Annotated in this window: 53 protein-coding genes, 6 tRNA genes and 2 pseudogenes (2 of these 61 cut by a window edge); 23 read left to right on the top strand and 38 right to left on the bottom strand. The window is 56.3% G+C overall.

Annotated elements, in window-relative coordinates:
• From nuoH to NAC44_RS07485, 13 genes and pseudogenes are all read right to left on the bottom strand, one after another.
• Positions 1-287: the 5' end (the start) of an NADH-quinone oxidoreductase subunit NuoH gene (gene nuoH / locus NAC44_RS07545; protein ID WP_250939717.1), read on the bottom strand. The gene continues 757 nt to the left of window position 1, outside the view; 287 of the gene's 1,044 nt are visible here — the first part of the coding sequence; the start codon lies at positions 285-287; its stop codon lies off the left edge, out of view.
• A gap of 12 nt (positions 288-299) precedes the next feature.
• A complete protein-coding gene (gene nuoG / locus NAC44_RS07540) occupies positions 300-2,381 on the bottom strand; it encodes an NADH-quinone oxidoreductase subunit NuoG (RefSeq protein WP_250939715.1) in 2,082 nt (693 codons plus the stop codon).
• Positions 2,382-2,671: 290 nt separating this feature from the next.
• Positions 2,672-3,157: a hypothetical protein gene (locus tag NAC44_RS07535; protein WP_250939713.1), complete on the bottom strand. Its 486-nt coding sequence runs from the start codon at positions 3,155-3,157 to the stop codon at positions 2,672-2,674.
• 185 nt (positions 3,158-3,342) lie between these two features.
• Positions 3,343-4,647: an NADH-quinone oxidoreductase subunit NuoF gene (gene nuoF, locus NAC44_RS07530; protein ID WP_250939711.1), complete on the bottom strand. Its 1,305-nt coding sequence runs from the start codon at positions 4,645-4,647 to the stop codon at positions 3,343-3,345.
• Between the two features lie 83 nt (positions 4,648-4,730).
• Positions 4,731-5,328 (bottom strand): annotated as a pseudogene (gene nuoE, locus NAC44_RS07525) (NADH-quinone oxidoreductase subunit NuoE); the annotation flags it as partial.
• Between the two features lie 190 nt (positions 5,329-5,518).
• Positions 5,519-6,709 (bottom strand): NADH-quinone oxidoreductase subunit D, encoded by a 1,191-nt coding sequence (locus tag NAC44_RS07520; protein WP_250939709.1) that lies wholly within the window; start codon positions 6,707-6,709, stop codon positions 5,519-5,521.
• A gap of 20 nt (positions 6,710-6,729) precedes the next feature.
• Positions 6,730-7,332 carry an NADH-quinone oxidoreductase subunit C gene (locus tag NAC44_RS07515; RefSeq protein WP_250939707.1) on the bottom strand — a complete coding sequence of 201 codons (603 nt, stop codon included), beginning with the start codon at positions 7,330-7,332 and terminating at the stop codon, positions 6,730-6,732.
• Positions 7,333-7,349: 17 nt separating this feature from the next.
• Positions 7,350-7,937, bottom strand: a complete 588-nt coding sequence (locus tag NAC44_RS07510) for a NuoB/complex I 20 kDa subunit family protein (protein ID WP_250939705.1) — start codon at positions 7,935-7,937, stop codon at positions 7,350-7,352.
• Positions 7,928-8,293: an NADH-quinone oxidoreductase subunit A gene (locus NAC44_RS07505; RefSeq protein WP_250939703.1), complete on the bottom strand. Its 366-nt coding sequence runs from the start codon at positions 8,291-8,293 to the stop codon at positions 7,928-7,930. Before NAC44_RS07505 ends, NAC44_RS07510 begins: the two co-directional genes overlap by 10 nt.
• A 245-nt stretch (positions 8,294-8,538) precedes the next feature.
• Positions 8,539-8,615 (bottom strand) — tRNA-Asp (locus NAC44_RS07500).
• A 55-nt stretch (positions 8,616-8,670) separates the two neighbouring features.
• Positions 8,671-8,747, bottom strand: a tRNA-Asp gene (locus NAC44_RS07495).
• Positions 8,748-8,802: 55 nt separating this feature from the next.
• A tRNA-Asp gene (locus NAC44_RS07490) sits at positions 8,803-8,879 on the bottom strand.
• 55 nt (positions 8,880-8,934) lie between these two features.
• Positions 8,935-9,011 (bottom strand) — tRNA-Asp (locus NAC44_RS07485).
• A gap of 337 nt (positions 9,012-9,348) precedes the next feature.
• Between NAC44_RS07485 and NAC44_RS07480 the strand changes: the two genes are divergently transcribed.
• Positions 9,349-9,424: transfer RNA gene (locus NAC44_RS07480), tRNA-Val, on the top strand.
• A 295-nt stretch (positions 9,425-9,719) separates the two neighbouring features.
• Here NAC44_RS07480 and NAC44_RS07475 read toward each other — a convergent pair.
• Positions 9,720-10,544, bottom strand: a complete 825-nt coding sequence (locus tag NAC44_RS07475; protein ID WP_420839898.1) for a p-hydroxycinnamoyl CoA hydratase/lyase — start codon at positions 10,542-10,544, stop codon at positions 9,720-9,722.
• A gap of 45 nt (positions 10,545-10,589) precedes the next feature.
• Entirely contained in the window at positions 10,590-12,140 is a 1,551-nt protein-coding gene (locus tag NAC44_RS07470; RefSeq protein WP_250939699.1) for an AMP-binding protein, read from the bottom strand.
• A 190-nt stretch (positions 12,141-12,330) separates the two neighbouring features.
• Between NAC44_RS07470 and NAC44_RS07465 the strand changes: the two genes are divergently transcribed.
• A complete protein-coding gene (locus NAC44_RS07465; protein ID WP_250939697.1) occupies positions 12,331-12,843 on the top strand; it encodes a MarR family winged helix-turn-helix transcriptional regulator in 513 nt (170 codons plus the stop codon).
• Between the two features lie 212 nt (positions 12,844-13,055).
• On the opposite strand, the gene hupB is transcribed toward NAC44_RS07465, so the two are convergent.
• The 4 genes from hupB to clpP all read right to left on the bottom strand — a co-directional run bounded on the left by hupB (position 13,056) and on the right by clpP (position 18,805).
• Positions 13,056-13,331 carry a DNA-binding protein HupB gene (gene hupB, locus NAC44_RS07460; RefSeq protein ID WP_250939695.1) on the bottom strand — a complete coding sequence of 92 codons (276 nt, stop codon included), beginning with the start codon at positions 13,329-13,331 and terminating at the stop codon, positions 13,056-13,058.
• A 209-nt stretch (positions 13,332-13,540) separates the two neighbouring features.
• Entirely contained in the window at positions 13,541-15,961 is a 2,421-nt protein-coding gene (gene lon / locus NAC44_RS07455; protein ID WP_250939693.1) for an endopeptidase La, read from the bottom strand.
• Between the two features lie 646 nt (positions 15,962-16,607).
• Complete coding sequence (clpX, locus tag NAC44_RS07450) at positions 16,608-17,885, bottom strand: ATP-dependent Clp protease ATP-binding subunit ClpX (protein WP_250939691.1); 1,278 nt, start codon at positions 17,883-17,885, stop codon at positions 16,608-16,610.
• 287 nt (positions 17,886-18,172) lie between these two features.
• The gene (gene clpP, locus NAC44_RS07445; protein WP_250939689.1) at positions 18,173-18,805 is read right to left on the bottom strand and encodes an ATP-dependent Clp endopeptidase proteolytic subunit ClpP; all 633 of its coding nucleotides are present in this window, start codon (positions 18,803-18,805) and stop codon (positions 18,173-18,175) included.
• A 992-nt stretch (positions 18,806-19,797) separates the two neighbouring features.
• On the opposite strand from clpP, the gene NAC44_RS07440 reads away from it, so the two are divergent.
• Together NAC44_RS07440 and NAC44_RS07435 are read left to right on the top strand one after the other, a co-directional pair.
• Positions 19,798-20,745: a GGDEF domain-containing protein gene (locus tag NAC44_RS07440; protein ID WP_250939687.1), complete on the top strand. Its 948-nt coding sequence runs from the start codon at positions 19,798-19,800 to the stop codon at positions 20,743-20,745.
• Between the two features lie 25 nt (positions 20,746-20,770).
• Positions 20,771-22,021, top strand: coding sequence for a cytochrome P450 (locus NAC44_RS07435; RefSeq protein ID WP_250939685.1), 1,251 nt, complete (start codon positions 20,771-20,773; stop codon positions 22,019-22,021).
• 3 nt (positions 22,022-22,024) lie between these two features.
• On the opposite strand, the gene NAC44_RS07430 is transcribed toward NAC44_RS07435, so the two are convergent.
• Together NAC44_RS07430 and NAC44_RS07425 are read right to left on the bottom strand one after the other, a co-directional pair.
• Positions 22,025-22,366, bottom strand: coding sequence for a cupin domain-containing protein (locus NAC44_RS07430; RefSeq protein WP_250939683.1), 342 nt, complete (start codon positions 22,364-22,366; stop codon positions 22,025-22,027).
• Positions 22,367-22,373: 7 nt separating this feature from the next.
• Positions 22,374-23,657: an O-acetylhomoserine aminocarboxypropyltransferase gene (locus NAC44_RS07425; protein ID WP_250939681.1), complete on the bottom strand. Its 1,284-nt coding sequence runs from the start codon at positions 23,655-23,657 to the stop codon at positions 22,374-22,376.
• 236 nt (positions 23,658-23,893) lie between these two features.
• Between NAC44_RS07425 and NAC44_RS07420 the strand changes: the two genes are divergently transcribed.
• A complete protein-coding gene (locus tag NAC44_RS07420) occupies positions 23,894-24,322 on the top strand; it encodes a DUF6455 family protein (protein WP_250939679.1) in 429 nt (142 codons plus the stop codon).
• A gap of 35 nt (positions 24,323-24,357) precedes the next feature.
• Here NAC44_RS07420 and NAC44_RS07415 read toward each other — a convergent pair whose 3' ends face one another.
• Entirely contained in the window at positions 24,358-24,789 is a 432-nt protein-coding gene (locus NAC44_RS07415; RefSeq protein ID WP_250939677.1) for a CoA-binding protein, read from the bottom strand.
• 126 nt (positions 24,790-24,915) lie between these two features.
• Between NAC44_RS07415 and NAC44_RS07410 the strand changes: the two genes are divergently transcribed.
• The 8 genes and pseudogenes from NAC44_RS07410 to NAC44_RS07375 all read left to right on the top strand — a co-directional run bounded on the left by NAC44_RS07410 (position 24,916) and on the right by NAC44_RS07375 (position 31,003).
• Entirely contained in the window at positions 24,916-25,218 is a 303-nt protein-coding gene (locus tag NAC44_RS07410; protein WP_250939675.1) for an RING finger protein, read from the top strand.
• Positions 25,219-26,364: 1,146 nt separating this feature from the next.
• Complete coding sequence (gene rplM, locus NAC44_RS07405) at positions 26,365-26,829, top strand: 50S ribosomal protein L13 (protein WP_250939673.1); 465 nt, start codon at positions 26,365-26,367, stop codon at positions 26,827-26,829.
• A 1-nt stretch (position 26,830) separates the two neighbouring features.
• The gene (gene rpsI, locus NAC44_RS07400) at positions 26,831-27,298 is read left to right on the top strand and encodes a 30S ribosomal protein S9 (RefSeq protein WP_250939671.1); all 468 of its coding nucleotides are present in this window, start codon (positions 26,831-26,833) and stop codon (positions 27,296-27,298) included.
• Positions 27,299-27,502: 204 nt separating this feature from the next.
• The gene (locus NAC44_RS07395) at positions 27,503-27,841 is read left to right on the top strand and encodes an antibiotic biosynthesis monooxygenase family protein (protein ID WP_250939669.1); all 339 of its coding nucleotides are present in this window, start codon (positions 27,503-27,505) and stop codon (positions 27,839-27,841) included.
• A 46-nt stretch (positions 27,842-27,887) separates the two neighbouring features.
• Positions 27,888-28,282, top strand: a pseudogene (locus NAC44_RS07390) (arginase family protein); the annotation flags it as partial.
• A 14-nt stretch (positions 28,283-28,296) separates the two neighbouring features.
• Positions 28,297-29,229, top strand: a complete 933-nt coding sequence (argC, locus tag NAC44_RS07385) for an N-acetyl-gamma-glutamyl-phosphate reductase (RefSeq protein ID WP_250939667.1) — start codon at positions 28,297-28,299, stop codon at positions 29,227-29,229.
• 4 nt (positions 29,230-29,233) lie between these two features.
• Positions 29,234-30,112, top strand: coding sequence for an aminoglycoside phosphotransferase family protein (locus NAC44_RS07380; protein WP_250939665.1), 879 nt, complete (start codon positions 29,234-29,236; stop codon positions 30,110-30,112).
• A gap of 63 nt (positions 30,113-30,175) precedes the next feature.
• Positions 30,176-31,003 (top strand): DODA-type extradiol aromatic ring-opening family dioxygenase, encoded by an 828-nt coding sequence (locus NAC44_RS07375; RefSeq protein WP_250939663.1) that lies wholly within the window; start codon positions 30,176-30,178, stop codon positions 31,001-31,003.
• Here the strand turns inward: NAC44_RS07375 and NAC44_RS07370 are convergent, their stop codons facing one another.
• Positions 31,004-32,104: a COX15/CtaA family protein gene (locus NAC44_RS07370; protein ID WP_250939662.1), complete on the bottom strand. Its 1,101-nt coding sequence runs from the start codon at positions 32,102-32,104 to the stop codon at positions 31,004-31,006.
• Between the two features lie 198 nt (positions 32,105-32,302).
• Here NAC44_RS07370 and NAC44_RS07365 point away from each other — a divergent pair, with 198 nt between their 5' ends.
• Together NAC44_RS07365 and NAC44_RS07360 are read left to right on the top strand one after the other, a co-directional pair.
• Positions 32,303-32,512: a DUF2842 domain-containing protein gene (locus tag NAC44_RS07365; protein ID WP_250939660.1), complete on the top strand. Its 210-nt coding sequence runs from the start codon at positions 32,303-32,305 to the stop codon at positions 32,510-32,512.
• Between the two features lie 93 nt (positions 32,513-32,605).
• Positions 32,606-33,799, top strand: coding sequence for a GNAT family N-acetyltransferase (locus NAC44_RS07360; RefSeq protein ID WP_250939658.1), 1,194 nt, complete (start codon positions 32,606-32,608; stop codon positions 33,797-33,799).
• An 82-nt stretch (positions 33,800-33,881) separates the two neighbouring features.
• On the opposite strand, the gene NAC44_RS07355 is transcribed toward NAC44_RS07360, so the two are convergent.
• Positions 33,882-36,179, bottom strand: a complete 2,298-nt coding sequence (locus tag NAC44_RS07355; RefSeq protein WP_250939656.1) for an exopolysaccharide transport family protein — start codon at positions 36,177-36,179, stop codon at positions 33,882-33,884.
• Between the two features lie 227 nt (positions 36,180-36,406).
• Here NAC44_RS07355 and NAC44_RS07350 point away from each other — a divergent pair, with 227 nt between their 5' ends.
• The 5 genes from NAC44_RS07350 (at position 36,407) to NAC44_RS07330 (ending at position 42,305) form a co-directional block, all read left to right on the top strand.
• Complete coding sequence (locus tag NAC44_RS07350) at positions 36,407-36,925, top strand: polysaccharide biosynthesis/export family protein (protein WP_420839905.1); 519 nt, start codon at positions 36,407-36,409, stop codon at positions 36,923-36,925.
• Positions 36,925-38,076, top strand: coding sequence for a glycosyltransferase family 4 protein (locus NAC44_RS07345; RefSeq protein ID WP_250939652.1), 1,152 nt, complete (start codon positions 36,925-36,927; stop codon positions 38,074-38,076). Before NAC44_RS07350 ends, NAC44_RS07345 begins: the two co-directional genes overlap by 1 nt.
• Before the next feature lie 152 nt (positions 38,077-38,228).
• Positions 38,229-39,785: an undecaprenyl-phosphate glucose phosphotransferase gene (locus NAC44_RS07340; protein WP_250939649.1), complete on the top strand. Its 1,557-nt coding sequence runs from the start codon at positions 38,229-38,231 to the stop codon at positions 39,783-39,785.
• The gene (locus NAC44_RS07335) at positions 39,782-41,041 is read left to right on the top strand and encodes an O-antigen ligase family protein (protein ID WP_250939647.1); all 1,260 of its coding nucleotides are present in this window, start codon (positions 39,782-39,784) and stop codon (positions 41,039-41,041) included. Before NAC44_RS07340 ends, NAC44_RS07335 begins: the two co-directional genes overlap by 4 nt.
• Complete coding sequence (locus NAC44_RS07330; RefSeq protein ID WP_250939628.1) at positions 41,034-42,305, top strand: glycosyltransferase; 1,272 nt, start codon at positions 41,034-41,036, stop codon at positions 42,303-42,305. The genes NAC44_RS07335 and NAC44_RS07330 overlap by 8 nt, the downstream gene beginning before the upstream one ends.
• A 201-nt stretch (positions 42,306-42,506) precedes the next feature.
• Here the strand turns inward: NAC44_RS07330 and NAC44_RS07325 are convergent, their stop codons facing one another.
• The 3 genes from NAC44_RS07325 to NAC44_RS07315 all read right to left on the bottom strand — a co-directional run bounded on the left by NAC44_RS07325 (position 42,507) and on the right by NAC44_RS07315 (position 45,045).
• A complete protein-coding gene (locus tag NAC44_RS07325) occupies positions 42,507-42,656 on the bottom strand; it encodes a hypothetical protein (RefSeq protein ID WP_250939626.1) in 150 nt (49 codons plus the stop codon).
• A gap of 293 nt (positions 42,657-42,949) precedes the next feature.
• Entirely contained in the window at positions 42,950-43,963 is a 1,014-nt protein-coding gene (locus tag NAC44_RS07320; protein ID WP_250939624.1) for an extracellular catalytic domain type 1 short-chain-length polyhydroxyalkanoate depolymerase, read from the bottom strand.
• Between the two features lie 371 nt (positions 43,964-44,334).
• Complete coding sequence (locus tag NAC44_RS07315) at positions 44,335-45,045, bottom strand: helix-turn-helix transcriptional regulator (protein WP_250939623.1); 711 nt, start codon at positions 45,043-45,045, stop codon at positions 44,335-44,337.
• A 376-nt stretch (positions 45,046-45,421) separates the two neighbouring features.
• Here NAC44_RS07315 and NAC44_RS07310 point away from each other — a divergent pair, with 376 nt between their 5' ends.
• Positions 45,422-45,559 (top strand): hypothetical protein, encoded by a 138-nt coding sequence (locus NAC44_RS07310; protein ID WP_250939621.1) that lies wholly within the window; start codon positions 45,422-45,424, stop codon positions 45,557-45,559.
• Positions 45,560-45,591: 32 nt separating this feature from the next.
• Here the strand turns inward: NAC44_RS07310 and NAC44_RS07305 are convergent.
• Positions 45,592-45,668: transfer RNA gene (locus NAC44_RS07305), tRNA-Pro, on the bottom strand.
• A 675-nt stretch (positions 45,669-46,343) separates the two neighbouring features.
• Here NAC44_RS07305 and NAC44_RS07300 point away from each other — a divergent pair.
• On the top strand, positions 46,344-46,589 hold the full coding sequence (locus tag NAC44_RS07300) for a DUF982 domain-containing protein (RefSeq protein WP_250939616.1): 246 nt from the start codon (positions 46,344-46,346) through the stop codon (positions 46,587-46,589).
• 83 nt (positions 46,590-46,672) lie between these two features.
• Here NAC44_RS07300 and NAC44_RS07295 read toward each other — a convergent pair whose 3' ends face one another.
• From NAC44_RS07295 to NAC44_RS07270, 6 genes are all read right to left on the bottom strand, one after another.
• On the bottom strand, positions 46,673-47,203 hold the full coding sequence (locus NAC44_RS07295; protein WP_250939922.1) for a MerR family transcriptional regulator: 531 nt from the start codon (positions 47,201-47,203) through the stop codon (positions 46,673-46,675).
• Between the two features lie 168 nt (positions 47,204-47,371).
• Positions 47,372-47,701 (bottom strand): integration host factor subunit alpha, encoded by a 330-nt coding sequence (locus tag NAC44_RS07290; protein ID WP_250939615.1) that lies wholly within the window; start codon positions 47,699-47,701, stop codon positions 47,372-47,374.
• A 202-nt stretch (positions 47,702-47,903) separates the two neighbouring features.
• A complete protein-coding gene (locus tag NAC44_RS07285; RefSeq protein ID WP_250939614.1) occupies positions 47,904-48,875 on the bottom strand; it encodes a beta-ketoacyl-ACP synthase III in 972 nt (323 codons plus the stop codon).
• A gap of 15 nt (positions 48,876-48,890) precedes the next feature.
• Complete coding sequence (gene plsX / locus NAC44_RS07280) at positions 48,891-49,937, bottom strand: phosphate acyltransferase PlsX (RefSeq protein ID WP_250939613.1); 1,047 nt, start codon at positions 49,935-49,937, stop codon at positions 48,891-48,893.
• 204 nt (positions 49,938-50,141) lie between these two features.
• Positions 50,142-50,696, bottom strand: coding sequence for a YceD family protein (locus NAC44_RS07275; RefSeq protein WP_250939921.1), 555 nt, complete (start codon positions 50,694-50,696; stop codon positions 50,142-50,144).
• Positions 50,683-51,240: a ubiquinol-cytochrome C chaperone family protein gene (locus tag NAC44_RS07270; protein ID WP_250939612.1), complete on the bottom strand. Its 558-nt coding sequence runs from the start codon at positions 51,238-51,240 to the stop codon at positions 50,683-50,685. The genes NAC44_RS07275 and NAC44_RS07270 overlap by 14 nt, the downstream gene beginning before the upstream one ends.
• 613 nt (positions 51,241-51,853) lie before the next feature.
• Here NAC44_RS07270 and NAC44_RS07265 point away from each other — a divergent pair.
• Complete coding sequence (locus NAC44_RS07265) at positions 51,854-52,378, top strand: outer membrane protein assembly factor BamE (RefSeq protein ID WP_250939611.1); 525 nt, start codon at positions 51,854-51,856, stop codon at positions 52,376-52,378.
• A 48-nt stretch (positions 52,379-52,426) separates the two neighbouring features.
• On the opposite strand, the gene NAC44_RS07260 is transcribed toward NAC44_RS07265, so the two are convergent.
• The 4 genes from NAC44_RS07260 to ribH form a co-directional block, all read right to left on the bottom strand.
• Entirely contained in the window at positions 52,427-54,565 is a 2,139-nt protein-coding gene (locus NAC44_RS07260; protein WP_250939610.1) for a sodium-translocating pyrophosphatase, read from the bottom strand.
• 211 nt (positions 54,566-54,776) lie between these two features.
• Positions 54,777-55,997, bottom strand: a complete 1,221-nt coding sequence (locus NAC44_RS07255) for an MFS transporter (RefSeq protein WP_250939609.1) — start codon at positions 55,995-55,997, stop codon at positions 54,777-54,779.
• A gap of 18 nt (positions 55,998-56,015) precedes the next feature.
• Positions 56,016-56,501, bottom strand: a complete 486-nt coding sequence (gene nusB / locus NAC44_RS07250; protein WP_250939608.1) for a transcription antitermination factor NusB — start codon at positions 56,499-56,501, stop codon at positions 56,016-56,018.
• A gap of 4 nt (positions 56,502-56,505) precedes the next feature.
• Positions 56,506-56,856, bottom strand: partial view of a 6,7-dimethyl-8-ribityllumazine synthase gene (gene ribH / locus NAC44_RS07245; protein WP_420839904.1) — the 3' portion only. The gene runs 102 nt beyond the window's last position; 351 of the gene's 453 nt are visible here — the last part of the coding sequence; its start codon lies beyond the right edge, outside the window — the gene reads right to left on this strand; it ends in the stop codon at positions 56,506-56,508.

Genomic DNA, 56,856 nt, shown 5'->3' with positions numbered 1-56,856 from the left:
AGCGCCAGGGTCACGGCAACCAGCGGCGCCAGAAGGAAGACCCCCTTGTTGGCGCCAGCAGGAATGATCGGCTCTTTCAACACGAACTTCAGAAGGTCGGCGAAGGACTGGAAGAGACCCCAAGGGCCGACGACGTTCGGGCCGCGGCGCAGCTGAACGGCAGCCCAGATCTTGCGGTCAGCCAGAAGAATATAAGCAATGAACAGCAGAAGACAGACCAGCAGCAGCAGCGACTGTCCGATCATGATGGCCCCTGGCCAGACATAGCTAGAAAAGAAAGAATCCATGATCTCTTGCCCTTACTCTGCCGCAAGCTTGAAATTGTTGCGGGCCAATGCCGAGCACTCCGCCATGACAGCCGAAGCGCGTGCAATCGGGTTTGTCAAATAGAAGTCTTTGACCAAAGACGCAAACCCGGATTGCGCCATGTTCCCGCCTTTTTTTGCAAGTGCGATCACATCTTCCGGCGCACCGGCAGCAATCTCGTCGATGGCGGCAAAATGCGGATAGGCCTGATAGAGCTTCTGTCGCAACTGGGTCAGAGAATCGAAGGGAAGCTTCTTGCCCAGCACATCCGAGAGCGCCCGGATCACAGCCCAGTCTTCACGGGCGTCACCCGGGGCAAAGCCAGCGCGGTTGCCCATCTGTACCCGACCTTCGGTATTGACCCATGTTCCGGATTTTTCCGTATAAGCGGCCGCCGGCAGGATGATATCGGCATTTTGCGCGCCGTTATCGCCATGCGAGCCGATATAAACTGTGCATTTTGCCGTCTTGCCGCTCAGGTCCAGCTCATCGGCGCCAAGCAGGAAAAGCACATCCATGGCAGTCAGCATCTCGGCAGCCGTTTTGCCACCCGCTGCCGGAACAAAGCCCAGATCGAGACCGCCGACGCGGGCAGCCGCCGTGTGCAACACCGCAAACCCATTCCATTCAGCGCTCACGGCGCCGATGGCGACCGACAAGGCTGCAGCCTGAGCCAGAACGGCAGCACCATCGGCCCGTGCCAAAGCCCCCTGCCCGATCACGATCAACGGCTTCTTCGCCGCCTTGAGCTTTTCGGCAAAACTGTTGTTGCCCGAAAGAAGATCGCTGAGTGTCTCGGGACCTGCCCCCAGATAGCTGTAATCATAACGCATGTCCGAAGCTTCACCGATCACACCGATCGGGAAATTGCCACGGCGCCAACGCTTGCGGATCCGTGCATTGAGAACAGCGGCCTCAAAGCGCGGATTGGCCCCAATCAGCAGCAGCGCATCGGCATCCTCAATGCCCTCGATACCGGCATTGAACAGATAGCTTGCGCGGCCAAGAGAAGGATCGAGCGCCACGCCATCCTGACGACAGTCGTAATTGGCAGAACCCAGCGAAACCAGAAGCTCTTTCAGCGCATACATTTCCTCGACGGCGGCGAGATCGCCGGCAATCGCACCGATCTTGTCGCCCTTCGTTGCCGCCACGGCTGCCTTGATCGCACTGAAGGCTTCCGGCCAGGTGGCAGGGACAAGGCGGCCATCCCGACGCACATAGGGGCGATCCAGACGCTGGGTCTTCAGACCATCCCAGATAAACCGGCTCTTGTCGGAAATCCACTCTTCGTTGATCGCGTCATTGACGCGCGGCATGATGCGCATGACTTCACGGCCACGCGTATCGACACGGATGGCCGAACCGAGAGCATCCATCACATCGATCGATTCGGTCTTGTTCAGTTCCCACGGACGGGCAGTGAAAGCGAAGGGCTTCGAGGTCAGTGCGCCAACCGGGCACAAATCCACCACATTGCCCTGCAATTCTGAGGTCATCGCCTGTTCGAGATAGGTGGTGATTTCGGCATCCTCACCGCGACCGATCAGGCCGAGTTCGGCGATGCCGGCCACTTCCGTGGTGAAGCGGACGCAACGCGTGCAGTGGATGCAGCGGTTCATCACCGTCTTGACCAGCGGTCCGATATACTTGTCCTCGACAGCGCGCTTGTCCTCGCCATAGCGGGAACTGTCGATACCGAAGGCCATGGCCTGATCCTGAAGATCGCATTCGCCGCCCTGGTCACATATCGGGCAATCCAGCGGATGGTTGATCAGCAGGAATTCCATGACGCCTTCGCGCGCCTTTTTCACCATCGGAGTGTTGGTGAAAACCTCAGGCAATTCGCCATTCGGACCACCGCGAATATCGCGTACGCCCATGGCGCAGGATGCAGCCGGCTTCGGCGGGCCACCTTTGACCTCGACGAGGCACATGCGGCAGTTGCCTGCAACCGAGAGCCGTTCGTGGAAACAAAAGCGCGGTACTTCGGCGCCAGCCTCCTCACATGCCTGAAGCAATGTGAAATGATCCGGAACCTCGATTTCCTTACCGTCGACCTTCAGCTTTGCCATATTCGCCTTCCTGTCTCACGTCCATCGCAGCCGCCGCATCCGGCTGGCAGGAAGATCAGAAATCTTCCGCGTGCGTTGTCTTTCTTTGCAACGGCCTGCTTCTCCTTGCAACCTGGAAACCAGGAACTCGAAAGAATGGCCAATCTTTTAAGCCTGTCGGGTTCGGATAGAACCATACCCGCTTTGTCAGTTCTTATCCGCCGATCAATGAAAAACCGCTTTCCTTGATCGGCGTCAGTGTTCAAGGCGCGCAACTGGGTGCAAATACCCCGTATCGCCTGTTTTCATCCTTATGCCTGTCCCAGCAAGTTCTTTGCCTGGCCGATCCAGTCATCGCGCAGGATACGACCATTCAAACCCAGTTCGGCATCGATACGCTTTGCATCCTCCTGGGTCCAGGCAGCAATATCGGCAAAACCGGTTACCCCCATGCCCTGGAGCATCTGCATCATTTTCGGCCCAACACCTGAAATTTTTTTCAGGTCATCGGCAGACTTGAGATCATGTGCAGTCGATGTCGTTTTTTTCCGTCCCGCAACAGCAACTTTCTCCCGGCCTATAGACTTGGTCTTGAACGCAGGTGCATCTTCTGCAGGTTTGGCAAGCGGCTCACCATCGGCCTTAGAAATCGCGACAGGCGCAACGTCATACTCAGGCGAGCGTTTCGGTTCAGCCACAATCACCACGGGGGCGGCAGATTGCTTGTTGTGACTTTTAGAGGGCAGATGACTTGCAGCCATGAAGCCTTGCCAGGTACCGAACATGGCACCTGTCATCTGGGTTGCCATGCCGAAACCGACGGCTGTTGCAGCGGCAAATGCGGCAACAGGATGAGCGAGAAGAGGATGCAAAGGCATGGCAGGCACGGCACTCAGGATTTCGGAACGTGATCCGAAACCCATGGGATTGACCGATTTTGTACCCTTGTCGACCGATGCATCCACCATTGTCTTGCCTTCCCTTATTCAGCCGCGTCCAGAACCGCGCCGACGCTCGTGGAATTTGCCGTATACTGATCGATGCGCGCCTCGATTTCGGCGCGGAAATTGCGGATGAGACCCTGGACCGGCCATGCCGCAGCATCGCCAAGCGCACAGATCGTATGCCCTTCGATCTGCTTGGTGACCTGGAACAGCATGTCGATTTCACGCTTCTGCGCCTGGCCCTTCACCATGCGGCCAAGAACGCGCATCATCCAGCCCGTCCCTTCGCGGCATGGGGTGCACTGGCCACAGCTTTCATGCTTGAAGAAGGCCGCGATGCGCCAGATGGCCTTAATGACGTCCGTGGACTTGTCCATGACGATCATGCCGCCGGTGCCGAAGGAGGATTTCACCTCACGCATGCCGTCGAAATCCATGATCGCATCGGCCATGTCTTCACCCCTGACAATGGGACAGGAGGCACCACCGGGAATGACGCCGAGAAGATTGTCCCAGCCGCCGCGAATCCCGCCGCAATGACGCTCGATCAGTTCACGGAAGGAGAGACCCATGGCTTCTTCGAAGGTGCAGGGCTTGTTCACATGACCGGAGACCATAAACAGCTTGGTGCCGACATTGTTGGCACGGCCAATCGATGAGAACCAGCTTGCACCGCGACGCAAAATGGTCGGCGCAACCGCAATCGATTCGACGTTGTTGACCGTGGTCGGGCAACCGTAAAGACCCATATTGGCCGGGAAAGGCGGCTTCAGACGCGGCTGACCCTTCTTGCCTTCGAGGCTTTCAAGAAGCGCGGTCTCTTCACCACAGATATAGGCACCGGCGCCGTGATGCAGATAGACGTCGAAATCCCAGCCATTCTTGTTGTTTTTGCCAAGCAGACCGGCCTCATAGCAGGCGTCAACCGCTGCCTGCAAAGCCTCGCGTTCGCGCATATATTCGCCGCGCAGATAGATATAGGCGGTATGGGCACCCATCGCGAAACCGGCAATGACGCAGCCCTCGATCAGCGTATGCGGATCGTGGCGCATGATATCGCGGTCCTTGCAGGTGCCAGGCTCCGATTCGTCGGCATTGACGACGAGATAATGCGGACGTCCGTCGCTCTCCTTCGGCATGAAAGACCATTTCAGGCCGGTCGGGAAGCCCGCGCCACCACGACCGCGAAGACCGGAAGCTTTCATCTCGTTGATGATCCAGTCACGGCCCATTTCGAGGATCTGCTTGGTTCCATCCCAGTGGCCGCGACTCATCGCGCCTTTCAGGGATTGATCCTTCAGACCGTAGATATTGGTGAAAATGCGATCCTTATCCTGCAACATATCTCACCCCTTGGCCTTTTCGGTTTCCGCAGACTGGGCGGATTGGCCCTCGCCCCAACGCACCGGCCTGATCTCTTCCGTCAACGTCAGCGGCTGCCCTTCCGGCGCAGAGAACACCCGGTCGATCTGCGGACCCGGCTTGATCTCGTCACCCTTACCTGCGGCAAAGGCGTCAATAATCTCTTCCATACGTTCCGGCGTCAGGTCCTCATAGGCATCCTTGAAAATGATGACCATCGGCGCATTGACGCAGGCGCCCTGACATTCGACCTCTTCCCAAGAGAGCGTGCCGTCGGCATTGGTCTCGAAGGGTTCAGCATTGATCTTTTTCTTGCAGACATGCATCAGGTCTTCGGCGCCACGCAACATGCAGGGCGTAGTGCCACAAACCTGGATATGCGCCCTGGTGCCCACCGGCTTCAGCTGAAACTGCGTGTAGAAGGTCGCAACTTCCAGAACGCGGATATAGGGCATAGCCAACTTTTCCGCGACGAATTCGATCGCCGCCTTGGTCACCCAGCCATCCTGTTCCTGCGCGCGCATGAGCAGCGGAATGACTGCCGACTGCTGACGGCCCTCGGGATATTTGCGGATGGTGGCTTCAGCCCAGGCTGCATTTTCCTCGTTAAAGGCAAAGCCAGCCGGCTGGAATTTATCTTCGGCTAAACGACGAACGGACATGCTTCCTCACGCCTATCTCAATTGATGGCCGAAGGTGACAGGAGGCCATCAAGCGACCCGGTACCTTGCGACCATACGGTCTTTTTCAGGACTGCTGTCTTGAGGCCTTGCCCTTCTACGAACGCCCCGTCTGCAGATCGATCCGATCCGCAGCCAGACAGCATCATTGGAAGGCAAGAGAAATGCCTCATCAGCGATCCACCTCACCAAACACGATATCGAGCGACCCCAGAACGGCGGTGACATCGGCAAGCTGATGACCGCGCGACAGGAAGTCCATCGCCTGAAGATGCACGAAACCCGGCGCCCGGATTTTGCAGCGATACGGCTTGTTGGAGCCATCCGATACCAGATAGACGCCGAACTCACCCTTGGGTGCTTCGACAGCCGCATAAACTTCACCGGCAGGAACGTGATAGCCTTCGGTGTAGAGTTTGAAGTGGTGAATGAGCGCTTCCATCGACCGCTTCATCTCGCCGCGCTTCGGCGGCACGACCTTACCGTCGAGTGCCGAAACCGGCCCGGTCCTGGCATCGCCCAGCAGACGATTGACGCATTGCTTCATGATCTTCACCGACTCGCGCATTTCCATCATGCGGATCAGGTAGCGGTCATAGCAGTCGCCATTCTTGCCAACCGGAATATCGAAATCCAGCTCCGAATAGCATTCATAAGGCTGCGAACGACGCAGATCCCAAGCTGCTCCGGAACCGCGCACCATCACGCCGGAGAAACCCCAACGCCATGCGTCTTCAAGGCTGACGACGCCGATATCGACGTTACGCTGCTTGTAGATGCGGTTTTCGGTCAGAAGGCCTTCGATATCGTCGAGGACCTTGATAAAGGGATCGCACCACTTGCCGATATCTTCGACCAGTTCCGGCGTGATATCCTGATGAACGCCGCCGGGACGGAAATAGGCCGCATGCATGCGCGCGCCCGATGCACGCTCATAAAACACCATCAGTTTTTCACGTTCCTCAAAGCCCCAGACCGGCGGCGTCATTGCACCGACGTCCATGGCCTGGGTCGTCACGTTCATGATATGCGACAGGATACGGCCGATTTCGGAAAACAGCACGCGAATGAGCTGCCCACGGATCGGGATCTGCAGACCGAGCAGTTTTTCAACGGCAAGACAGTAGGCATGTTCCTGGTTCATCGGCGAGACGTAATCCAGCCGGTCAAAATAGGGCAGCGCCTGAAGATAGGTCTTGGCCTCGATCAGCTTTTCCGTGCCGCGATGCAAGAGACCGATATGCGGATCAACTCGTTCGACGATTTCGCCGTCGAGTTCAAGCACCAGACGCAGCACGCCGTGGGCGGACGGATGTTCCGGCCCGAAGTTGATGGTAAAATTGCGAACGGAATGTTCTGCCATGATCTAACGTCCCGCTCCTTTTACTGCGCCGCTTTCTCGTCGCCGGGCAGCACGTAATCCGTGCCTTCCCAAGGCGAGAGAAAATCGAAATTGCGGAATTCCTGCTTCAGCTCCACCGGTTCATAAACAACCCGCTTGGCGGTATCGTCATAACGAACCTCAACAAAACCGGTCATCGGGAAGTCCTTGCGCAGCGGATGACCTTCGAAACCGTAATCCGTCAACAGACGGCGCAGATCCGGATGGCCGGTGAACATCACGCCGTAAAGATCCCAGGCTTCCCGCTCGAACCAGTCGGCGCCGGGAAAGATCGGACAGATCGACGGAACCGCCTTATGCTCATTCGTTGCCAGCTTGACGCGAATACGGCAATTCTGTTTCGGCGACAGCAAATGATAGACCACATCGAAGCGGTCAGCACGCGCCGGATAGTCGACACCACAGACATCAATGATGGAGATGAAGCCACAGCGGGCATCATCACGCAGAAATGTCACGAGCGCCATAATCTGCTCGGCACTGGTCGTAACCGTCAATTCACCAAATTCAAGCTTCGTGCCGGAGATGAGGCCAGCTGCCTTGTCTGCGATATAGGAGGCCAGCTCCTGAAGGGATTCGCTCATTTCGTCAGCCCCTCGCCTTACCGTTCGATTGTGCCGGTGCGGCGGATTTTCTTCTGAAGCAGAAGCACGCCGTAGAGCAGCGCCTCTGCCGTGGGGGGACAGCCCGGAACATAAATATCCACAGGCACAACCCGATCACAGCCGCGAACGACGGAGTAGGAATAATGGTAGTAACCACCGCCATTGGCGCAGGAGCCCATGGAGATAACGTAACGCGGCTCCGGCATCTGGTCATAGACCTTGCGAAGCGCAGGCGCCATCTTGTTCGTCAGCGTACCGGCAACAATCATCACATCCGACTGACGCGGCGAGGCGCGCGGGGCAACGCCGAAGCGCTCCATGTCATAGCGCGGACCTGAGGCCTGCATCAGACCCTCGACGGCGCAGCAGGCCAGACCGAACTGCATCCACATCAGAGAGCCAGTGCGCGCCCAGGTAATCAGCGCCTGGGTCGAAGTGACGAGAAAACCCTTGTCGGCCAGCTCGTTATTGATTTCACCAAAAAAGGCGCTGTCATTGCCGACCGGCTTACCGGTTGCAGGATCGATGATCCCTTTCGGCTGCGGCGCAATCAGCGTCTGATTGTTGTTCGGGCTCACTCCCATTCCAGGGCCCCCTTCTTCCATTCATAGATAAAGCCGATGGTCAACACACCGAGGAACACCATCATCGACCAGAAGCCGAACCAGCCGATCGCACCGAAGGAAATCGCCCAGGGAAAGAGGAATGCCACCTCAAGGTCAAAAATGATGAAGAGGATCGACACCAGATAAAAGCGGATATCGAACTTCATGCGAGCATCGTCGAATGCATTGAAGCCGCATTCGAAAGACGAGAGCTTTTCCGCATCGGGCGCCTTGAATGCGAGGGCGAAAGGCGCCGCCAGAAGGGCAAGACCAATCACCAAGGCAATGGCGATAAAAACCACGATCGGAAGGTAGGAACTGAGAAGGTCAGTCATCATATCCATCCCTGCTTGTCAGAACATCTGGCGACGTTCACGGCACGATACCGACAAGCCAAAAAGACTGTTGCAACGAGCCGTTGGTTAGCGCAGCCAAGGCGCTAGCGCAAGCCCGGTTTCGGCAATTCGCACATGCACACAAATTGTTTAACGGAAATCATCCGAAAACCAAAATGGAATATGTATGAAGCAAAAATTTAGCCGTCCAAAGCCTGAACATAAAACCTGTAAGGAGAAGGAAATGGCGCGAGTGACGGGGCTCGAACCCGCGACCTCCGGCGTGACAGGCCGGCACTCTAACCGACTGAGCTACACCCGCGCATTCTGGCTCAACACCAGACGAACCTGGACACTTTATCGTGAGATCTTCAGGATGGCGCGAGTGACGGGGCTCGAACCCGCGACCTCCGGCGTGACAGGCCGGCACTCTAACCGACTGAGCTACACCCGCGCATTCTGGCTCAACACCAGACGAACCTGGACACTTTATCGTGAGATCTTCAGGATGGCGCGAGTGACGGGGCTCGAACCCGCGACCTCCGGCGTGACAGGCCGGCACTCTAACCGACTGAGCTACACCCGCGCATTCTGGCTCAACACCAGACGAACCTGGACACTTTATCGTGAGATCTTCAGGATGGCGCGAGTGACGGGGCTCGAACCCGCGACCTCCGGCGTGACAGGCCGGCACTCTAACCGACTGAGCTACACCCGCTAACCCTGAAAGAAGCCTAGCTTCCCTCTCACCGAACCGCGTCCGCCGTTCGATGAGCGGCTGTCTAAGAGGTTCCTGACGAGGTGTCAAGCAGCATTGAAGACAAAATCGTGACAGAACGATTTTTCTTGTGGGATGAGCGAACACCCATCCATGGTGCTGATTTTTCCCGAAAAATCATAAGTTGGAATGGTGAAGTCATTCCAATCACTTCCCGGATAATTGCTAAGACTACGCGAAAAAAACGACAGAAATGTAAAAAACCCTCTTGCGGTTTTTTCCGCGAACGCATAGATCACAGCCACCGACGCGGCGGACATGATCCGCAAAACGCGAAGGGCGATTAGCTCAGTTGGTAGAGCGCCTCGTTTACACCGAGGATGTCGGGAGTTCGAGTCTCTCATCGCCCACCATTTTTCCTTGTAATTGTTTGCTTATTGCCTGTCCTATGTGTTCGTTATACGCATCCGGAGTGTTTTGACACTCAGTGAACTGCAAATGCGCTGAAGAGATTTGCCCTATGGGAAAACCTGTGAGCCTATTGTGACGGACGAAAGCAGATCGTCAGTGCTTGTCCGAAAATGGGTAGAGCGGTTGCTGCGTTTCTAACAATCCAAGCCGTCATACGAACCCTGTTTGCGGTCATAGACCGAATGCCGCCGCCGTGCGGAGGCACGACGGCGGAAAAAGCCAGCAAAAGAGTTTTTATCAGCGCTTGTAGGCACCGAGCCCCGGACGATAGCTCTTCTCGTCAAGGAATTGTTTCAGGCCCTCGTCACGGCCCCGAGTCTTGTCGAGGAAGAGCATCTGTTCCAGCTTGGCATAGATGTAATCGTCCGCCAGATCCCAGGGCATGTTGCGCACCCGCTTGAACGTGTCCTTGGCGGCCTTGAGCGTGACCGGGTTTTTCTCCAGCAGGCTGGCGCAAATGGCGCGAACGCGGTTTTCAAGATCGGCGAGCGGCACAGATTCGTTGACCAGCCCCATGTCGCGCGCTTTCTGTCCGCCGAAATTTTCACCGGTCATGATGTAATAAAGCGAATCGCGATGGTTCATCACCTCCGCCACGGCGCGGGTGACATTGCCGCCAGGCAGGATGCCCCAGTTGATTTCCGAAAGCCCGAAGGTTGCTTCATCGGCGGCAATTGCCAGATCGCAAGCGACGAGCGGGGTAAAAGCACCGCCGAAGCACCAGCCATTGACCATGGCGATGGTCGGCTTTTCAAAATACATCAGGCGCTGCCACCATCCACCGGACTGGCGACGGCTTTTCAGCGTTGCATCACGCGGCTTGCCATCATTATCCCGAAAATATTCCTTGAGGTCCATGCCAGCAGACCAGGACGATCCCGCGCCGCGCAGCACCAGAACGCCGCAGCGCTCATCGCCTTCCAGATCGTCCAGCACTTCAAGCATACGTTTGTTCAGCGTCGGGCTCATCGCATTGCGTTTTTCCGGACGGTTGAGGGTTACGAATGCAATGCCGTTGTCGAAGTCGACAAGTACAGTTTCTGCACCGTTTGTCTCAGTCATGGTCATAGGGCCTCCTTGTTGTCCTGCATAAAATGCAGGCGATGCTTATAGTTTTTCCTTGAAATAGAGCGCGCGCAGCACATGCTTTTGCACCTTGCCGGAAGCGGTTCTGGGAAGGGAGTCGGCAAAGACGATTCGCTTAGGCCGTTTGTAGCCAGCCAAGAGAGCCGCGCAATGATCCTCGATATGCGATTCCTCCAGCGAAGGATCGGCGCGGACAATGACCGCCAACCCAACCTCGCCCCAGAGCGGATCGGCAACACCCAGCACGGCAGCCTCGACAATGCCGTCATGCACGGCCAGTGCCGCCTCGACTTCCGCCGGATAGACGTTTTCGCCGCCGCTGATATACATATCCTTCAGCCGATCAGCGAGGTAAACGATGCCATGCTCGCGTCGGCCCAGATCACCGGTGCGGTACCATCCCTCGCTCAGGGCTGCTTCCGAAAGCTCCGGCTTGTTCCAGTAGCCGGACATCAGGCTCGGACCCTTCAGCCAGATTTCGCCGACCTCCCCTTCTTCCACATCGTGGCCTTCGGCATCGACGATGCGAATATCCAGAAACGGTGCGCAATACCCGATGGCGCCGGGATAGCGGGCGATCATCTGCTTATCGAGCGGCATATGAATGGCCGTGCCCAGTTCACTCATGCCATAACCATTGGCCAGCGCGATGCCATCCTCCAGAAAGCGCTCAATCAGCGCTGGCGGCAAGGGAGCGCCACCGATAAACATGGCCTTGAGCGCGCGCAAGGCTTGCGGATTCCAGTTGGGCGAGGCTTTCAGCGTTGCCGCCATTTGCGGCACGGCCGAATAATGCGTGATCTGAAGCGCAGGATCGGACAGAACCGCCAACGACCGTTCGGGGATGAAACGGTCCGAAATCACCAGTCGGCCACCCATCAGCATGGTGGTGCGCGCCAAGGCAACAAGACCGATGGTATGAAATAGCGGCACATCGCATAGAACGGTGGAATCACTGGCGACATCGCAGACGAAGGCAAAATTCATCGCAGCGTAAAACAGACTGCGCGCGCTCAACATCACGCCTTTTGGCTGGCCTGTGGTGCCGGATGTGTAGAGCATGACCGTGATTCGCTCAGGCGTGCCATAATGAGGCGCGCGCGGCGTTGCATCCTGCAGCTGACGCAAAAAACCCTCTTCCCCTTCCAGGGCAAAAGTCACGACAATGGCACTCTTATCGACATGTTCGGAAAATGCACCGGCATCGATCAGAATATGCGGAGTGCAATCCTCCACAATCTGCTGGATCTCATGCGCGCTCAACCGCCAGTTTATCGGCACGAAAATAGCCCCAATGCGCTGACAGGCAAAACAAATGGCCAGTTCAGCAATGGAATTACGACCGATAAAACAGACGCGCGGCAGTGTGCCTGCTGCGGAAAGATGACTGCCTAGGACATTGGCCGAGCGGGCAATCATCTCATCGAACGCACCATAGCTCAATGACAGCCCGGTTTCCACTTCAAGAACAGCCGGACGGTCCGGCCCTGTTCTGGCCCGGTACCGAATGGGATCTTCTGCTGCCAGACCAAAGAAAGCAACCGACTCGTTCCCACGAGCATCATGGCTCATCATCATTCAGGCTCCTCCCCGCATCGCGATCTCCCGGCGCGAAAATTGGTATGCAATACATATTATATTGGATTTTTCTTCTGGCAAGCTTTTTATTGTATAGAAGAAGGGTCCGAGAACGGTTTGCCGACCAACGGCATGAGATCGTTTCGCCACATAAGCATTTTCGATTGCCTGGAGACAAAAGCTGATGAGTTGCGACAATGGAACGGCAAAACCTACACTGACAGCAGATCAGGTCCTGCCGGTGCAATATGGCGAACTGAACGACATTCTCGGTTTTCATCTGCGTTTGGCCAATGTGGCGCTGTTTCAGGATTATCAGGCGACCATGGGCGATCTGTCGCTGACACCAAAGCAATTTGCTGTTCTCGAGCTGATTTTGATCAATCCCGGCACCAGCCAGATTGGCCTGGCCCAGAGCCTGCGCATGGACAAGGCCACGATGATGGCCATTATCAATAAGCTGGAAGCGCGCAACGCCATCGAACGCCGCCAAAGCAAAATCGATCGAAGACGGCAGGAACTGTTCGTGACCGAAGACGGGCAAAAGCTGGTTGATACGGCGCGCCAATTGCGCAGCGAGCACGAAGCTCGTTTCACCACGCGGTTTTCTGCGGATGAGTTGAAGATGCTGTTCGGCTTTCTCAACCGTATCTATGCAGGGGCGAAAATCCCCGCCTATGAGGAAGACGAAGCATAGAACATTATCCCGAGAAAAATACGGAGCGGTTTTCCTGGACATACGATAAAGCCTGCCGGGCGCATCTGCATCCGGCAGGCTTTCATTTAGAGCTTTTCAATGTTTCACGGAAACACTGAAAGGCTCTAACCCTTTGTTCTAACGCATTTCCGGACGGAAAACCGCTACGCACTTTTCCTGAAAATGCTCTAGAAAATGACTTTTGCGCCTGATCAGGCGTTAACAGCATCCTTCAGGCCCTTGCCTGCGGTAAACTTGGGCACGTTGCGGGCCGGAATGTCCACTTCCGCGCCGGTCGAAGGGTTACGGCCCTTGGAGGCTTCGCGGCGAGAAACGCTGAAAGAGCCAAACCCGGCGAGGCGAACATCGCCACCGCTCTTCAGTTCTGCCTGAACCGCTTCAAAAACGGCATCAACAGCAGAAGCAGCATCGGCCTTGGTGAGGCCGGATTTTTCGGCAACGGCGGCAACCAATTCGGTCTTGTTCATGTTTCCAACCTTTCTGTATGGCATGAAACGATTTTTTTAAACGTCTTACCGGACCAAAGCTTAAGCCGATCCGATTCCGTCTCTGACCAAAAGCACCGCAATCGCCTGAAAAACAAGGCTTCCACGCATGTTTTCACAAAAAAGGCTGGCGTTGAGCCAGCCTTCAATGATTTTTTACCGGATTATGTCCGGATCGTGGCAACCGCGCCTCAATGGGCCACGGAAAGGCCTGTATCGTCACCACCTTCGACTGTGGCAACCACCGGCGTTTCCACCGAACCATCCCATTCAATGGGTTCTGGAACCCGAAGCAAGGCATGAGAAATGACCTCTCCCATGCGCGACACCGGAACGATTTCCAGACTGTTCTTCACATTGTCCGGAATATCGGCCAGATCCTTGGCATTTTCCTGCGGAATCAGCACCTTCTTGATGCCACCTCTCAAGGCTGCCAGCAGCTTTTCCTTCAGGCCGCCGATCGGCAGAACCCTGCCCCGCAGTGTGACCTCACCGGTCATGGCGATATCCTTGGAGACCGGAATGCCGGTCATGACCGATACGATCGCCGTGGCCATGGCGATACCGGCAGAGGGGCCATCCTTCGGGGTTGCACCTTCGGGAACGTGAACGTGGATATCCGTCTTGTCGAAACGCGGCGGCTCAATGCCGAAATCGACAGCCCGCGAACGGACGTAAGAGGCCGCCGCCGAAATCGATTCCTTCATCACGTCCTTCAGATTGCCGGTCACCGTCATGCGACCCTTGCCCGGCATCAACACACCTTCGATGGTCAGCAATTCGCCACCCACTTCCGTCCAGGCCAGACCCGTCACGATGCCGACCTGATCCTCGCCTTCCGCTTCGCCGTGGCGATAACGCGGCACGCCGAGATAGTCTTCGATATTCTCCGCCGTCACCGCAACCGAGGTCACCTTCCCCTTGATGATTTCAGTCACTGCCTTGCGCGCAAGCTTCATCAGCTCGCGCTCAAAGCTGCGCACGCCGGCTTCCCGCGTATATTGCTGGATGACAGAGCGGATCGCATCGTCGGAGACCGAGAATTCCTCCGGTCGCAGGGCATGTTCCTTTATCGCCTTGGGCAAGAGATGCCGCTTGGCGATCTGCAGTTTTTCATCTTCGGTGTACCCGGCAATACGGATGATTTCCATGCGGTCCATCAAGGGACCCGGAATGTTCAACGTATTGGCCGTCGTGATGAACATCACGTTGGACAGGTCATATTCCACCTCAAGATAGTGATCCATGAAGGTGGAATTCTGTTCAGGGTCCAGAACCTCCAGCAGGGCGGACGACGGGTCGCCGCGGAAATCCATGCCCATCTTGTCGATTTCATCGAGCAGGAAGAGCGGATTGGATTTCTTTGCCTTCTTCATCGACTGCACCACCTTGCCAGGCATGGAGCCGATATAGGTGCGGCGGTGACCGCGGATCTCAGCCTCATCGCGCACGCCGCCCAGCGCCATGCGCACATATTCGCGGCCCGTCGCCTTGGCAATCGAGCGGGCAAGCGAGGTCTTGCCGACGCCCGGAGGCCCGACGAGGCAGAGGATCGGCCCCTTGATCTTGGTGGCGCGCGCCTGAACCGCCAGATATTCGACGATGCGCTCCTTGACCTTGTCGAGACCGAAATGATCTTCATCGAGGATCTTTTCCGCCAGATTAAGATCGACACGCACCTTTGACTTCTTGCCCCAGGGCAGACCGAGCAGCCAGTCGAGATAATTGCGCACGACGGTGGCTTCCGCCGACATCGGGCTCATATGCTTGAGCTTCTTCAGTTCCGCGTCGGCCTTTTCCTTGGCTTCCTTGGAAAGTCTGGTCTTGGCGATACGGTCTTCCAGTTCGGCCATCTCGTCGCGGCCGTCCTCGCCCTCGCCGAGTTCCTTCTGGATCGCCTTCATCTGCTCGTTCAGGTAATATTCGCGCTGGGTTTTCTCCATCTGGCGCTTGACGCGCGAGCGGATGCGCTTCTCCACCTGAAGAACGGAAATCTCACCTTCCATAAAGCCGAGCGCCTTTTCCAGACGCGCCTTAACGCTCACCGTTTCCAGCATTTCCTGCTTTTCGGTAATCTTGATCGAAAGATGCGAGGCAACCGTATCGGCAAGCTTTGAATAATCCTCGATCTGGCCAGCTGCACCAACCACTTCCGGGGAAATCTTCTTATTGAGCTTTACGTAATTTTCAAACTCGGACACCACAGACCGGCTGAGCGCCTCGATTTCGACCGCATCCTCTTCCGGCTCGACCATGATTTCGGCACGGGCTTCGAAATAATCACTGCGATCGGTAAAATCGGCAATCTGCGCCCGCGCCTTACCTTCGATGAGAACCTTTACGGTTCCGTCTGGCAACTTCAGCAATTGCAGAACATTGGCAATCGTGCCGACCGTATTGATCCCGTCAACGCCGGGATCGTCATCGCTGGCATTGATCTGGGTTGCCATCATAATCTGCTTGTCGGAACCCATGACCTCTTCGAGAGCACGGATCGACTTTTCGCGACCGACGAACAGAGGCACGATCATATGCGGGAACACCACAATATCACGCAGCGGCAGTACCGGATAGGTGCCGACTTCGCCCGTGACCGAGGTCAACTTCGTCATTGCATTTCCTTTCTTTGCCCCGTTTCCGGGACCTGAAACCGCGCTCAAACGGCAGCGGCCTTCAGGATCTCGTTTCATACTGATACTTGGAGACCCTGACCCCTCAATTCAAGCCGGAGATTGCACCTGCAACCAGCCTGCCGGAAAATCTCCGTTCCATCGACCTGTCTTTGCAGCAATGTCAGGGAATGTCGTCTATGTCACACGCTTACACATAGTCTCGACCGCCTCTCAGCAATCTCCTGCTTTGCGAAACAAAAATACCACCACATATCACCGCAGCATCGGCATTGATCAAACAGCCCCCTGTCCGCCTGCCGAATCCCCCGATGTCATCCAGTCGCAAACAGTCATAAACCATTCAAAATCCCCCTGCAAATCCTGAGCAAAGCAGGTTACGGCCTGTCAGCCTCCGTCACCATGCTTTCTGTGCGTGTTTTTGCCGATCCCTTAGTCGCAAAACCGCCCAGTCTCTTTTCCAGAAGTGCTCTGCCTGCAAATTCCTTGGAGGAACGATTTAAGGAGAAAATTATGCAGCAGGCGTTAAAACCAAGCTTTATGCCCAAAATATCGCGCAGGGTGCTGTCAACTGACAATAAAAAGGCCCGCACTCTGGCGGGCCCTGTTATTTGATTACAGCCGCTCGTCAGGCAGAGGCATTGGCCTTTTCTTCCTGACGCTCAGCATAGATGTAAAGCGGACGGGAAGCACCGCGTACCACTTCATCGGAAATCACCACCTCGCGAACGCCCTGGAGTTCCGGCAGCTCGAACATGGTGTCGAGCAGGATCTTTTCCATGATCGATCTGAGACCACGCGCGCCGGTCTTGCGCACGATCGCTTTGCGAGCGATTTCGCGAAGAGCATCCTCGTGGAAGTTCAGTTCAACATCTTCCATTTCGAACAGACGTTGATACTGCTTGACCAGCGCATTCTTCGGCTCGGACAGGATCTGGATCAAAGCATCCTCGTCGAGGTCTTCCAGTGTCGCCAGAACCGGCAGACGGCCGATGAATTCCGGAATGAGACCGAATTTCACCAGATCTTCCGGCTCCAGATCGCGCAGAACCTCGCCCACGCGACGATCGTCGGGCGCGGCCACCGCTGCGGCAAAGCCGATCGACGTCTTTTCGCCCCGCGCCGAGATGATCTTGTCGAGACCGGCAAAAGCACCGCCGCAGATGAACAGGATGTTTGTCGTATCCACCTGCAGGAATTCCTGCTGCGGATGCTTGCGACCACCCTGCGGCGGCACCGAAGCGACTGTGCCTTCCATGATCTTCAAAAGCGCCTGCTGCACGCCTTCACCCGACACATCGCGCGTGATCGACGGATTGTCGGACTTGCGCGAAATCTTGTCGACTTCGTCGATATAGACGATGCCGCGCTGAGCACGCTCAACATTATAATCGGCAGCCTGAAGCAGTTTCAGAATGATGTTTTCGACGTCCTCACCGACATAACCGGCTTCGGTCAGTGTCGTTGCATCCGCCATGGTGAAGGGAACATCGATGATGCGTGCCAGCGTCTGGGCAAGATAGGTCTTGCCGCAGCCGGTCGGCCCGACCAGCAGAATGTTGGACTTCGCCAATTCGACTTCGCCGCCCTTGGAGGCATGCGCCAGACGCTTGTAATGGTTGTGAACGGCGACGGAGAGAATTTTCTTCGCCTGTTTCTGGCCGATGACGTATTCGTCGAGAACCTTGATGATATCCTGCGGTGTCGGCACGCCATCGCGTGAGCGCACCATGGAGGATTTGTTTTCCTCGCGGATGATATCCATGCACAGTTCGACGCATTCATCGCAGATGAACACCGTCGGCCCGGCGATCAGTTTCCGGACCTCGTGCTGGCTCTTTCCGCAGAACGAACAATACAGGGTATTCTTCGAGTCACCGCCGTTGCTTCCGCTGACTTTGCTCATAACTTTTTCCTTCCAGCACGCCGCAAAGCTCAACGGAGCCTGCGGACAACTTCCATCGCCTCATGCCGACCGCCAGACAGCCGGGGCGAAATCGGTTTCGGAGGGACTATCGATTCTTAGAATTCACATTCGCGAACCGACGGCAACGAAAACCTCCGCTTATCTTCAGCCTATGTCATAAAAGCTCAACATAGCCTTAATATCCATACTTAGACTGTTTGAAGGCAGTTGCCACCCCCAGTCTTCATAGGGAAGGCAATTCATGGTGAAGCCTTCCCTTATTCCGGTCAAGACGCCGTTACGCCTTCGATTTCGGCACGGCTGGTCAGAATCTTGTCGATCAGACCCCAGTCCTTCGCTTCAGACGCTTCCATGAAATGGTCACGGTCGAGGGTTTTTTCAACTTCCTCATAGGTCTGGCCGGTGTGCTTGACATAAACCTCATTGAGGCGGCGCTTCATCTTGATGATGTCGCGCGCATGACGCTCGATATCCGAGGCCTGCCCCTGAAAACCGCCCGACGGCTGATGCACCATGATGCGGGCATTCGGCGTTGCAAAGCGCATGCCCTTTTCACCGGCGGCCAGAAGCAGCGACCCCATGGAAGCAGCCTGACCGACGCACAGCGTCGAGACAGCCGGCCGGATGAACTGCATCGTATCGTAAATCGCCATGCCTGCCGTCACAACACCGCCCGGCGAATTGATATAAAGGGCGATTTCCTTCTTCGGATTTTCCGCCTCCAGAAACAGAAGCTGCGCACAGACAAGCGAGGCCATATGATCCTCGACCGGACCGGTCAGGAAAATGATGCGCTCCTTCAAAAGGCGCGAGTAAATATCATAGGAACGCTCGCCACGGTTGGTCTGCTCGACAACCATCGGCACCAGAGCCATGGCGGTATCAACGGGATTTTTCATGTGCGTCCTTCTCAAGCCTTTCCCGACATTATCAAGGCGGGGAATCAATTCCAATGCTGTCAATCCCTACATAGAGTGTTCGCCACCCCTTCTTCAAGACGCCTCTCAAGGATATCCTTAATCGACCACTTCAAACATTCGCCCATGCATTGCACCAGCCTCGCGTCCACTTATACGACATACTGTTCAATATTTCGGGAGTTTTCAGCATTCGGCAGCTAAAACGCGTTCATTGAACTTTTCAGCCACCAGTAACGATATTACAACATCATGCGTTTTATCCAACGCAGACAAGATGCTGTAACGCACTCAATCTGCTGCATAATTTTCTCCTCAAACCGATTCCGGTTTAAGGAATTATGTACCAGGGCACTCGTGGTTTTATTCTGATATTTTATACCGAATTGCGGAACGATTGAGAGCTAAGAAAAAGACATTTTCACATCAGACAGGATAAGGTATCGATCATTACTGCTGTTCTGGAGGGAACAGAAGACACATTTCACGGGCTTCTCAAGGTGGCGACCATCATAAAAATCAGAACATTCAAATTGAATGGGACGTGTAATTTTGCCGCACCTTGCCTTTGACATTATGAAACATGCTCACCTAAACGCTTTCTCCAGATATACAATTAACTATATGACAATGGCTGGACAACAGGAACAACGGCGTTGGTATCGCTTGACATAAAAACGGCTTTTCTGATCTGGGGCGCGCAGACGGCAACACTTTCGATTCTGCTCTTTTCCGTTTGGGCGCATGATCGAAAGCAAATGCATTTCTTCGCCATGGCGTTTGGGTTTGCATGCCATGGCGTCGGCATGGTGATGATAGCGCTCAGCCACAGTCCCCTTATGTCCTGGCCCCTTTACATTTCCAATCTGATTGCGCTTGGCAGCTTCTGTTTCTGGATTGCCGCCTTCAGATTACTGGACCGCCGAAAAATCGGGGTTCATTTGCTTTTGCCACCGGTCGTCTGGATTGGAGCCATGCTGTTCCCGGGAATTGCCGAAAGCTTTGCCTTTCGGGCCAGCGTCCATGAAGTGGCCAGTTTCCTCGGCTTTGCTCTTCTCGCATATACCATTGTCACCAGCCAGTTCGGCACCCGGAAATACCGTCACATCCTGGCCGGCCTCTGGTTTACCCAGAGCCTGAACTGCCTTCTGGTTGCCGCCATACTTCTCCAACGGCAACCGAAAGACATGACGTTTATCCCTTATAGCGCTTTTTTTGGCGTTATTGGTGTATTCTGCCTCATGTCCGTGTTGATCGTGATGTTCAAGATCGTCATGGACCAAAATCATTCCCTGCTTGAAACGCTGAGCAGAACCGACCCCCTCACCGGCACACTCAATCGGCGCGGGCTTCAGGATGCCATGGTGAAACTGTCACAAAAGGCCCGCAAGGACGAGTTGCTGGCGCTTCTTGTGTTCGATCTGGATTACTTCAAAAATATCAATGACAATTTCGGCCATCAGGCTGGCGATACGGTTTTGCAATCCTTTGCCGGCATGTGCTCTTCTATTGTTATGACGCATGGGCTTTTTGCCCGCACTGGCGGCGAAGAATTCAGTGCGGTGCTCAGGGTTACGGATCTCAGACAGGCAGCCGCTATTGCCGAACAGGTGCGTCACATGATTGCGACCACGCCGATCGTCACCGATCGCGGCGTTGTGCGGCTGACCACAAGCATTGGCATTTCGGGCCTTGCCCCCGCCGCTTTCGATTATGACCGCTTGATGCGCGACGCCGACAATGCGCTTTACAAGGCCAAGACAGAAGGCCGCAACAAGATCGGCATTTGCCGCAACGGCCAGATCTTCTGCATTACCCGCACCGAGGAACGCGGCACGCCCGATGCCATCGACACTGAAGCTGACCGGCAGGTGGCAGCCCTGCGTCGCCTGAGCCATCGCGCCAGCCCCGCCACGGAATAACCATCCCCGAAAGCAAGACCATCCGATGACTGATCTATCCTTTTTGCGCATCGATCCTATCAGCCGCCATGTCAGCCTCGATGTGCGCAGCCCGGAATTTTATCAAAATCCCAATCCGGCCTATGCCGCTCTTCTGGCGCAAACACCCAGTTTTTACTGGGAACAGCAGGAGCAATGGGTCTTCTGCGGATATGACACCGTCAATGGCCTGCTGCGTGACAAGCGTTTCGGCCGGCAGATCCTGCATATCGCCAGCCGCGAAGAGTTGGGCATGGCAGAACCTTCACCGCATACCCGCCATTTCGACGCCGCCGAACGCTATACGCTGCTGTCGCTGGAGCCGCCGGAGCATACCCGGCTCAGAACGCTGGTCAATCGAGCCTTCGTCTCACGCCATGTGGAGAAGATGACGCCAGAGATCATGGCGCTGGCCAACCGGCTGATCGACGGATTTGCCGCCGATGGCGCGGTTGAGCTTCTGTCGCGCTTCGCCGAGATCGTTCCCGTTACCATGATTGCGCGGATGATCGGCATTCCCGACGAGATGGGACCGCAGCTTTTGCAATGGTCACATGATTATGTCGGCATGTATATGTACAAGCGCAACCGCGCCGACGAGGAGGCTGCCGACCGGGCGGCCCGCGAATTTGCCGATTATGTTCGCACCATCATCGCTGAGCGACGTATTGCGCCGCAGGACGATCTGCTCAGCCACATGATCCATACGGAGCATAAAGGCCAGTTTCTGACGGAAGACGAGCTGATCTCCACCACCATTGTCCTGCTCAATGCGGGTCACGAGGCAACCGTACACCAGATCGGCACCTCGGTGCGCCTCATTCTCGAAAACGGACTGGACCCGTTGGTGCTGTTCGCCAGCGAGGAGACAACGGAGCGGACGGTGGAGGAATGCTTGCGCCTGTCCGCCCCGGTGCATATTTTCCAGCGTTACTGTCTGGAAGCCTGCGAGGTCGATGGAGTGGCGCTGAAATTCGGCGATACGATCAATCTCGTTCTGGCCGCCGCCAATCTCGACCCGGCCAAGTTTCAAGATCCTCTCCGCTTCAAACCGGAACGCAATGAAGGAGCAAACCTGTCCTTCGGGGCGGGCATCCATTTCTGCATCGGCGCGCCGCTGGCGCGGCTGGAGCTGAACCTCGTTCTGCCGCTCTTGTTCCAGCGCCTGCCTGGACTGAAACTGGCCGCCTCTCCCAAGGTAAAGGATATCTATCATTTCCATGGTCTGGAGCGGCTCGATCTTCAATGGCAGGCATAATTCTTAAAGCCTGATCACATAGTCTTTTCGAGTCGTTTCAACCACTTCCCATATTCCCTTGAAGCCCGGTCTGATGATCAGCCGGTCGCCTGCCCTAAGGTGAAGCGGTGCGCCGCCCTCCTCCGTCAGGATGGAGTGGCCTGAAAGAATGGAAAAATACTCCCATTCTTCGTAGGAGACGCGCCATGCGCCGGGTGTGGCTTCCCAAACCCCGGCATAAAGCCCGTCGGCCTCTTCGAGCGACCATGTCCTGAAGCGTGGCGCGCCGGAAACGATCCGTTGCGGATCAGGAGCACCCTCTTCCGGCTCGATGCCGGCAAGATCGAAATGTTGCGTCAGAGCCATGGCCGCCTCACACACGCGCAAGCGCCTGATCGAGATCGGCGATGATGTCGTCCACGTCCTCAATGCCAACTGAAAGCCGCACCACATCCGGGCCAGCGCCTGCGGCCACCTGTTGCTCGGGCGTCAACTGTGCATGGGTGGTGGAGGCCGGATGGATGACCAGCGAGCGGGTGTCTCCGATATTGGCCAGATGCGAGAAGAGCTGCAGACCCTGCACCAGTCCCTTGCCAGCCTCATAGCCACCCTTGACACCGAAGGTGAAGACGGCCCCTGCTCCTTTCGGCGCATAACGCTGCTGCAGCGCATGATTGGGATGATCCGGCAATCCGGCATAATTAACCCAGGCCACCTTGTCATGATTTTTAAGCCATTGGGCGACCTTGAACGCATTGTCGCAGTGGCGCTGCATTCTGAGCGGCAGGGTTTCGATGCCGGTCAGGAGCAGGAAAGCGTTCATCGGCGCAATGGCCGGACCGAGATCGCGCAGGCCCAGAACCCGGCAGGCAATGGCAAAGGCGATGGTGCCAAAGGCCTGATGCAGGATGACATTGTCATATTCCTTGCGCGGTTTGGACAGAACCGGAAACTTGTCCGAACCGGACCAGTCGAAAGTGCCGCCATCGACGATCACGCCGCCCATGGAATTGCCGTGACCGCCGAGAAATTTGGTGGCCGAATGCACGACGATATCGGCACCATGCTGCAGCGGTCGCACCAGATAGGGGCTGGCCATGGTGTTATCGACGATCAGCGGCAGGTTGTGACGGCGCGCAATGGCGGCAATCGCCTCGATATCGACAAAGGTGCCGCCGGGATTGGCCAGGCTCTCGATGAAAATGGCTCGGGTTCGTTCGTCAATCTGTTCTGCAAAACTTTCCGGCGCATCGGTATCGGCCCAGCGCACCTGCCAGTCGAAATGACTGAAAGCATTGCCGAACTGATTGATCGAGCCACCATAGAGCTTTTTCGCCGCAACGAAATTGTCGCCGGGCTGCATCAACGTGTGGAACACCAGCATCTGGGCGGCATGACCGGAAGCCACGGCCAGCGCCGCCGAACCGCCTTCCAGCGCCGCCACCCGCTCTTCCAGCACGGCCTGGGTCGGGTTCATGATGCGGGTATAGATATTGCCGAACTGTTTCAGACCGAAGAGGGCCGCGGCATGATCGGAATCCTGAAACACATAGGCGGTCGTCTGGTAGATCGGGGTTGCTCTTGCGCCCGTGGTCGGGTCCGGCTCGGCGCCAGCGTGAATGGCAAGCGTGGCAAAACCTGGATTGCTGTTGGTCACACTATCCTCCCTGAATAGGACTGCGCAAGGCATCAACTGCTTTGCGTCTCCGTTAGACCTTAGCAGAACAGCTTCTTCTGTCCCGCCGTTTTATCCTAAAATCAGCGCTGCCCTCATAATGTTTTGCTCCGGCAGAGCAATGGGACGGCAGCCACACGCTCAAACAACAGGATTGATCAATATCAAGGCGTTCTTCGCATGGTCAGGCATTCTGGACCACAACAGGAGAACCAGCCATGACCCTTACCGTCGATCACACCTTGCGCAGCGTTTTTCATAATCTCATCACATGGGCCTCGACCGGTTGGGAACGGGCTGCCGAAACGGAAGCTCTTGCCAATATGGATGATCAGACGCTGATGAAGCTGGCCGCCGATTGCGGCATTACCCCCGATCAATTGTACGATCTGGCCAAGGCCGGGCCCCATGCCGCCGACGAAATGCCGAAAATGCTGCGAGCGCTGAACATCGATCCGGTCGAAGTGGCCAGTCGTTGCCACATCACCTTCCGGGATATGCAGATCGCCTGCAGTTGCTGCCCGGACAAGGCAACGTGCCGCAAACATCTGGCTGAGCATACGGTCCATGGTCATTTTCTGGAATTTTGTCCGAACGCCGCGCAGATCATCGAACTCAAGGCCCATCCGGACATGCAGCTCGATTGAAACCGGCAGCGGCGGCGATGCTGTAAGCTGAATTCCTACAGAGTGATCAACCTTGGATATTCGATCGCCGGACAACGGTTCATGATCATGGTCAGTCCGGCCGCTTCTGCCTTTTGGGCTGCGGCCGGATCGACGACCCCCAATTGCGCCCAGATAACAGAGGGTGTCGGCCTCATCGCCAGAACCTCATCAACGACCGCCATCAGATGGTCGGAGGCACGGAAGACATCAACCATATCGACAGGCTCGGCAATATCGGCAAGACGGCCATAAACCCGTTCGCCCTGCATGATCTCACCGGCATGACCCGGATTGACCGGTATAACCCGATATCCTGCCGACAGAAGAAACGCCATGACATGATGGCTCGGCCTCATGCTGTTTTGCGAGGCGCCAATCATGGCAATGGTGCGGACCTTCTTGAGGATTTCCCGGACAAGCGCATCCGGATAGACATCAACTGACATGATATTTCTCGAAGCTCATGGCTTGACACAGCCGGTATTGACCTTACTTCCTCCAGACAATTCCATGCAGGCCGAGGCTTGTCCATGCCATCCCTGATAAAAACCGTTCTTGCACTCCTGTTCCTGATGATCGCCGGTCCGACAGCAGGTTTCGCTATCGAACGCTACGAATCAACTCATTACACCTGCTCGGATCTACATCAAATCCTGCAACAGCAAGGCGCTGCCATTCTGCGCTATCCCTCATCCCACGTTCCAGGCCTGCCGCTTTATGACCGTTACGTCCGCGGTGACATGCAATGTGGTTTCAGCAAGACGCTCGAAGAAACCGACATACCGGCAAAAGATACGTCGCATTGTCCTGTTTATCATTGTATCGATGCCGATCCCTATGACGACGGGCCCTTCGCTCCTCCGGGATTTCGCTAGAACTTTTCAGCGTTTAACGGAAACGCTGTTACTCTTTGTTCTGACGCATTTCTGCACGGAAAACCGCTCTGCATCCTTCTCGGGACAATCCTGTGAACCGAAAGGTTTGACTCGAAAGTCGGCAGCACTTCATGTTCCATATTGAGGCAGATCGATCGGCACCCTTGCCAGTCTCAATCCAGAAGACTTATAAGCCGAGAACAAAATATTGTATTTACAATATTTAATTCAATATATCCAAATAAATGAATTTACATTCTCCTGGTATAATGATATCGCTATCAACAATTACCAAACCTCAAGTCCCGATTCTATAGTTTGTGATATATATCACAAGGCACTCTTTAATTGCCCTTATAGTCTTCCTTTGTTCGATCTTGGTTCCCGCATACTTTAGAGAAGGCGAAATAAACAAGCCGCGACCAGGAAAACATGCATAAAAAGAACCCCCTCAAGCCGGCAGATTTTGATAGGCAGCAACAATGCCCGAATAGACAGTGTGCTTCACTGCCAAGTGCTGCTTTTCTGATCTTTGGCGGCGTCAGTGATCAACTGAAAAACAAGTCTTATTCTTGAATTGATACACATTATTATACTATAAAGTTTTAATTTACAATCAATATCATCATCCAGGCTGCCCATTCTGCCTGCATCCCCCCCATTCCACACCGAATGAACAGCAGGCTACTGCAGCATCTGAGTGAAAAGGTAAACCGGGTTTTCACCATCACGAGGAGTCAAAAGAGGAATCCAGAGCATTGTCCCGAGAAAACTGCGCAGTGGTTTCCGCTCCAACGCCCGCCCCGCAGTCAAACCATGGACGGTCGAGGGACTCGATTTGACGTCATCAAACCGGCATCCTGGCCGCGCTGAGCGGTTGACAAAACGCAGCTAGAACACCGGACAACTCAATAAATAATACGGTAAAATAATACCACATAATCAAGGCATTGTTTTCACTTATTTTTTCTCGACACCCATCTTCACGACATCTCTTGACCGCAAGATCGACCCTCCGTATAAGACCGCCACATTGCAGGCTTTCTATCCTGCATCATCTTTTGCGGCACCTGTGACCGCAAACAAGCAACAAGAAACGCCCTGGGCGGCCAGCCGCTTTCAGGGTCCAGAAGAAAGTGAAAACGAATGTCTACCTTCGTTCAGAAGCCCGCCGAGGTGGAGAAGAAGTGGGTCCTCATCGATGCCGAAGGCCTCGTTGTCGGTCGCCTCGCCACCCTGATCGCCATGCGCCTGCGCGGCAAGCACAAGGCAACCTACACACCGCACGTCGATGATGGTGACAATGTCATCGTTATCAATGCCGACAAGGTTGTCTTCACCGGCAAGAAATTCCACGACAAGAAATATTACTGGCACACCGGCTATCCGGGCGGCATCAAGGAGCGCACTGCGCGCGCCATTCTCGAAGGCCGTTTCCCTGAGCGCGTCCTCGAAAAGGCCGTTGAGCGCATGGTTCCGCGCGGCCCGCTCGGTCGTCGCCAGATGAAGAACCTGCGCGTTTACGCCGGTTCCAACCACCCCCATGAAGCCCAGCAGCCGGTCGCTCTCGACGTGGCCAAGCTGAACAGCAAGAATGTAAGGAGCGCCTGATATGGCTGACCTCTCTTCCCTGAAGGATCTGGGCACCGCCACCCAGGCTGCTGCTCCTTCGCATGAACGCAAGGTCGACAGCCTCGGCCGCTCCTACGCCACCGGCAAGCGCAAAAACGCCGTTGCCCGCGTCTGGGTCAAGCCGGGCTCTGGCAAGATCATTGTGAATGGCAAGGAATACAACGCGTATTTCGCCCGTCCGGTCCTGCAGATGATCCTGCAGCAGCCGATCGTGGCGGCTGCACGTTCCGGCCAGTTCGACATTATCGCCACCGTTCACGGCGGCGGTCTGTCCGGTCAGGCCGGTGCTGTGCGTCACGGCATTTCCAAGGCGCTGACCTATTTCGAGCCGGGCCTGCGCTCGGTTCTGAAGAAGGGCGGCTTCCTCACCCGCGACAGCCGCGTGGTCGAGCGCAAGAAGTACGGCAAGGCAAAGGCCCGCCGGTCCTTCCAGTTCTCCAAGCGCTAATCGCGCTCTGGGACCAGTTCTCCAAGCGCTATTCACGCTCTGGGGCCAATTTTCCAAGCGCCAATCGCGCTTTGGGCTGCACTTTACAAAAGCGGGGCTTCGGCTCCGCTTTTTTCTTGTCAGGTTTCATCAAAAAAATAGATTTGAACACTCACGGCATCTGCTTCAAAAATCCGTCAGACTGTTTGCCCGATCGGATTGTTCATGTCCCAGCCTTTCGCCGACCTGCCCGTCCCACCCTATTTCGTCGTGTGCTTTTCGTCGCAACGCAGCGAAAAGGATGACGGCTATGGCGACATGGCCCTGGAGATGGAACGACTTGCCCGCCAGCAACCCGGCTTTCTCGGCGTCGAAAGCGTCCGCGGCGATGACGGCTTTGGCATCACCAATTCCTATTGGCGGGATGAACAGAGCATTCGCGACTGGAAAAACGTGACGGACCATCTGGCTGCCCAGACAAAAGGCCGTGCAGACTGGTATCGATATTATCATGTCCGTATTGCGCGGGTTGAACGCGCCTACAGTTTCAAGATGGAAATATGACGTGGTAGACAAATCCGTCGCTGACGTTGACACGATCGTCTGAAACATTCCCTTGGATGCCGCCACCTCAAACCGTCCCGGTGCGCACTTCAGGCCGCAGGTAATCCGCCGCGCCTCGGCGATGTTCGCCAATGATCCGCAATATCCCTTTCAACGCGCTCTTTTCGAGACGATGGCGGTGATTGATTACGGCTCGTGCACCGGCGCGCCATCCAGCGTAAAAATTCTTTGGTTCTGCACAAGCGTCATCCGCTCGACATAAAAGGTGGCGATGTTGCCGAAGTGGCGCCCGCCTATGATCATGCCGACATCACCGCCATTGCAGGCGCGACCGTCGCCATGTATATGCTGGGCCTGAGAGCCCAACGGCAAGACGCCAGCTTTGAGAAAAAGAATCAAGCTGTTGGCAAAGTGAATCCGCAAACACCCACACTCCCTTGATATGTGAGGATAAAATGACAGCGAAAATCTTCATCGACGGCGAACACGGCACCACCGGCCTGCAAATCCGCAGCCGTCTGGCCGAGCGCCGCGACGTCGAAATGCTGTCGATTCCGGAAGCCGAGCGCCGCAATGCCGCATTGCGCGAGGACATGCTGAACAGCGCCGACATCGCCATTCTCTGCCTGCCGGACGAAGCCTCGAAAGAGGCCGTCGCCATGGTCTCCGGCAACAACACTGTGCGGATCATCGACACCTCCACCGCTTTCCGGGTCGCGCCAGACTGGGCATATGGCTTTGCCGAAATGGACAGGGATCAGGCGGAGAAAATCCGCTCCGCCCGCTGCGTCGCCAATCCCGGCTGCTATCCGACCGGCGCGATCGGTCTTATCCGTCCTTTGCGCATGGCAGGTCTTCTGCCTGCCGATTATCCGGTCACGGTCAATGCCGTCTCCGGTTACACCGGCGGCGGCAAGCAGTTGATCGCCCAGATGGAAGATGAGAACCATCCCGAGCATCTGACCGTGAACAATTATGTCTATGGTCTGACGCTCAAGCACAAGCATGTGCCGGAAATGAAAATTCATGGCCAGCTTGCCCGCGCGCCGCTGTTTTCCCCTTCGGTCGGGCGTTTTGCGCAGGGCATGATCGTGCAGGTGCCGCTTTACCTCGACGAAATGGCCGAAGGCACAAGCGTCGAAAGCATTCATTCGACGCTGACGGCGCATTATGCCGGTCAGGACATCGTCACCGTCGTGCCGCTGGAAGAGACGGTCGGGCTTGCCCGCGTCGATGCCGAAGAGCTGGTCGGTCAGGACCGTATGAAGATTTTCGTCTTCGGCAATGCCGGCAACGGCCATGTCAATCTGGTCGCGCTCCTCGACAATCTCGGCAAGGGCGCTTCCGGGGCTGCGGTGCAGAACATGAACCTGATGCTGTCTGCGTGATAGGGTGAGCGATAGCGCGAAAGCCTCCGGCCTGCCTCTGGATCTGGTCCGGCACTGGGGGCTTTCCGATATTGTCCTGATTGCCGACACGCGAACCAGCCTTGTCTATCGCGCAGGCCACAATGGCAAATCCGTCATCGTGAAAGCTTTAAAACCGGAAGGCATCGGTGAGCGTTCCGGATTTGAGTTTCTGCGCTGGCGCAATGGCAAGGGCGCGGTCCGAATCATCGAACAATCCGGCGACATTGTCCTTTTGGAAGATGCCGGGACACTGCTTTTGCGCGATTATCACGGTCAGGCTGGTGACAAAGAGGCAACAAAAATCGTCGTCGACGTTTTGGCTCGCCTGCATATACCCTCTGCATCGCCTCTGCCTCCGGGACTGATACCGCTTCATGTGCATTTCCGAGAACTGTTCTCTCTTGATACGATGCAGCTTGCTCTCGATCTGAGAGACATTCTCGTATGGTGTACCGACATTGCTCGCGAGCTTCTGGCGCATCAGGACGATATCAAGCCGCTGCATGGCGATCTCCACCATGACAATATCATCGGACATCAACAAGGCGGCTGGCGGTCGATCGATCCTCATGGCCTGATCGGCGATCCTGCCTATGACTGCGCCAATATCTTCGGCAATCCGCTCAATGCCGCACGTCTTGTGCTGGACCAGCAGCGCGCCATCGACCTCAGCCGGTGTTTTGCGACGGCTCTGAAATGCAGTCCGCAAAAGATCCTGCGCTACGCCGCAGCCCATGCCGGATTGTCTTGCGCCTGGATACTCGGACGTCCGCTTACACCGTCCGGTCACACCAATCTTGAGGAAAGGCTGGGCTTTGCCCGCCTTGCCCGGTTTATACTTCTTGAACAGTTTGTCGACTGAACGCGGTCTCGTGCGGCTTGCATCCGCCGGTTATCATCGCTCCAAACTTCCAAGGAGCGCAGTATGACCCGCACCCGTCTTCCCGTGTATTTCATCCCGCATGGCGGCGGTCCCTGGCCATTCATGGAGTTTCCCAAAGATGAAAAAGGTCGTGGGCCATGGGACGATCTGGAAGCGTTTTTGCGCGGCCTGCCGCAGGATGTGGGAACCACACCGAAGGCGGTTCTGATCGTTTCCGGCCATTGGGAAACCCCGCCAGTGCCGACGGTGAGCACGTCTGCCGCGCCGGACATGCTGTTCGATTATTACAATTTTCCCCCACATACCTATGAGTTGCGCTACCCCGCCAAGGGCGATCCCGCACTCGCTGGCCATATCCGTGAGGTGCTCGGCAAGGCGGGCATCGCCTCGGCCGAAGACGACAAGCGCGGTTTCGACCATGGCGTGTTCATTCCACTGATGCTGATCTATCCGGAAGCCGATGTGCCGGTGGTCATGCTGTCGATGCGCAACACGCTGGATGCGGAGAGTCACATCGCGCTTGGCCAGGCGCTGGAAGAGTTGCGTTCGCAGAATATCCTGATCGTCGCTTCAGGTATGAGCTATCACAATATGCGTATGTTCCGCGCCCGTGATGCCGCCCATGAAGCGGCAGCGAAACGTTTTGACGATTGGCTGACCGATGCGGTGGAGCAGGACGATCCCGAGCAGCGCGCAGCGATCCTGTCAAGCTGGACGGAAAATCCCGATGCTCTTGCCTGCCATGTGCCCGATCACGACCATCTCGTGCCGCTTTTCGTGGCCGCAGGCGCGGCAGGCGCTGACAAAGGCAAGCGGGTTTTCAACGGCATCATCGCCGGGAAAGCCTATTCCGGCTATCGCTTCGGCTGATCAGGATCGTGATTGCTCCTGCGGTTCTGGCGGATAAGGTCCGACCAAGAGCCGCAGATGCGCCACGGCAAAGCCGAGAACGATCAGTGCGCCTGCCTGATGGGTGAGCGCGACATGGAAGGGCACATCCCAGATCAGCGTGAGAATGCCGAGCGTGGCCTGCGCACAGATCAGCAGGAACAGAATCAGGCTGCGGCGCGTGGCCCGCGCATTCGGTGCTGAGGAAAGCGACATCATCATATTGAGGAAGGCAACCGTCAACAAAAGATAAGCGCCGCAGCGGTGGACGAATTGCACGGTTTTGACATTCTCGAACAGGTTGATCCACCAGGGATGCTGAATGAAGAGATCGCCCGGAATGAAGGCGCCATCCATCAGCGGCCAGGTATTATAGGCATATCCGGCGCGCAGGCCCGCCACCAGCGCCCCAAGATAGATCTGGAACAGCACCAGAGCGAAGAGCGCAATGGCAAAGCCTTTGGCCGAACGAGCCGGTGCAGCGCTTTTTCGCGCTGGCATCAGCCCATGCATCACCCAGATCGAAGCGGAATAGATCAGGCAGGCCATGACCAGATGGATCGCCAGCCGATACTGGCTGACCTCGGTGCGCTGTGTCAGCCCTGAAGACACCATCCACCAGCCGATAAAGCCCTGCAGGCCGCCCAGCGCCAGAATGCCGAGCAGGCGAAAGCGCAACTGCTTTTCGATACGGCCCGTCAACCAGAAGAACAGCAGCGGCAGCGCAAAAATCATGCCGATGCTGCGGGCCAAAAAGCGATGTGACCATTCCCACCAGTAAATACCCTTGAACTGATCCAGCGTCATGCCCTTGTTCATCAGCTCATATTGGGGGATCTTCTGATAAAGGCTGAACTCCTCCTGCCATTCCTTGAGATTGAGCGGCGGAATGACGCCATGGATCGGCTGCCATTCGGTGATCGACAGGCCGGAATTGGTCAGCCGCGTCGCGCCCCCTACCAGAACAAGAGCGAAAATGGCCAGAACCACAATGCCGAGCCAGATGCGGATCGCACGGCGGTTTTTCTCCTGCTGTTCGGAAGCAGAGGTGGACGCGGCGGGAGACGAGGTCGCAATTGTCATTGATCAATCCTTTATCTTGACCCATGATTTGCATCAGCTCACACTGCAAAACAAGAGGAGCATGTTTGCGACATCGCGTCGCGTCTCGTTCTGCCGAGCGTGGTTTCAGGCTTTTCTTTCAGGTTTTTCCGGTGCAAAGCGGATATGGGGACTGTCCGTTCAAGCGCGATGACATGTTTTTGAGGGGGAGGACACATCATGCCGGTCAGACTGCGCAAATTCATCGGGACGATCCTGATGATCCTTCTGGTGACCATCTATGCCATCATGGCCACCACGATTGCCACGCTGGCACTCAATCAGGCGCCCTGGTGGATCCATCTGATGTATTTCCTGCTGTCCGGCCTTGTGTGGATTTTACCTGCCATGCTGATCATCAAATGGATGGCAGGGCCGGTGCGACGCTGAAAACATCCGATGTCCTGGCGGATGCTAACCGGTTTTTAGCGCCTGTCAGCGCATGATCGGACAAAACAGTGAGCCGGGAGCCTTGATGTCCGCATGGACCATTCGCCTTCAGATGTCCTGACCATTGAGCGCCATGACAGCATGGGACCTTTGGAAAGCGAATGGCGACAGCTGGAACAAGATCGGCTTTCCTCCCTGCATCAAAGCTATGACTGGTGCCGGGCCTGGGTGGAAACTCATGAAAGCTCGCTCGCCATCCTGATCGTCCGGCACAGAGGCCGCGCCGTTCTGTTGCTGCCGCTGGAAATCCGCAGGCGCGCCTTTTTCAAGGTTGCGCAGTTTATCGGCGCACGCTTCACCAACATCAATACCGGCCTGATCGACCCCGACTTTCGCAGCCAACTCACCGAAAACACCCGTCTTGTACTTCGCCATCTGATCGTCGGGGCGCTGAAAGGCCATGCCGATCTGGTGCATCTGGGCAATGTTCCGTTCAACTGGCGGGGAGAACCGCATCCGCTGAGCGGCATGAAGGGCGCGGTGGAGCACCATAACCACAGTTTCCAACTGCCGCTTCTTTCCGATTTTGCCGCAACGCTGTCGCAGGTCAATGCCAAACGGCGACGGAAGAAATTTCGCAACCAGCACGCAAGACTGATGGCGACTGGCGGTTATGAACATATCTCGGCCAGCCATGCCGAAGAAGGGCATGATCTGCTCAATCTGTTCTTTGCGCAAAAGGCGGTCCGCTTTGAAAAACTCGGTCTGCCGGACGTGTTTCGCGACAAGGCGACGCAAGCCTTCTTTCACCGGCTGATCGATCTCGGCCCTGCCGGCCCTGACAGGCCACTTCAGCTTCATGGCCTAAGGCTGAAAGGAGAGCATGAGGGACGGATCGCCGCCATTGCCGGTCTTTCCATCAAGGGGGACCATGTCATCTGCCAGTTCGGCTCGATCGACGAGACCCTTGCCGCCGATGCCAGCCCCGGCGAATTGCTGTTCTGGCTGATGATCGAAAAAAGCTGCGCCGAAGGCAGGGCGCTTTTTGATTTCGGCTTGGGCGATCAGCTTTACAAACGCAGCTGGTGCCCCGTGGAAACCGTGCAGCATGATCTTTTCCTGCCCATGAACGGAATTGGCCGCTGCGCTGCCCTCGCCTTTAGCGCCTCCCTTCAGGCAAGGGCCGCAATCAAGCGCAATCCGGTGCTTTACCGTGTGCTGCAACGGATCAGGGCATGGCGCACACAGGACGGCCAGCGTAACGGCAGCCTCCCGGACGGCGATTGAAGACGAAACTTATTCAGCAACCATCACGCGCTACAGCGAACCTTCGTATGCCAGATATGGCGCATGACGCCGCAATAAACATTCACGCCACATCACGATGGCCTGCGCCATCCTCGCTGATCGGCGCTTGTGTCATCAACACCAGATCGTCATGGCCAAGCACCTTGAACGCCTCCATGATCTGCTCCAGTGTCCGGCGCACAGGCTTTGGCGCTGCGAGAATGATCTCTTCATCACCGTTGCGGCACAGGCTGACGACATTGTCCGGGCTGGTCGGGCCGCATTCGATCAGCACCAGATCGTAAGCTTCGACCAAGGCATCGATCACCATGGCCAGCCGGTCAAGGCCGTGCATGGCGGTGCGGATATCGGCGCGGCCCTGCGGCATGATATGGGCAAGCGAGCCGCGATCGGCATGGATTGCTTCGCCAAAAGCCGCGTCACCAGTCAAGAGATCGGTCACACCGGGCAGGTTCGGCTGCACCGCCATCAGGCCGGTCGGAATGGCCGAGCCGGTCATGTCAACCAGAATAGCCGACCCCCCGTCTTTGACCCGCTGACGCACGAGTTCCACAGCCATGGCCGAGCCATCATGTCCTTGAGGGGACAAGCATAGCGCACGCCTGATCCGATTGCGGCGCAGATAGCGGGCAATCGACGCCACTGAAAACGACTGATCCGCATCGAGATCCGGCTCATCCTCTTCCACCTGTCTTTCCGTCGAGGCTTCAGAACGCGTGTCAACATTCTCTAAGATCGCATGATCGTGATCAGGCTCATGATCGGTGGTAAGCGCGGCCTTACTATCGAGTTGCGGTTCAAGCTCCGCCATTTCTGCCGCTTGTTGCCTGCGCCGTTCATAAACGGAAAGGGTGGATGGGCCAGCGCCCATCTCGGCAGCGCCGACATCATCATCCCCCTTTACCTCGAACCGATCCGTCGGCTTGTGTGGATCCGTCTCCGGCTCAAGCGGCCCGGCAGGCTTCAGGGCGCGGCCTGAAAACAGGGCCGACAACATGACGATAATCATCGACAGAACCAAGGTCGCCACAGCAGCAACAATGGTGATCGGCAGAATTTTCGGAAAAAACGGTTGTCCCGGTTCAACCGCACGGGAAATCACCCGCGCATCGGCCGGTGTGGCATTGCTGCTCAAACGGCTGCTCGCCTCACGATAACGGGCCAGATAGGTTTCCAGCAATTGCCGCTGGGCGGCGGCATCCCGTTGAAGAGCGTTGAGGCCAACCTCCTGCTCTCCGGCTTCGGCGCTTTGCGCCTTGAGCCGCTTTAACTGCGCATCGAGATCGCGTTCGCGCATCCGTGCGACAGCAGCGTCATTTTCCAGGCTGGCCACGGCCTTGCGGCTTTCGCTGGCGATCTGGCTGCGCAGACTGGCGAGCTGGGCCTTGAGAGCACGAATGCGTGGATGACCGTCCAGCAACGTCACCGACAGATCGGAAATCTGCGCCTGAACCGCCGCCTCACTGTTTTTCAACTGCTGAATGGCCGGTGAACCCATGACAATATCAAGGTCGTCGGTCGGGCGACCCGAGCGGATGGCCGCCTCGGCATTCTGGGCTTTTGCCTCGGCAGCGATGCGTTCGGTGCGCGCCGTCGCCAGCGCCGTGGCCATATCGTTTAGCTGGCGGGTGGCCAGCACCGCGCCGTCTCCGGTCGGCAGAAGATCGGTCTTCTTGCGATAATCGGCCACTTTCTGCTCTGCTGCCATCACTTTCTGGCTCAGCGTGGCAATTTCCGGCTCCAGCCAGCGGGCTGCCTCTTCATTGCTGTCGAGCTTGGCGCCGCTCTGGATGGCGAGATAGACCTTGACCATGTCATTGGGAATGGCGGCGGCCAGTTTCGGGTCCTTGGAAGAAAACTGGATGCCGATCACCCGTGAACTGGCGACCTGATAGACCTCCAGCTTGTCGAGGAAGGTCTTCACCACCCGGTCCTCCGGCGAGATTTCCAGAGGATCGCGCTTCAGATGCAGAAACACCATCAGCGTATTGAGCGCAGACGGGTCCTTGTCCGGATCGAACTCCTTCAGATCATAGAGTTTCAGATCCTTTGCCACCTGACGAATGAGATCGGCAGAGCGAAAAAGCTGCACCTGGCTTGCAATATTGAGCTCATCGAGAACCGGCTGGGAATCGGCAGATTTGGCATTTTCCGCATCGTAATTGGGCGCACGTGGCTCAATCAGCACAGTCGCTTCGGCCCGATAGGTTGGCTTGATGACATTGGCTGCGGCAAATGCCAGCCCCGTCACCAGCAGAGTTGCAAATGCAATCCTGCCCTTCGCGGCCCAGATGGCGCGGAAGAGTTCAGCGATATCGATGTCCGCATCCTGGTGGGATGCGTATGGCTGACGGGACATGCCATGGCTCCTGTTTATGGAGCACCAAAGTAAATCGACATGGTAACTCAACCGTTAACCAAAAAAACCACAGGAATTAAGATGATAATTTACCAGAGATTAACCATAATGCCGGATAAGCTTCCAAGGTTCATGGTCCTCTTTCGGAAATTTGGCCTTCTGGAGTTCTGCGCGGCATGGTCATTGTAAAACGGTTGACGCTGATTTTTGCCGTCATCGCGCTTGCGATGATCTCGGCCTGCACGTCGTATCAGCCGGCGCCGCAGGTTCTTGAGAAGGCGACAATCCAACCCTATCGGCTCGACAGTGGCGACCGGCTGCGGATTACCGTGTTCGATCAGCCCGGCCTGACCAACAGTTATACGGTCGATCAGGCTGGCTATATCGCATTTCCGTTGATCGGTCAGGTGGCTGCACGCGGCGAGACACTGACGCAGCTGGAAAAAGCCATCGCGATCAAACTGCGCAAGGGCTATCTGCGCGATCCTGATGTCAGCATCGAAGTCGATCGCTATCGCTCGATCTTCGTCATGGGCGAAGTCGGTCAGCCGGGCCAGTATTCCTATGTTCCGGGTATGACCGTGCTCAACGCTGTCGCCGTTGCCGGCGGCTTCACCAGCCGCGCCAACGAGCGTCAGGTGGTGGTGACCCGCAAGGTCAATGGCTCGATCGTCACCGGTTCCGTACCGGTCACCGATCCTGTTTTGGCCGGCGATACGCTTTATGTCCGTGAACGGCTGTTCTGATGCACGGTCGCCGATCTTTGCGCATTGTGCACTGTTTCCGCTCACCTGTCGGCGGTATTTTCCGCCATGTCCGCGATCTGGTGGAAGAGCAGAACCGCGATGGACATGCTGTCGGCATCGTCTGTGACAATCTGACCGGTGGTCCACTTGAGGAAAGCCTGCTTGAGCAGGTGAAGCCGCATCTGAAGTTGGGGCTCTTACGCCTGCCGATCCGGCGCTCCATCGGTCTTAATGATATTCATGTGGGGATGCAGTTTTATCGCCACGTCAAACCTTTGCAACCGGATATTCTGCACGGTCATGGCGCCAAGGGGGGCGCTCTGGCTCGTATTGCCGGTTCACTGCTGCGGGTGAAAGGGTATCGCGTTGCCCGCTTTTATTCCCCCCATGGCGGCAGCCTGCATTACAAGCCGGGCAGGCTTTCAGGCAAAGCCGTTCTGACCATCGAGCGGCTGCTGGAACGCCACGGAGACGGATTGATCTTCGTCTGCAATTTTGAGGCCGAGACCTATCGGCGCAAGATAGGTGCGCCCCGATGCGCAACACGTGTGGTCTATAACGGCCTTCGCAGTGATGATTTCACGACCGTCGAACCCGCCTCCTCCGATGCATCAGCCTTCGTCTATATCGGCATGCTGCGCGATCTCAAAGGACCGGACCTGTTCATCGACGCCTTTCAGCTGAGTGAGCGCTTGCTCGGCCGCCCGCTCAAAGGAACCATCATCGGTGACGGGCCCGACCGCGACAGATATGAAAACACAATCACGAAACGCGGCCTTGGTCTGAGGCTCAGGCTCCTGCCCGCCATGCCGGTACGGCAGGCTTTTGCCCATGGGGATATCATCGTGATGCCCTCACGGGCAGAAGCCCTGCCCTATCTGCTGCTGGAGGCCATTGCGGCCGGCAAATCCGTTATAGCCAGCCGTGTCGGCGGTATTCCGGAAGTGTTGGGCGAAGGCAGCAAGGCGATTGTTCCACCCAATGCACCGGAAGACCTGGCCCGCACAATGGTCAATGCACTGCAGCAACCAGACTGGAAAGCCACCACTATGCCGGAGCTTACCCCTTTCCGTCAGCGTTTTTCTGCAACGACCATGGCTTCAGACGTTCTTGACTTTTATTGGGACTCTCTACAGACTCAAAATCGATAAGCAGAAAAACAAAACAAAAGCAATAAATTAAAATATTACAGAACATCACGAACGAATCGCCTCCCCGAAATTTCAGGGCTTTCTCTTATATTTATAAGCGATTTTTAGCAGATTTGCGCTAAAGCAATACCATAGCAAAATGGATTGCGATGATGAGATCGGTCGACTCTTTGGATGAAGCAAAGTTGCGTCGAAAACCTGGACAGGGTGAAGCGGATGCGGGGCCACGTACGGCAAAATCGCCGTCGGAGGCTGGGCTTGAACTGTCGCCTCTGGCACAGCGCGTAGCCGAGCAGTTGCGCCATGCCAACCGCTCTCCCAATATCTTCATCGGCCAATTGGCCATGCTGGAATGGACCTCTTTGCTGGCACTCAGCTTCGGCGCTTACGACCTTGTGCCTTCCGCAAGCACTCAAGGGTTTCTCGCTTATGCCGTCTTCGCCGGAGCCGGTCTCCTCAGCTTTCTCTTTGCCGGACATTTTGCCGACAGCTATCAGATCAACATGTTGCGGCACAGCCGCCGCTCGTTGAAACGTGCTTTCGCCAGCCTGATCCTCTGCTTTGCCATTATGCTCGTGACCATCGTGGTCTGGAACAGTCCTGCCGCCGCTTACCAGTGGCTTGGCATATGGTTCGTCTTCGGCGGCATGTTCCTGCTGATCGAACGTTACACCGTATCGCGCGCCATCCGCCGCTGGACCCGCAATGGTATTATTGAGCGCCGTGCCGTCATTGTCGGCGGCGGCGATCCGGCCAAGACACTGATCCGCACACTGGAAGCGCAGGAGGATGGCGATATCCGCATTTGCGGTATTTTCGACGATCGCCAGGACCGGCGCTCTCCCAACATGGTCGCCGGTTATCCCAAGCTCGGCACCGTTGCCGAACTGGTAACCTTTGCCCGCGAGACGCGGATCGACATGCTGATCATCGCCTTGCCGCTTTCGGCTGAAGCCCGTATTCTGGAACTGGTGAAAAAGCTCTGGATCCTGCCGGTGGACATCCGTCTGGCCGCACACTCCAACAGTCTGCGCTTTCGCCCCCGCGCCTATTCCCATGTGGGCGACATGGCCATGCTTGACCTTGTCGATAAGCCGATCCGGGACTGGGATGCCGTTGCCAAACGGATTTTTGATCTTGTCTTCACCCTGATCGCGCTTTTCCTGCTCTGGCCGGTGATGCTGGTGACAGCGATTGCCGTCAAGGCGACGTCCAAGGGTCCGGTCCTCTTCGTGCAGAAGCGACACGGCTTCAACAACGAGATCATCAATGTGCTCAAATTCCGGTCCATGTATACGGAGATGAGCGATCCGACCGCCCGTCTTGCCGTGACCAAGAACGATCCGCGTGTCACCCCTGTCGGTCGGTTCATCCGCAAGACCTCAATCGATGAATTGCCACAGCTTTTCAATGTCCTGAAAGGCGACCTTTCGCTTGTCGGCCCGCGCCCTCATGCGGTTCTCGCCCAGACCCATAACCGGCTCTACAAGGACATCGTCGAGAGCTATTTTGCCCGCCACCGGGTCAAGCCCGGTGTCACCGGCTGGGCACAGGTCAACGGATGGCGCGGCGAGATCGATCATGACGACAAGATCAGAAACCGCACGGCCTGCGACCTCTATTATATCGAAAACTGGTCCCTGCTGCTGGACCTGAAAATCCTGTTCATGACGCCTTTCAGTCTCTTCAACATGGAAAATGCCTATTGAGCGCTGCGCTGACCCAGTCTGCCGGACCTGTGTTTCGTCCCGGCCTTGCCGCCCTGCGCCTCAGCGGATCGGCCATGCTGTGGCTTGGCGTTTTTCTACTGGGCTTCGTCTTCATGGAGCCTGCACCCTATGAATTGTTCATGGCGGTGCAGATGCCGCTCTGGTTTTTGCTGGGGCTGAGGATTTCCCGGCGCACGGCGCCGCTTGCCGCCCTGCTCCTGCTGTTCAACATCGGCGGACTGATGTCACTGACAGTGATGGACGATCTCGATGTCGGCCCCTTTTATATCATGGTATCGACCTTTCTCGGCCTGACGGCGATATTTTATGCCGCCATGATCGAAGCCCGGCCGGAGCGGCTGCGTCTGATTTTCAAGGCCTGGACCATGGCGGCGGTGGCCACCGCCATTCTCGGTATTCTCGGCTATTTCCATGCTTTTCCGGGAGCCGCCGTCTTTACCCGCTATGACCGGGCCATGGGTGCATTTCAGGACCCGAACGTCTTTGGCCCGTTTCTCATCGCGCCGGCGCTTTATCTGATGCACGGTCTCTTGACGGGACGCCTGATCGAGGCTCCCTGGCGCATTCTTGGTCTTTTGATCATCGCCTTCGGTGTTTTCCTGTCCTTTTCCCGTGCAGCCTGGGCACTGTTTGTCTTTGCCACGGTCATGATGGTGCTCCTGCTGCTCATTCAGAAACGCAGCAGTGCCTTTCGGCTGAAAATTCTGACGCTCTCACTGATCGCCGCCGTGATGATCGTCATCAGCCTCGTCATTGCCCTGCAGGTGCCGAAGGTCAGCGCGCTGTTTGCCCAACGCAGCCATCTTGAACAATCCTACGATAGCGGCCATCTCGGACGCTTCGAGCGGCACACGCTCGGCTTCATGATGTCGATGGAGCGTCCGCTCGGCATAGGTCCCATGGTGTTCAGCAAGATCTTTCCCGAAGATGAGCATAATATCTGGTTGAAATCATTGACCACCTATGGCTGGCTCGGATTTGTCTGCTACCTTTCGCTCATGCTCTGGACACTCGCCTTCGGCTTTCGCTGTCTGCTGCATGACCGCCCCTGGCAGCCCTATCTGATGATTGCCTGGATCGTGCTGCTTGGTCACGCAGCGATTGGCGATGTTATCGATATCGATCACTGGCGCCATATGTATCTGCTTTTCGGCATCCTGTGGGGATGTCGCGCCCTCGAACACAACTGGACCCGCCACGCGCGGGAAAATGCATTGGCAGGCTTTCATGGATAACGTCGTGTCACAACCGGAGAAGGGGTCGCGCCGCCCTTTGCGTCTTCTGGAAGTTCTGGAGCCCAGTGGCGGTGGCTCCGGGCGTCACTTTGTCGATCTGTGCGCCGGACTTGCCGAACGCGGTCATAAAGTCACCGCCGTCTATTCTCCCGTGCGTGCCGAAAGGCGTTTCATCGAGGAATTATCACGCCTGCCGCTGGAAAAGACCCTGTCGCTGACAATGCGCCGGGCGGTAGGGCCCTGGGATCTCTCCGCCTGTCTGGCCATGCGACGGCTGATCGAGCGGGAGGGTCCTTTCGACCTCATTCACGGACACAGTTCCAAAGCGGGCGCCCTGACCCGGCTGGCGGCAATTGGCACCGGCATTCCGGTCGTCTATACGCCCCACGCTTTCCGCACCATGGACCCGTTGCTCAGCCGCCGCGGTGCTCTCGTTTATGGCGGTATCGAGCGTTTTCTCGGCAACCGGCTCAGCAAAGGGCTGATCTGTGTTTCCGGCGATGAATATAACCACGCCCTCACACTCGGCATGGCCGAAGACAGACTGTTTACGGTCGTCAATGGTGTCGCCTATCCACCATCCGGCGAGCGGTCCGAATTGCGAAGAAGGCTCGGCCTTGCCTCCCAGCACATTGTCTTTGGCTATATCGGTCGGCTCTGCTCGCAAAAAGCGCCGGAACGGCTGGTGGAAGCCTTTGCCAGCATTGCGCTTGCCATGCCGCGCGCACGGCTGATCATGATTGGCGACGGTGAACTGCACTCTTCGTTGCAACAGCAGATCGACGGACTAAGACTGTCAGACCGCATCCAGATTCGCAGCGATATTGCCGGACAGGACGCCATTCAGCTCTTCGATATTCTGGTCGCGCCCAGCCGCTATGAAGCCATGTCCTATGTGATGCTTGAAGCCGCTGCGGGCGGCCTGCCGCTCATTCTCACCGATATTGGCGGCGCGCGCGTGGTTCTGACCCACGATGTCAACGGATTACTGATCCCCAATACCGACGATCCCGGTCCCTTGGCCGACGCCCTTCTTGCGTTCGACAATCCCCTCACCCGCACCCGTCTGACTGCCGGTGCGCTGATGCATCGTCACGGTTACCGCATTGATACAATGGTGGATGAGACCATCGCAGTATATCATCACTGCCTTGGAACGCAGCCTGAGGTGACGAAACAGACCGTTGCGACCGCAGCACCCGTAACCGACGAGATCGCCGATCCGCCCGAAACAATGACACCACTTTCGCTCAGCGGACCTTAGAGCACCGTGCCGAAAATCGAAATCGGCACGGTGCTCTCAGATTTTCTTTCGGCATCGGGTTTTTCCGAAAACCGTTTCCCACTTTTCCTGGAACTGCTCTAAGTACAACAAAAGCGCTCCGATGTCATATCGACGCGCTTTGGTTGATGTCATGTATGAAGAACCGGATCGCAAACCGACATACACTTTTCTGTATCTGCTTTATTTCTTCTCTACCGAAACACCATTCTGCCCAATGCTGAGTTCAACGCCCTTCGGTTTGGTTTGCTCGTGATAAATATAATCGCCAAGGCCAATGACAACCACAACCAGCGCCCCGATCACAAGATAAAGTCCGTTCGTTCTACTCATGGCACCCTCACATAAACTTGACTATTCAAGAAATGTGCGACGGAGATATTTGTTCCCGATCTTCATGATGGTTTATGAGCACGATCAAACCAGCTTGCTGCTCATAAACGTGCGGGGAGGATAAAACAGATTTTAACCTACAGCGCCATGCGCCCAATATGGCGCACAAAACTCGCTGCGATACGTTTCATCTGCTGCATCATTGTCACCTTCAATCCTACCCGATTAAAGGAATGATGCAGGAGATTCAGGGCCTGCTGGCAATGTGCAAATCTGTTTCAGCTGCATTCTGGTCAGCGCGATGTCAAACCCCAGTCTTGCGCCAGAAACGCGGGCAAATGCAACGGTGCCGGCAACATGAAGGGAAGATCTTCCCCCTTCCCCGGCAGCACCGGCAGTCCGTGCTCCATGCCATCGATCAGCATGAATTCCACTTTTGATTTGCCACTTCTGTTAGCCCAGACTCTGGACGTCAGCGTTCCGCGTTGAACTGTTTCCTCGCGCTCGCGATCAAGCCCATGCACCGCCAGCCACTGCGTGAGCAAAGCCAAAGCATTGTCGCCATGCACGACGCTATCGTCACTTCCCTGCACGATCGTTACGTCTGGCCAGCGCTGCGGAGCTTCCGGTACAGATTTTTCCACCAGATCGGCAAGGTCCTGTGTGGTTTTATGCGTGCCGCTATGCATGACATTCAAGGCGGTCATGGCATCGCGGGCGCATCCGACCGGAAGGCCAGCAACAATTGCACCGCTGCGAAATTTCTCGGGATAAGCCGCGAGCATGGCCGCCGCCATTGCCCCGCCAGCAGATAGTCCCATGATATGAACCGATGCTTCATTCAGCTCATGAGTTTCGATCATCAGATCGATCATCTGTCGGATCGATCCTGCTTCACCTCTGTCGCGCGCCACAGCACTTGGCCGAAACCAGTTGAAACAGCCATTGGCATTGTTGGAGGGGCGCTGTTCCGGGTAAAGCAATGCAAATTTGTGGCGACGCGCCAACGCGCTCCAGCCGCTGCCGCGATCAAACTCTTCAGCCGTCTGTCCGCAACCGTGCAGAACCACGACCAGCGGCGCTCCTTTTTTCAGTCCTTCAGGCACATAAGACAGCATTTTCAAATGGCCAGCATTGGTGCCAAATTCCAGGGTTTCCGTGAGTGCCGGACGGGCAATGACGGCCTGCTTGCGTCCCTGCGGTAAGGCAGTCTGAAAATTATCATCGACAAAATCGACGAGCGCTTTCTGCCATTTTTTTTGCTGGCGCAGCACCGTTGCGATAGAATTCCGCGGTGTCATTCTCATGGTTCAGCCTTCCCGGCGCCTGATCGCCCATTCATATGGCAAATGCCATAGTCATATTGCCTGCATTCCCTGCAGTTGCGCCTGAATGCTCGTGTCACTCTGCCTTATGCGCATGACCCGTTGTCTGGTTCATGCTGCATTGCACCCGTAACTATAGGGCAAAGACGACCATTTATCGACCGGCGGTTCTATTGGGAATGGTCAAAGCCATCAAATATCTTTTAAGCTATAGAAATAAATTTATCGCTGCATGGAAAACAATTGGGACTGGGCTGGAACATCACCTAAAAACCCTTAAAAATCAAAGGTCCTTCTCAGCGTGTCACTGAGGCGGCATTTTCAACTTTTTCAAACCGGCCCCAAAAAAATGTTCATAGCGGATAGATCAGCCTGAGCGCAACAGCCTTGGCCACAGCTTGAATCATCGTTCTGCACCGCAACTTGTACCGGGCCGAATTAAGATAAGACCGGGCGGTATAGCTGGAAATTCCCAGCAGTTCGGCAAGCTCGCGCTGATCCTTGCCTCTGCAAAGCCATTGAAGGCACTCTGTCTCCCGTCTTGTCAATTGCGGCCTTTGCTCATCCTGGGCAAACACCTCCTCCAGAGCCCGCCTGTGCAGAGCCATAGCCATATCCTGCCAAGCCTCCGCTCGCTGAGCAACACAGGCTGCCCATGCATCGCCTTCAAGATGCGCGTTGAGCGACACCATCGCCAGAAGTTCGCTCTCATCCACAACCGGAATCGTATAACCATTCGGCCCGAGGCCGTATTCAATAGCTTCTGCAAAGAGGGAGACACCCTGAGGGTTAGCTGCAGCCTCTTGCCAGTCGAACGGCTCCTGACGTTGAAGCCCGGTCAGAACCACCTTGTCGACAGCAATATATCCCCTGTTCAGATAATGCGCGCACCAGTCGGGCGGATAATTACTGCGAATGAATGGAACATCCAGAACAGGTACAATATTGCGGACAAGATGATATGTAACAAAATCAACGCCGCTAGCCTCGCGCATGAGACATAACGCAGCATCAAGATCACTTGCTGTCTCAATATCATGTATTAATGAGAAAATATCCGACATAGCCTTGTTCGTTTCAATAGATTTCAAAATCTAATTCATCTAAACTTATACCAGAAGCTGGCACCTGTAATATGTTGAATATTCAAAACAAGCCGACCATAGCCTATCCATGCTTTCTTAACATTTAGCCACTGCACGGCAATCCTTGATTTTCAGGGGAACGGGCCTGATTTTCAAAAAATGAATTTTAACGAAAAAGACCGTTTATATGGTGGGGCTTAAAACCATCAAAAACCGGCTCCAATAGAGCCATGTCCCGAGAAACCTGCCAAAAGCATGTCGCGTTTTATTGTCCTCAATAAAACGAGAACCTACATGCGAGAAAAAAGAGGGTAAAGCAGGTTGACTGAGGATGACAAGCCACAACATGCTTTGGATGAAACGCATTGCCGAAGCCATCTTGCTTTCTGAAAACAACGCAATCACAGGATCAGGGACTATATCTGCTTTTTTGTTTTACCGAGGCAATATTGAGATAAGAAGCACATCTGCAAAAATAATTGAAACAGCTTGATCACTTATCTGGGGCTAAGTGATTGTTTTAAATGGTCGGGGCGGCGGGATTCGAACCCACGACCCCTTGACCCCCAGTCAAGTGCGCTACCGGGCTGCGCTACGCCCCGACCAGCTCTACTGCCATCCTTCTTAAATCGGTTAAGATCCAAGCAGAAAATTATCCAGCACATTTAAAGTGTTACAGCATTTTACAGGCTTTTTATAACACCCGATGCTGCAAGAGCAAGGATCACTTAGAGTTTTTGGTTTTCAAGCGCAAGGGGAAAATGAAGCGGGAGAAGAAAAAACCCGCTTTCCACAGAAGGCCAAAGCGTCGGGTTCTGATCGGAGACGAACTCACGCTCCAGCTCCTTTTATGGCGCATCGCGTTCGCGAAAACCGATGTCTGTTTGCGCCCTATGCCGTAAAGACTTCCACCCTGCTTTGCAGCAGATGAAGGCAAATGGCCCTAAAGTTGCATCATGTTTCCGGCCCTCGCTCTAACCCTGCAATATCACCAGGAAACAAGATGTGCGCCTACTGCATCATTCCTTCAATCGGGTGAGATTTAAGGTGAAAATGATGCAGCACTTTTCAATGTTTCACGGAAAGATTGAAACGCTCTCGCTCCTTGTTCTGATGCATTTCCGAACGGAAAACCGCTACGCCCTTTTCTCGGGACAAAGCGCCAGAAACGGGGTGCCATTGCGCATGAATAAGACCGGGTTGGGCGCAATCACACAGCTTACTTTTCGATGGAACTTCCCGCTGATTCAGACGTTCTCAGCCGCGGAGAATGACATATGATCAATGACAAGACTTTTGAACGCCCTTTGACTTTCACCATCAGCGGTACGCATCATAAGGTGGCCTCTCTTCGGGAAGCCGCCTGGCTTCTGGCAGACTGCTGGCCAGATTTTTCCTGTGCCACCTTTCGCCGCGCTCTGGCAGCCTGCGGGGCTGCACTTGAAGGCAAGCGCTCCGTCAGCTATGCCCGGCGCGCCCTCATTCTGGCGGCCCACAAGGCACAGGTCGCGTTTTCATCCTGATTGAAACCGGCTGGAGACTCCAGTTTAGCGCAATTTCAGCAAAAGTGTAACAGTGAGAGCGTTTCCGTGAAACAGCAAACGCTTTAACGCACCTGATCCAGAAGGCGCTTGCATTCCAAAAGATCGAACAGGGTTTCCTGCAAGAGGGCCCTGTCTTCCTTGCTCACGGAGATCTTGCCGAGCGAGACATCCGGCAACACATCATCACCGCCACCGAAGCTGAAAAACCGGTTGGTCTGACGGCTTTTGCCGTGACCCGTGGCATCCTCATCAAAGGAAACGCGCGGCTCACCGTCATGGCCCTGCCCAGCCGCCACGATGGCCTCCAGCGTTGCGGCATCACCTGAGGCGATGGCCATGACGAATTTGTTGCCATTGGTTTTCAGGAGCTTCTGAACGCCCTTGATCGTATAGCCATGGTCGTAAAGCAGATAGCGGATGCCCTTGAGCAGTTCGACATCATCTGGCCGATAATAGCGTCGGCCACCGCCGCGCTTCAACGGCTTGATCTGCGGAAACCGGGTCTCCCAGAAGCGCAGGACATGCTGTGGCAGATCCAGTTCATCCGCCACCTCGCTGATGGTGCGAAACGCATCGGGACTTTTATCCAAAATCGAGGCTCCCAGGTCGAGAATCAGTTATGCTGATTGCTACAATATCGGTCGTTTTATCAAACGAACAACGTTGTATGCAACTCATCATATTTCATCGGCTTACGGGATTTTTTTAAACTTTTCCTGCACAGCTGGCGCAGCACGCAGACAATGCCTGCAGACAAGACCTCAGGACGCGGACTTCTGCTTGGCCTTGCGCGCCAGATGCGAGCGCAAAATCCGCTGTTTCAAGACATTTGAGGCCTTGAAGGTCATGACCTTGCGCGGAGAAATCGGCACTTCCTCGCCTGTTTTCGGATTTCGACCGATCCGCTCATTCTTGCTGCGCACATGAAAGGTGGCGAAGGAAGACAATTTCACACTCTCGCCACGCACGATGGCGTTGCAGATTTCATCAATGACCGTTTCCACCAACTCGGCCGACTCCGTGCGTGAAAGCCCAACCTTGCGAAATACCGATTCCGCCAAATCTGCGCGAGTAACCGTCTTTCCAGCCATGAAATGTCCACCTGATTGTGAATATCGATTTTGCCATCCAACAGACAAGTGTCAATTGCCTCATCCGGCATATTGTTCACGCGTGCCATGTTTTCTGTCGATCCGGCAAAGCTGCATGACTGCCCTGCCGAATATTCATATATCACCCTATTGCCGTACCGGCTTGCGGTCAAGCACTGTTAACGACTTGTTTCTGCAACAACTACCACCGCAGCAGCACCGCCCCCCAGGTAAAGCCGCCACCCATGGCGTCCACCATGACGATATCGCCCTTCTTGATCCGCCCGTCAGCAACAGCGGCAGAGAGCGCAAGCGGAATGGAGGCCGCAGAGGTATTGCCGTGCTGATCGACGGTCACGACCACCTTGTCCATGGGAATGGAGAGTTTTTTCGCTGCCCCATCGATGATGCGCAGATTGGCCTGATGCGGCACCAGCCAGTCGAGATCGTCAGCACTCATCCCCGTATCGGCAAAACACTGCTCCACCACATCGGTGATCATGCCGACGGCATGTTTGAACACTTCGCGGCCTTCCATCCTCAGATGACCGATCGTGCCGGTGGTGGACACGCCGCCATCGACATAGAGCTTGTCCTTGTGTGCACCGTCGGAGCGCAGACAGGAAGCCAGGATACCGCGATCCTGCGCCGTGCCATCCCCTTCTTCGGCCTCCAGTACCAGAGCCCCTGCCCCGTCACCAAAAAGCACACAGGTTGTGCGGTCCTTCCAGTCGAGCAGACGGGAGAAGGTTTCCGCCCCGATCACCAGAATGCGCCGGGCCTGACCGCCTCGGATGTAGAGATCCGCTGTCGTCAGGGCATAGACAAAACCGCTGCAGACGGCCTGCATGTCGAAGGCAAAGCCATGGCTCATGCCCAGCCGGTTCTGGATATTGACCGCCGTCGAGGGAAAGGTGTTGTCGGGTGTCGATGTGGCACAGATGATCATGTCGATATCATCCGGGGAAAGACCTGCCATCGCCAGAGCGGCCTTGGCTGCTTCGGCTCCGAGAGATGCGGATGTTTCCCCCTCGCCGGCGATATAACGCTGGCGAATGCCGGTCCGCTGCACGATCCAGTCATCGGAGGTCTCGACCAGCGTTTCCAGCTCGCGGTTACTCACTACACGTTTGGGAAGCGACGACCCAATACCGCGCACCACTGAACGAATCATGTTTCTATCCTTTGCTCACGCAGCTTCCGGCCCGGCACTGCTGGGCAGGCGCGCATGATAATGTTTCAAATCATTTTTAATTTTCTCAGTCAAACCATTGCGCACCATATCATAGCCCACTTCCACGGCAGCGGCGAATCCCTCCGCGTCCGTTCCCCCATGGCTCTTGATGACGATGCCGTTCAGACCGAGAAAGACACCGCCATTGACCTTGCGGGGGTCCATCTTTTCCCTCAGTGCATTGAAGGCGCCGCGCGCGAAGATATAGCCGATGCGTGACAGGAGGCTGCGTGACATGGCAGCCCTCAGATAGGTTGCGATCTGCCGTGCTGTGCCTTCCGCCGCCTTCAGCGCGATATTGCCGGTAAATCCTTCGGTCACCACCACATCGACCGTGCCCTTGCCGAGATCGTCGCCCTCGACGAAACCGGAATAAGTCATCGTGTCGAGATCGGCTTCGCGCAGGCGTCGCCCGGCCTCGCGCACCTCTTCCTGACCCTTGACCTCTTCAACGCCGACATTGAGCAGGCCGATGGTGGGACGCGCCACATCGAAGAGCGCCCGCGCCATGGCGCCGCCCATGACGGCAAAATCGGTGAGCTGCTTGGCGTCGGCGCCGATGGTGGCACCAATGTCCAGCACAATGCTTTCGCCCTTCAGCGTCGGCCAGATTCCGGCAATGGCAGGCCTTTCGATATTGTCCATCGTACGCAGGCAGAACTTGGCCATAGCCATCAGCGCGCCGGTATTTCCGGCAGAAACGGCGACGTCGGCATGGCCTTCCTTGACCGCTTCGATTGCGCGCCACATGGACGACACATGACGACCGCGGCGCAGCGCCTGGCTCGGCTTTTCATCCATGGAGATGGCCACGTCACAGGGATGGAAAACGCATTTATCCTTAAGCTTAGGATATTTTGCCAGGAGCGGTTCGCATCTTTCTGGCTGGCCAAAAACCAGGAAGCTTATCTCCGGATGTCGTTCCAGCGCTCTGGCAGCGCCCGGAATCACGACTTCGGGACCGAAATCGCCCCCCATGAGATCGAGAGAAATCCTGACCACGCGCCCTTTTTCCTTCTTTTTTCTTCGCAGACCTGACCTTGCACTGGTTCTGCAGGCTCAGGGTATTTGCATCCAGCAGGCAGGCATAAAACCGCTTGTCGTGTTCATACCGCGTCCAACTGGACACGATTTTCGTCAAAATACCGTTTTTGCAATAGCAGACAACAGCTTTCACAGGTCTCATCCATGCCGGACCCTGCCTGCTCAGTCTTTTTTCCAGTCTTTTAAGGCGGCAAATGGCGACGGGCGTATGACGTTATCGCTTTCCTCCTTGGGTCCGGTAAATTCCACGCCCGGTTTGCGCGGATAGGGATCGATGGCGAGCGCTGCAAATTCGCAGACCAGCGCACCCGCATCGATCGTATCGCCGTTGAACAGGTCCGGTATGTCCGGTCCTTCCGGGTCGAGCACCATTTCTCCATTACCGTCCAGCACGATGCGGGCGAGCTTCGAGCCTTCCGGCACGAAAACCTGCTCCACCCGCTCATCAATCATGGTCCTGACCGGCTCCAGCGTCACGACGCAGGCCTGCTCGATTTCAGCCTTGACCTCACCCTTGATCCGCACGCCATCCTTTTTCCAGCGCGCAACATGAAGATCGGCTTTTAGCCAGACAACGTCCAGCACCTTCCAGAGTTTCGCCAGTCCCTTCAACTCTTCGGCATCAGCCTCCAGATGCACCTGAACCGGATTGGCGGAAATATTGCCGACCTTGACCGGAAAGGAAAACGGCACAGCCTCAAGATCATGTGATTTCATCATCGTCCTTATCCTCCGGCAGTGGAAAGACAATCTGTCCCGCCGCCAGCATCTCATGCGTCATCGCGCCTGCCGCAGCCTCTGCGGCCATGGCCCAGGCCGCAAGCTGCTCCATATCCGGCGGATTATGACGCTCGGGGTGTATATTGCGTTTCAGGGCGACTGCAAGCCCCCCTTTGTTTTCAAGGTCGAGTGCCTGGCCATAGCTTTCAAGACGTCCGTAAAACATTCCCGCCAGTTTTTTCATACGTTTGGGCACAGATTGATCGCCAACGCCAAGCTCGCGGATGGAATGATCGATATCCTGGAAAAAGGCATCAATGATCTCCTGCGCCAGTCCCTCTCCCTGCGGCCCCGACGTTCTTGCAGCGCGAAGATAAAGAATCATCACCAGCGACAGCATCTCAAAACGGCCCATCACTGTATCCGGCACATGGCCTTGCCGATAAAAACCGGGATGACGCGCCACTTCCGTCAAGTGCCGATATTGCCGGTCAACAATGCGACGGTTGCTGTTCTTTCGCTCGAAGAAGCCGAAGATCATGATCTGGTCACGCCCTGCACATAAGCGCCTTGCGCGATCAGGGATAGGCTCTCTTCCTGCATCGTGTCACTCCTCAAACCACTGGGCTGTTGCAGTCTAAAAGCACGGTTAGGCTTATAAGCCTGCGCCAAAGTGCCTTAAATCTTTGTTTTGTCGCATGTCCGTTATCGTTTCCTTGAGAACAAGGAAACGAGACACGCCTAAACTTCGCAACAGGATTTCATCGAAAAGCCGTTCATTCCTTTTCGGCACTCTTGCACTGTCGATATTGTATGATAGTCAAAGCTGGTTTACCGAAGCATGGATGAAATGCAATGTCATTTCGTGATGAGCCATCCGCTGCGGCATCCGCGCGGTCTTGAAAAACGAAAGACTGGCAAAACAAGGTCCTGATCCGGGACGGGGCAATGGCGTTTTGGCGCAGAGACAGAAAAAGCGCCCCGTTCAGAAATTGTGTTGCGGCTCCCCGGAATGGCCACAATGGTGTGAACAACACTTGCCCTGATGGCGGGTGTGCGCGCATGGATCGTGGTGTGCGGTCCGCTTGCGGGTCAGGTTTGGCACGCGCGGATCAACAGGGTGGCAAGGCCGTAAACGGTTGGGCAGAAGGCATATGGGAGACACATCTTTGAAAACAGGGCATTTCCGCAGGAAGACTGGGTTTGCCGGTGCTGTGGCCGTGGCGCTTCTGGCCGCAACGGCCGGGCTTTCCGGCTGCACCACGGGTGAGGTTTTTCACAACGGCTATATCGTCGATCCGCAAGCGCTTGCGCTCGTTCCCGTCGGGGCCAGCCGCGAGCAGGTGCTGCTGTCGCTCGGCACGCCGTCCACAACCGCCACATTCGATGGGGAAGTGTTTTATTATATCTCCCAAACGCGAAAGCGGCCCTTTGCCTTCATGAAGCAGCAGATCGTCGATCAGCATGTTCTGGCGATCTATTTTGGTAAGGACGGCACCGTGGTGCGCCGCGCCAATTATACGCTGAAGGACGGCAAGGTGTTCGACATGGTCTCGCGGACCACGCCAACAGGTGGCAAGGACATGACCTTCCTGCAACAGGTTCTGTCCGGCGGTGGCGGCGCGGCCAACAGCATCAAGAGCATGCTGCAAAACAGCAATGGCGGCGGCGGCATGTAATGTTTTACAGGGCCGCCTGATATCTCAGGCGGCCCTGTCCGTTTCTTCTCATCCGGCCAGAACAGCCAGCAGAAGCAACGCCACGATATTGGTGATCTTAATCGCCGGATTGACCGCAGGTCCTGCCGTATCCTTATAGGGATCGCCCACCGTATCGCCGGTGACGGACGCCTTGTGGGCATCCGAACCCTTCATATGGCGTGTGCCGTCCTTGTCGACAAAACCATCCTCGAAGCTTTTCTTGGCGTTGTCCCAGGCACCGCCGCCCGAGGTCATGGAAATCGCCACGAAAAGCCCGTTGACAATAACACCCAAGAGCGATGCCCCCAGGGCGGCAAAGGCGGATGCCTTGGAGCCTGACACCAGCAAAACACCGAAATAGACGACGAGCGGGGCCAGCACCGGCAGAAGCGACGGCAGGATCATTTCCCGGATCGCCGCTTTCGTCAGCATATCGACGGCTCGGCCATAATCAGGCCTGTCCCTGCCCTGCATGATACCGGGTTTTTCGCGAAACTGTCGGCGCACCTCCTCAACGATCGATCCCGCCGCCCGCCCGACCGCCGTCATGGCAATACCGCCGAAGAGATAGGGGATGAGACCGCCAAAAATCAGCCCGGCCACCACATAGGGATTGGAAAGGCTGAAGGAAATCTCGCCGATCCCGGCGAAATAGGGATAGCGGTCGCCATTGGCGGCAAAGAATTGCAGGTCGTTAGAGTAGGCCGCAAACAGCACCAGCGCGCCGAGCCCGGCCGAACCGATGGCATAACCCTTGGTGACGGCCTTGGTGGTGTTGCCCACTGCATCAAGCGCGTCGGTGGATTTGCGCACATCCGGGTCGAGACCGGCCATTTCGGCAATGCCCCCGGCATTGTCAGTCACAGGGCCAAAGGCGTCGAGCGCCACGATCATGCCCGCCAGCCCCAGCATGGTGGTAACGGCAATGGCCGTGCCAAAAAGGCCGGCCAACTGATAGGTGGCGATGATGCCACCGACGATGACCAGCGCTGGCAGCGCGGTTGACTCAAGGGAAACTGCCAGCCCCTGGATGACATTGGTGCCGTGACCGGTGACCGAGGCCTGCGCAATGGAATTGACCGGACGTTTGTTGGTTCCGGTATAGTATTCGGTGATCACCACGATCAATGCCGTGACCACAAGGCCGAGAATGCCGCAGATGAAGAGATTGCCGCCGGTGATCGTCTGACCGTGTACCGCGCCGATCGCACCCCAACCGACGGTGACGCTGGTGGCCAGGGCAAGCCCGACGATGGATAACAGGCCGGTGACGATCAGCCCCTTATAGAGGGCACCCATGATGGTGCCGTTGATGCCCAACCGGACGAAGAAGGTTCCGGCAATCGAAGTGAGAATGCAGGCCCCGCAAATGGCCAGCGGATAAAGCATGGCGTTTTCCAACCCGGTACTGCCAGCAAAGAAAATCGAAGCCAGAACCATGGTGGCAACGACCGACACGGCATAGGTCTCGAACAGGTCGGCGGCCATGCCGGCGCAATCGCCAACATTGTCACCGACATTGTCGGCAATGGTGGCCGGGTTGCGCGGATCGTCTTCGGGAATGCCCGCCTCGACCTTGCCGACCAGATCGCCACCGACATCGGCCCCTTTGGTGAAGATGCCGCCGCCAAGCCGGGCAAAAATGGAAATCAGCGATGCGCCGAAACCAAGCGCCACCAGTGCGTCGATCACCTCGCGCGATCCGCTCTCATGGCCGAGACCGAGCGTGAGCACGGCGAAATAGACGGAGACGCCGAGAAGGGCCAGACCTGCCACCAACATGCCGGTGATTGCGCCGGATTTGAAGGCGATATCAAGCCCCGCCGAAAGCCCGAGAGCCGAGGCCTGAGCGGTACGGACATTGGCGCGCACCGAGACATGCATGCCGATGAAACCGGCCGAACCGGACAGCACCGCTCCGATCAGAAAACCAATGGCGGCTTCTGCCGACAAGAGAAACCAGGTGAGGACAAACACCACAACGCCAACCATGGCGATGGTGAGATATTGCCGCGCCAGATAAGCCTGCGCGCCCTCCCGGATAAAGCCTGCGATTTCGCGCATACGCGGCGTGCCCTGATCGGCCGCCAGCACCGAGCGTGTGGCCCAGATGGCATAGGCCACCGACATCAACCCGCACACAATGACACCCAACAAAACTGCCATTCCAACGCCTCCCTTTTTTGGAGCGTTCGGCTCAATGCGGGTGATCCGGGAAGGGATGACCTCATACGGACACACCCTGCGTCGAGGAACGCTCTCTGCTCCTCAAGGCCAGAGTGGGCCTGATGGCGCAGAAGGTCAAGCGATGTTGACAATCAAGGGGATATGGCGTCGGCAAGGACAGATCATTCCTGAAGGAAAGGGCGCATTGCCCTTATCCAGCGGTCTGACGTCCGCGATAAAATTGCATAACCAGAAGACCAAGACAAACGATCGTCACCGGCCAGATCACAAAGGTGATCGCCGTCCAGCCTTGTGCGGCAAACACCTTGCCGGAAGAGAAAGAGGCAATCGCCACGCTGGAAAACAGCAGAATATCATGGAAGGCCTGCACCTTGTCAGCCTCTTCCGGTCTGTAGCTCGAAGCAACGATGGCGGTTGCACCGATAAAGCCGAAATTCCACCCAATGCCGAGCAGGACGAGTGCTGCCCAGAAATTCCAGAGTTCGATACCGGCATGGGCCGTGAGCGCACAGGCCATCAGCAGCAGGAGACCAGCGCCGACGATCCGCTCTGCTCCATAACGGGCAATCAGCTTGCCGGTGAAGAAGCTGGGGCCGAACATGGCGATCACATGCCACTGAATACCAAGGGTTGCCTGACCGGGAGTGAAGCCGCAGCCCACCACCATGGCCAGCGGCGCACCGGTCATGACGAAGGTCATCAGCGCGTAGGTGGAAATGCCGCAGATGAGGCCCGTCAGAAATCGCGGCGTCAGCACGATGTCTAAAAGCGGGCGGCCCGTCTCGCGTACCTCGCCCTTGACCTTCTGCGTAACCGGCAGATGCACAAAAGACAGAATGACGATGGCCAAAGCCATCAGCGGCAGCAGCGTAACAAAGGTTCCGGCGAAGGTGATCGGCGCCATGGCATCCTTCAGCCAGATGACCAGTTGCGGTCCAAGCACGGCGGAGACGATGCCGGCAGCCAGAATCCAGGAAATCGCCTCGGCCTTGAAGGCGGGCGGCGAAACATCGGCAGCGGCAAAACGGATTTTCTGGGTGAAGCCGCTGGAAAGGCCGATCATCAGCAGGCCAACCACAAACAGCCAGAAATTTTCGCGATAGAGCGACAACACCGCCACCAGACCACCAAGGGCGGCTGAACAGGCGCCCAGCATGAAGCTCAGCTTGCGTCCTGCCATGCGGGTGACGATAGCGATCAGCACGGCACCGAAGGACACGCCAAGATTATAACCGGTCACCGGCAGGGTCGCCAAAGCCTTGTCCGGGCCGAGCAACTGATAACCAGCCAGAGAACCGATGGAAATGGACATCGGCGCGACAGAGCCGAGAATGGCCTGCGCCGCCGCCAGCACCGCGACATTACGTTTTGCCGCACGCAGGTCCTGCGTCGCCTTTTCTGCCATTTCCATCGCGCCCCGCCCTTTTGTTTACGGCTTCGCCGTATCGCGCACCTTCTTGGCAATCCTGTCCAGCACGGCATTGACCAGCTTCGGTTCGTCTTCCGAGAAGAAAGCCTGGGCGATCTCGACATATTCGGTGACGATCACCGCCACCGGCACATCCTTGCGTTCCAGCAGCTCGAAGGTTCCGGCGCGCAAAATGGCGCGCACGGTGCTGTCCACTCGCGCCAGCGACCAGTCGTCCTGCAGCGCCTGTTTGATAACCGGATCGATTTTCGTCTGGTCGCGCACCACGCCGGAAACCAGCGAGCGAAACCAGGAGGCATCCGCCTTCAGATAGGTGTCGCCATCCAGTTCCTGCCCCAGTCGGTGAGCCTCATATTCGGCCACCACTTCCAGCACGCCACTGCCGGAAATTTCCATCTGGTAAAGTGCCTGCACGGCGGCGAGACGGGCCGCGCCACGCTGGTTTGCCGGTTTCACCGGCCGTTCGTTTCTGTTATCAGTCGTCATAGCCTCAGCCATCAAATTTCTGCTTCAGGGCAATCATCGTCAGTGCAGCGCGGGCGGCAAAACCACCTTTGTCCTTGTCGGAGCGGCGCACGCGCGCCCAGGCCTGTTCCTCGTTTTCCACCGTCATGATGCCATTGCCGATGGCCAGCGATTCCGAGACGGAGAGATCCATCAGGGCGCGGGCCGATTCATTGGCGACGATATCGAAGTGATAGGTCTCGCCACGAATGATCATGCCGAGGGCGACGTAACCGTCATAAAGAATACCACCGGCATCGGCGCCATCGAGCGCCATGGCGATGGCCGCCGGAATTTCCAGCGCGCCCGGAACGGTCACGATATCATAGGTCGCGCC

Source organism: Allorhizobium sonneratiae (genome assembly GCF_023700755.1).
GTDB classification, from domain to species: Bacteria; Pseudomonadota; Alphaproteobacteria; order Rhizobiales; family Rhizobiaceae; genus Allorhizobium; species Allorhizobium sonneratiae.
Note: the sequence above shows the minus strand (reverse complement) of the source record. Positions and strands in the feature narration are given on the sequence as shown.

What these genes read in the sequence shown, in the direction of transcription:
- nuoG (WP_250939715.1), bottom strand. Translation starts at nt 2,381, where the DNA reads ATGGCAAAGCTGAAGGTCGACGGTAAGGAAATCGAGGTTCCGGATCAT.
- NAC44_RS07535 (WP_250939713.1), bottom strand. Translation starts at nt 3,157, where the DNA reads ATGACAGGTGCCATGTTCGGTACCTGGCAAGGCTTCATGGCTGCAAGT.
- nuoF (WP_250939711.1), bottom strand. Translation starts at nt 4,647, where the DNA reads ATGTTGCAGGATAAGGATCGCATTTTCACCAATATCTACGGTCTGAAG.
- NAC44_RS07520 (WP_250939709.1), bottom strand. Translation starts at nt 6,709, where the DNA reads ATGGCAGAACATTCCGTTCGCAATTTTACCATCAACTTCGGGCCGGAA.
- NAC44_RS07515 (WP_250939707.1), bottom strand. Translation starts at nt 7,332, where the DNA reads ATGAGCGAATCCCTTCAGGAGCTGGCCTCCTATATCGCAGACAAGGCA.
- NAC44_RS07510 (WP_250939705.1), bottom strand. Translation starts at nt 7,937, where the DNA reads ATGGGAGTGAGCCCGAACAACAATCAGACGCTGATTGCGCCGCAGCCG.
- NAC44_RS07505 (WP_250939703.1), bottom strand. Translation starts at nt 8,293, where the DNA reads ATGACTGACCTTCTCAGTTCCTACCTTCCGATCGTGGTTTTTATCGCC.
- NAC44_RS07475 (WP_420839898.1), bottom strand. Translation starts at nt 10,544, where the DNA reads ATGACTGAGACAAACGGTGCAGAAACTGTACTTGTCGACTTCGACAAC.
- NAC44_RS07470 (WP_250939699.1), bottom strand. Translation starts at nt 12,140, where the DNA reads ATGAGCCATGATGCTCGTGGGAACGAGTCGGTTGCTTTCTTTGGTCTG.
- NAC44_RS07465 (WP_250939697.1), top strand. Translation starts at nt 12,331, where the DNA reads ATGAGTTGCGACAATGGAACGGCAAAACCTACACTGACAGCAGATCAG.
- hupB (WP_250939695.1), bottom strand. Translation starts at nt 13,331, where the DNA reads ATGAACAAGACCGAATTGGTTGCCGCCGTTGCCGAAAAATCCGGCCTC.
- lon (WP_250939693.1), bottom strand. Translation starts at nt 15,961, where the DNA reads ATGACGAAGTTGACCTCGGTCACGGGCGAAGTCGGCACCTATCCGGTA.
- clpX (WP_250939691.1), bottom strand. Translation starts at nt 17,885, where the DNA reads ATGAGCAAAGTCAGCGGAAGCAACGGCGGTGACTCGAAGAATACCCTG.
- clpP (WP_250939689.1), bottom strand. Translation starts at nt 18,805, where the DNA reads ATGAAAAATCCCGTTGATACCGCCATGGCTCTGGTGCCGATGGTTGTC.
- NAC44_RS07440 (WP_250939687.1), top strand. Translation starts at nt 19,798, where the DNA reads ATGCTGTTCCCGGGAATTGCCGAAAGCTTTGCCTTTCGGGCCAGCGTC.
- NAC44_RS07435 (WP_250939685.1), top strand. Translation starts at nt 20,771, where the DNA reads ATGACTGATCTATCCTTTTTGCGCATCGATCCTATCAGCCGCCATGTC.
- NAC44_RS07430 (WP_250939683.1), bottom strand. Translation starts at nt 22,366, where the DNA reads ATGGCTCTGACGCAACATTTCGATCTTGCCGGCATCGAGCCGGAAGAG.
- NAC44_RS07420 (WP_250939679.1), top strand. Translation starts at nt 23,894, where the DNA reads ATGACCCTTACCGTCGATCACACCTTGCGCAGCGTTTTTCATAATCTC.
- NAC44_RS07415 (WP_250939677.1), bottom strand. Translation starts at nt 24,789, where the DNA reads ATGTCAGTTGATGTCTATCCGGATGCGCTTGTCCGGGAAATCCTCAAG.
- NAC44_RS07410 (WP_250939675.1), top strand. Translation starts at nt 24,916, where the DNA reads ATGATCGCCGGTCCGACAGCAGGTTTCGCTATCGAACGCTACGAATCA.
- rplM (WP_250939673.1), top strand. Translation starts at nt 26,365, where the DNA reads ATGTCTACCTTCGTTCAGAAGCCCGCCGAGGTGGAGAAGAAGTGGGTC.
- rpsI (WP_250939671.1), top strand. Translation starts at nt 26,831, where the DNA reads ATGGCTGACCTCTCTTCCCTGAAGGATCTGGGCACCGCCACCCAGGCT.
- NAC44_RS07395 (WP_250939669.1), top strand. Translation starts at nt 27,503, where the DNA reads ATGTCCCAGCCTTTCGCCGACCTGCCCGTCCCACCCTATTTCGTCGTG.
- argC (WP_250939667.1), top strand. Translation starts at nt 28,297, where the DNA reads ATGACAGCGAAAATCTTCATCGACGGCGAACACGGCACCACCGGCCTG.
- NAC44_RS07375 (WP_250939663.1), top strand. Translation starts at nt 30,176, where the DNA reads ATGACCCGCACCCGTCTTCCCGTGTATTTCATCCCGCATGGCGGCGGT.
- NAC44_RS07370 (WP_250939662.1), bottom strand. Translation starts at nt 32,104, where the DNA reads ATGACAATTGCGACCTCGTCTCCCGCCGCGTCCACCTCTGCTTCCGAA.
- NAC44_RS07365 (WP_250939660.1), top strand. Translation starts at nt 32,303, where the DNA reads ATGCCGGTCAGACTGCGCAAATTCATCGGGACGATCCTGATGATCCTT.
- NAC44_RS07360 (WP_250939658.1), top strand. Translation starts at nt 32,606, where the DNA reads ATGGACCATTCGCCTTCAGATGTCCTGACCATTGAGCGCCATGACAGC.
- NAC44_RS07355 (WP_250939656.1), bottom strand. Translation starts at nt 36,179, where the DNA reads ATGTCCCGTCAGCCATACGCATCCCACCAGGATGCGGACATCGATATC.
- NAC44_RS07350 (WP_420839905.1), top strand. Translation starts at nt 36,407, where the DNA reads ATGATCTCGGCCTGCACGTCGTATCAGCCGGCGCCGCAGGTTCTTGAG.
- NAC44_RS07345 (WP_250939652.1), top strand. Translation starts at nt 36,925, where the DNA reads ATGCACGGTCGCCGATCTTTGCGCATTGTGCACTGTTTCCGCTCACCT.
- NAC44_RS07340 (WP_250939649.1), top strand. Translation starts at nt 38,229, where the DNA reads ATGAGATCGGTCGACTCTTTGGATGAAGCAAAGTTGCGTCGAAAACCT.
- NAC44_RS07330 (WP_250939628.1), top strand. Translation starts at nt 41,034, where the DNA reads ATGGATAACGTCGTGTCACAACCGGAGAAGGGGTCGCGCCGCCCTTTG.
- NAC44_RS07325 (WP_250939626.1), bottom strand. Translation starts at nt 42,656, where the DNA reads ATGAGTAGAACGAACGGACTTTATCTTGTGATCGGGGCGCTGGTTGTG.
- NAC44_RS07320 (WP_250939624.1), bottom strand. Translation starts at nt 43,963, where the DNA reads ATGAGAATGACACCGCGGAATTCTATCGCAACGGTGCTGCGCCAGCAA.
- NAC44_RS07315 (WP_250939623.1), bottom strand. Translation starts at nt 45,045, where the DNA reads ATGTCGGATATTTTCTCATTAATACATGATATTGAGACAGCAAGTGAT.
- NAC44_RS07310 (WP_250939621.1), top strand. Translation starts at nt 45,422, where the DNA reads ATGAAACGCATTGCCGAAGCCATCTTGCTTTCTGAAAACAACGCAATC.
- NAC44_RS07300 (WP_250939616.1), top strand. Translation starts at nt 46,344, where the DNA reads ATGATCAATGACAAGACTTTTGAACGCCCTTTGACTTTCACCATCAGC.
- NAC44_RS07290 (WP_250939615.1), bottom strand. Translation starts at nt 47,701, where the DNA reads ATGGCTGGAAAGACGGTTACTCGCGCAGATTTGGCGGAATCGGTATTT.
- NAC44_RS07285 (WP_250939614.1), bottom strand. Translation starts at nt 48,875, where the DNA reads ATGATTCGTTCAGTGGTGCGCGGTATTGGGTCGTCGCTTCCCAAACGT.
- NAC44_RS07275 (WP_250939921.1), bottom strand. Translation starts at nt 50,696, where the DNA reads ATGAAATCACATGATCTTGAGGCTGTGCCGTTTTCCTTTCCGGTCAAG.
- NAC44_RS07270 (WP_250939612.1), bottom strand. Translation starts at nt 51,240, where the DNA reads ATGATCTTCGGCTTCTTCGAGCGAAAGAACAGCAACCGTCGCATTGTT.
- NAC44_RS07265 (WP_250939611.1), top strand. Translation starts at nt 51,854, where the DNA reads ATGGGAGACACATCTTTGAAAACAGGGCATTTCCGCAGGAAGACTGGG.
- NAC44_RS07260 (WP_250939610.1), bottom strand. Translation starts at nt 54,565, where the DNA reads ATGGCAGTTTTGTTGGGTGTCATTGTGTGCGGGTTGATGTCGGTGGCC.
- NAC44_RS07255 (WP_250939609.1), bottom strand. Translation starts at nt 55,997, where the DNA reads ATGGAAATGGCAGAAAAGGCGACGCAGGACCTGCGTGCGGCAAAACGT.
- nusB (WP_250939608.1), bottom strand. Translation starts at nt 56,501, where the DNA reads ATGACGACTGATAACAGAAACGAACGGCCGGTGAAACCGGCAAACCAG.